Annotated in this window: 37 protein-coding genes and 1 rRNA gene; 6 read left to right on the top strand and 32 right to left on the bottom strand. The window is 47.1% G+C overall.

Annotated elements, in window-relative coordinates:
- The 20 genes from HGH92_RS33225 to HGH92_RS33135 all read right to left on the bottom strand — a co-directional run.
- Positions 1-5674: SDR family NAD(P)-dependent oxidoreductase (locus HGH92_RS33225; RefSeq protein WP_168875173.1), on the bottom strand; the 5674-nt coding region annotated here is incomplete at its 3' end.
- 28 nt (positions 5675-5702) lie between these two features.
- Positions 5703-6455: a 4'-phosphopantetheinyl transferase family protein gene (locus HGH92_RS33220; protein ID WP_168875172.1), complete on the bottom strand. Its 753-nt coding sequence runs from the start codon at positions 6453-6455 to the stop codon at positions 5703-5705.
- Complete coding sequence (locus HGH92_RS33215) at positions 6452-7636, bottom strand: MFS transporter (RefSeq protein ID WP_247655124.1); 1185 nt, start codon at positions 7634-7636, stop codon at positions 6452-6454. The genes HGH92_RS33220 and HGH92_RS33215 overlap by 4 nt, the downstream gene beginning before the upstream one ends.
- Positions 7545-7787 carry a hypothetical protein gene (locus HGH92_RS33980; RefSeq protein WP_247655125.1) on the bottom strand — a complete coding sequence of 81 codons (243 nt, stop codon included), beginning with the start codon at positions 7785-7787 and terminating at the stop codon, positions 7545-7547. Before HGH92_RS33980 ends, HGH92_RS33215 begins: the two co-directional genes overlap by 92 nt.
- 38 nt (positions 7788-7825) lie before the next feature.
- Entirely contained in the window at positions 7826-9112 is a 1287-nt protein-coding gene (locus tag HGH92_RS33210; RefSeq protein WP_168875170.1) for a cation:proton antiporter, read from the bottom strand.
- Between the two features lie 41 nt (positions 9113-9153).
- Positions 9154-11175, bottom strand: a complete 2022-nt coding sequence (locus tag HGH92_RS33205; protein WP_168875169.1) for a thioredoxin reductase — start codon at positions 11173-11175, stop codon at positions 9154-9156.
- 37 nt (positions 11176-11212) lie between these two features.
- Positions 11213-12172, bottom strand: a complete 960-nt coding sequence (locus HGH92_RS33200; protein WP_168875168.1) for an acyltransferase domain-containing protein — start codon at positions 12170-12172, stop codon at positions 11213-11215.
- 10 nt (positions 12173-12182) lie between these two features.
- Positions 12183-12929, bottom strand: coding sequence for a polyketide synthase (locus HGH92_RS33195; protein WP_168875167.1), 747 nt, complete (start codon positions 12927-12929; stop codon positions 12183-12185).
- Entirely contained in the window at positions 12926-13693 is a 768-nt protein-coding gene (locus tag HGH92_RS33190) for an enoyl-CoA hydratase-related protein (RefSeq protein WP_168875166.1), read from the bottom strand. The genes HGH92_RS33195 and HGH92_RS33190 overlap by 4 nt, the downstream gene beginning before the upstream one ends.
- The gene (locus HGH92_RS33185) at positions 13684-14928 is read right to left on the bottom strand and encodes a hydroxymethylglutaryl-CoA synthase family protein (RefSeq protein ID WP_168875165.1); all 1245 of its coding nucleotides are present in this window, start codon (positions 14926-14928) and stop codon (positions 13684-13686) included. The genes HGH92_RS33190 and HGH92_RS33185 overlap by 10 nt, the downstream gene beginning before the upstream one ends.
- An 18-nt stretch (positions 14929-14946) precedes the next feature.
- Entirely contained in the window at positions 14947-16197 is a 1251-nt protein-coding gene (locus HGH92_RS33180; protein WP_168875164.1) for a beta-ketoacyl synthase N-terminal-like domain-containing protein, read from the bottom strand.
- Positions 16194-16436, bottom strand: a complete 243-nt coding sequence (locus HGH92_RS33175; protein WP_168875163.1) for a phosphopantetheine-binding protein — start codon at positions 16434-16436, stop codon at positions 16194-16196. The genes HGH92_RS33180 and HGH92_RS33175 overlap by 4 nt, the downstream gene beginning before the upstream one ends.
- A gap of 2 nt (positions 16437-16438) precedes the next feature.
- Positions 16439-18694 carry an ACP S-malonyltransferase gene (gene fabD, locus HGH92_RS33170; RefSeq protein ID WP_168875162.1) on the bottom strand — a complete coding sequence of 752 codons (2256 nt, stop codon included), beginning with the start codon at positions 18692-18694 and terminating at the stop codon, positions 16439-16441.
- A gap of 12 nt (positions 18695-18706) precedes the next feature.
- Positions 18707-20275, bottom strand: a complete 1569-nt coding sequence (locus HGH92_RS33165) for a condensation domain-containing protein (protein ID WP_168875161.1) — start codon at positions 20273-20275, stop codon at positions 18707-18709.
- 42 nt (positions 20276-20317) lie between these two features.
- Positions 20318-22072 (bottom strand): non-ribosomal peptide synthetase, encoded by a 1755-nt coding sequence (locus HGH92_RS33160; protein ID WP_168875160.1) that lies wholly within the window; start codon positions 22070-22072, stop codon positions 20318-20320.
- A gap of 29 nt (positions 22073-22101) precedes the next feature.
- Entirely contained in the window at positions 22102-23250 is a 1149-nt protein-coding gene (locus HGH92_RS33155; protein WP_168875159.1) for an adenylyltransferase/cytidyltransferase family protein, read from the bottom strand.
- 34 nt (positions 23251-23284) lie between these two features.
- Entirely contained in the window at positions 23285-24421 is a 1137-nt protein-coding gene (aepY, locus tag HGH92_RS33150) for a phosphonopyruvate decarboxylase (RefSeq protein ID WP_168875158.1), read from the bottom strand.
- Positions 24415-25287, bottom strand: coding sequence for a phosphoenolpyruvate mutase (aepX, locus tag HGH92_RS33145; RefSeq protein WP_168875157.1), 873 nt, complete (start codon positions 25285-25287; stop codon positions 24415-24417). The genes aepY and aepX overlap by 7 nt, the downstream gene beginning before the upstream one ends.
- A 50-nt stretch (positions 25288-25337) precedes the next feature.
- Positions 25338-26483: an iron-containing alcohol dehydrogenase gene (locus HGH92_RS33140; protein WP_168875156.1), complete on the bottom strand. Its 1146-nt coding sequence runs from the start codon at positions 26481-26483 to the stop codon at positions 25338-25340.
- A 36-nt stretch (positions 26484-26519) separates the two neighbouring features.
- Positions 26520-27062 carry a transcription termination/antitermination protein NusG gene (locus HGH92_RS33135; RefSeq protein WP_168875155.1) on the bottom strand — a complete coding sequence of 181 codons (543 nt, stop codon included), beginning with the start codon at positions 27060-27062 and terminating at the stop codon, positions 26520-26522.
- Between the two features lie 916 nt (positions 27063-27978).
- On the opposite strand from HGH92_RS33135, the gene HGH92_RS33130 reads away from it, so the two are divergent.
- The gene (locus tag HGH92_RS33130; RefSeq protein ID WP_168875154.1) at positions 27979-29295 is read left to right on the top strand and encodes a hypothetical protein; all 1317 of its coding nucleotides are present in this window, start codon (positions 27979-27981) and stop codon (positions 29293-29295) included.
- A gap of 44 nt (positions 29296-29339) precedes the next feature.
- Here HGH92_RS33130 and HGH92_RS33125 read toward each other — a convergent pair whose 3' ends face one another.
- The 6 genes from HGH92_RS33125 to HGH92_RS33100 form a co-directional block, all read right to left on the bottom strand.
- Positions 29340-31154 (bottom strand): glycoside hydrolase family 105 protein, encoded by a 1815-nt coding sequence (locus HGH92_RS33125; protein ID WP_168875153.1) that lies wholly within the window; start codon positions 31152-31154, stop codon positions 29340-29342.
- Positions 31154-33049: a RagB/SusD family nutrient uptake outer membrane protein gene (locus tag HGH92_RS33120; RefSeq protein WP_168875152.1), complete on the bottom strand. Its 1896-nt coding sequence runs from the start codon at positions 33047-33049 to the stop codon at positions 31154-31156. The genes HGH92_RS33125 and HGH92_RS33120 overlap by 1 nt, the downstream gene beginning before the upstream one ends.
- A 30-nt stretch (positions 33050-33079) precedes the next feature.
- Positions 33080-36247, bottom strand: coding sequence for a SusC/RagA family TonB-linked outer membrane protein (locus HGH92_RS33115; RefSeq protein WP_168875151.1), 3168 nt, complete (start codon positions 36245-36247; stop codon positions 33080-33082).
- Positions 36248-36513: 266 nt separating this feature from the next.
- Entirely contained in the window at positions 36514-36927 is a 414-nt protein-coding gene (locus HGH92_RS33110) for an LIC_13387 family protein (protein ID WP_168875150.1), read from the bottom strand.
- 264 nt (positions 36928-37191) lie between these two features.
- Positions 37192-39177 (bottom strand): SusD/RagB family nutrient-binding outer membrane lipoprotein, encoded by a 1986-nt coding sequence (locus HGH92_RS33105; protein WP_168875149.1) that lies wholly within the window; start codon positions 39175-39177, stop codon positions 37192-37194.
- Between the two features lie 11 nt (positions 39178-39188).
- Complete coding sequence (locus tag HGH92_RS33100) at positions 39189-42446, bottom strand: SusC/RagA family TonB-linked outer membrane protein (RefSeq protein ID WP_168875148.1); 3258 nt, start codon at positions 42444-42446, stop codon at positions 39189-39191.
- A gap of 1261 nt (positions 42447-43707) precedes the next feature.
- On the opposite strand from HGH92_RS33100, the gene HGH92_RS33095 reads away from it, so the two are divergent.
- Positions 43708-44640, top strand: coding sequence for a GlxA family transcriptional regulator (locus HGH92_RS33095; RefSeq protein WP_168875147.1), 933 nt, complete (start codon positions 43708-43710; stop codon positions 44638-44640).
- A complete protein-coding gene (locus HGH92_RS33090) occupies positions 44630-45811 on the top strand; it encodes a DJ-1/PfpI family protein (protein ID WP_168875146.1) in 1182 nt (393 codons plus the stop codon). Before HGH92_RS33095 ends, HGH92_RS33090 begins: the two co-directional genes overlap by 11 nt.
- 77 nt (positions 45812-45888) lie before the next feature.
- Here the strand turns inward: HGH92_RS33090 and mnmE are convergent, their stop codons facing one another.
- The 5 genes from mnmE to HGH92_RS33065 all read right to left on the bottom strand — a co-directional run bounded on the left by mnmE (position 45889) and on the right by HGH92_RS33065 (position 50487).
- On the bottom strand, positions 45889-47268 hold the full coding sequence (gene mnmE, locus HGH92_RS33085) for a tRNA uridine-5-carboxymethylaminomethyl(34) synthesis GTPase MnmE (protein ID WP_168875145.1): 1380 nt from the start codon (positions 47266-47268) through the stop codon (positions 45889-45891).
- Between the two features lie 101 nt (positions 47269-47369).
- Positions 47370-48206 (bottom strand): energy transducer TonB, encoded by an 837-nt coding sequence (locus HGH92_RS33080; protein ID WP_168875144.1) that lies wholly within the window; start codon positions 48204-48206, stop codon positions 47370-47372.
- A 52-nt stretch (positions 48207-48258) separates the two neighbouring features.
- A complete protein-coding gene (locus tag HGH92_RS33075; protein WP_168875143.1) occupies positions 48259-48846 on the bottom strand; it encodes an ExbD/TolR family protein in 588 nt (195 codons plus the stop codon).
- A 65-nt stretch (positions 48847-48911) separates the two neighbouring features.
- On the bottom strand, positions 48912-49574 hold the full coding sequence (locus HGH92_RS33070) for an ExbD/TolR family protein (RefSeq protein ID WP_168875142.1): 663 nt from the start codon (positions 49572-49574) through the stop codon (positions 48912-48914).
- Positions 49575-49632: 58 nt separating this feature from the next.
- Positions 49633-50487 (bottom strand): MotA/TolQ/ExbB proton channel family protein, encoded by an 855-nt coding sequence (locus HGH92_RS33065; RefSeq protein ID WP_168875141.1) that lies wholly within the window; start codon positions 50485-50487, stop codon positions 49633-49635.
- A 755-nt stretch (positions 50488-51242) separates the two neighbouring features.
- Here HGH92_RS33065 and HGH92_RS33060 point away from each other — a divergent pair.
- From HGH92_RS33060 to HGH92_RS33050, 3 genes are all read left to right on the top strand, one after another.
- Positions 51243-53795 carry a zinc-dependent metalloprotease gene (locus HGH92_RS33060; RefSeq protein ID WP_168875140.1) on the top strand — a complete coding sequence of 851 codons (2553 nt, stop codon included), beginning with the start codon at positions 51243-51245 and terminating at the stop codon, positions 53793-53795.
- A 146-nt stretch (positions 53796-53941) separates the two neighbouring features.
- Complete coding sequence (locus tag HGH92_RS33055; RefSeq protein ID WP_168875139.1) at positions 53942-54976, top strand: LacI family DNA-binding transcriptional regulator; 1035 nt, start codon at positions 53942-53944, stop codon at positions 54974-54976.
- 37 nt (positions 54977-55013) lie between these two features.
- A complete protein-coding gene (locus HGH92_RS33050) occupies positions 55014-55832 on the top strand; it encodes a hypothetical protein (protein ID WP_168875138.1) in 819 nt (272 codons plus the stop codon).
- 149 nt (positions 55833-55981) lie between these two features.
- Here the strand turns inward: HGH92_RS33050 and rrf are convergent.
- Positions 55982-56093 (bottom strand): 5S ribosomal RNA (gene rrf / locus HGH92_RS33045).
- Between the last annotated feature and the right edge of the window lie 4 nt (positions 56094-56097).

Here is a 56097-nt window from a genome sequence, read left to right as displayed (position 1 = left end):
GCCAGTCCCAACGGTCTGCAGGCACTTCTGTCACAAGATCATGATTGGACTTCAGATGCTCCCAGAACTGCTGCAGGTCTGCCGAACCGGGAAAACGGCCGTTCATTCCCACTATCGCAACAGGTTCTGATGACGAAGAGATTACAGGTGATTCATGCATAAAACGCCTGTTTTTTCCTGTGGCAGGCAGTATGCCAACAGGGGGCGTCATCCCCTCATGCGATGAGCTATGAGGAGTATGAGGAGCTTCGTGATGTTTGATAATATTAGCGGCATATTCCTCCAACAAATGGTTTACCAGCTTCTCTACAGTGGAGTGGCTATAAAAAACAGTGGGCGTTAATGATAAATCGTAATAGTCGTTTATCTGGTTGGCCAGCTTCGTCAGTGAGATGGAATCGAAACCATAGTCACCCAGCTCTTCATCCAGCGATATGGCAGTTAACTCCAGCTTGAGGTTTACTGATATGAACTCAAACACCTTCTTCGTTACCTGATCTCTCAATGTTAAATTATTTGTAACAACCGGTGGCGGGGCCGGGCTGTCTTCCTGTTGCAGAAATTTGTTCTTCTTACCATGAAATACGACCACCTGTTCGTGGCCCTGTTGTAACAACCGGTCAAACAATGCAAGGCCGGAGGATGCCGGCAACGGCTGCATTCCCCATTCCCGCTCCAGGTAACGCGCGCTTTCCTCATCCACCTGCATCCCCTCACTGGCCCATAACGGCCATGCGATGCTCTGCGTGCGGCCACTGCGCGCTCCTGCCTTTACCAGCTCATTGCGGTACAGTGCATAGTCGTCCAGATAAGCATTTGCTGCAGCGTAATCGCCCTGCCCGATATTGCCCCTCACTCCTGACAGGGACGAGAACAAAATCATAAAATCCAGTCGGCAGGAAGCGCTGGCCTCATCCAGATGCCGTACGCCGCCGATCTTGGCACTCAATACCGCCGAGGCGGATGCCGCTGTCTTGTTGATGATAAAACTGTCCCGCACCACGCCTGCCGCGTGGATAATACCGTGAAGCTCCCCGTAGTTGTCCTGCACCCAGCTGATCAGCGATGCCACTGAGGCAGCATCCCCCACGTCGCAGCGGCGATAGCTCACTGCCGGCAATGCGGCAACCCACGACGGCGCCTCGCTACGGCCGCAAAGCACCACGCGGGCGCCAGGCGTATTCGTGATATGTGACGCCAGCAACCGGCCAAGACCGCCACCGCCTCCGGTAATCAGGTACACACCGTCTGCACGGATACTTATCCCTGGTGAAGGAGAAGACGATGAAGATCGCAGTTCCTGTAACTGCTTCACTTCTCTCACACCGCCACGGTAGCGCACTTCAGCATCTGACGTATCCAGCTCGCAAGACACCAGCTGCGCCAGCTCTTCAATATCATGAAGGGACAAACGCTCCACGCCTATCGTTTTACTCTTTAACTGTGGATATTCACGGCTGGCCGTTTTCAACAATCCTCCAATGAATCTGTAGCGCAAAGACTCCTCTTCAGGAAAAAGCACCAGCACATTTGCTGCTGCTTTCGCTTCCATCTTTTTCCTGATCTCCAGGAACACCTGCACAAAATATTTTTCTGCTTCCACAGCAGTCGTAACGATCACTTCTGCCTCCGGTATTATCTGCCGCAGCTTCTCATCTAAGCCAACCGGCCCCCCTGCAAGCAGTAAAAGACGAGTGCCAGCCGATTGCCGCTTTTTACTTTCAGCAAGACTGCTTATTTGCCAAATCGCGTCAAACAGGTGAACATTTTTATCAAAGCCTGACAGTACCGGCTGTTTAGCGGCAACAGTGCCTTTTGCCGGCAGCATACTCACTCCCCTGAAAAATAGCCGGACCTCTCCATCCATGGTCAACAGCACTGCATCATATACCGCTTCACCACCTCTTTTCGTTGCGTAGCAATACATCTGTGATGCTATATCTCCATAAATCAATACTTCTCCTATGCTGAACGGCAGTAACAAATCTGCTTTTTGCAGGGGAAGATTAAGGCACAGACATGTTTGCAGAACACCATCCATCAGTCCGGGGGGCAACCCGTAACCTGCTTCAATTGGAAGGCCGATGATTGCCAACGCCTCGGTCCCGTTATAGTTCAATTGTTCTATTCCCTGGAAACCTTGTTTATAATCCAGTCCCTGCTGACGCAGAAAACGATAACATGCATCTTTGTCTGCTGAATATTCCAGTCGCTGCCGGATGGCAATGAGGTCAGGAGAAGGGCAGGCAGCCGGTTCCCGGTAATCCAGCAGACCTCTTGCATGTATAATGCTGTCTGTCCCATTATTCGTATATACCTCATATCCGATATTTTCTCTGTCCGGATAAACACGGACATGTACCGCCTGAGGCGCATCATTTACGCGTATGGGGCTTAACCAATAGACTTCGCTGATCCGGGACGCATTTTTTCCCGTGGCCAACAAACCCGCTGTTCTGGCCATTTCCAGATAAGCAACTCCCGGCAGCATTTTTTTCCCGTCTACAATGTGGTCAGACAGGAACTGTTCGTTCCCGGTATATATGCTGGTATATCTTTGTTCGTTTAAGTCAGAGGTATTGTTATGTACCAGGGGATGCAGTTGTTGGGCACCTGCACTTTCAACCTTCGCGGACGTGGACACCCAGTAGGAGTCGCGGGCAAAAGGATAACCCGGCAGGACGGTCCTGTCAAGCTTTTTAGCCCCATATAACAGGTTCCAGTCAATCGCCGTTCCATAACACCAGTATTTTGCAAGCTGTTCAGGATTACGGTCAGTAATCCATTGTTGTACAACGGAAGATGTTTTATTAAAAGCACCAGCCAGCTGGCCGTCTGTTTTCACATTTCCGGTAAAACAGCCGTTCAGCACCGTGCCTCCGATATAACAGCGCAGTTTTTCCGCTAACTCGTTCACAGCGCTATACACAATAGCCAGTCGTTCATCCATTTCCTCACGGGCAGTCTGCATCGTATAAGCAATACTTGCAGGGTCAGCTTCAGGCATATCCTGCAGATAAGCCAGCATATCAATAGCATACGCCAGTAGCCTGTTTTTGTTTTTGGCTGATAAAACGAAAATAAATGGAGTAAACAGCTTTGCGGAAGGCGTTTCAGCCTGTGTAAAAGATTCCAACACAACATGGCAGTTGACACCGCCAATACCGAAACTGCTGACGCCCGCCCGGAGCGGCAAGCTGCCATTTGCAGGTTTCCAGGGCTGAGCGATATGCTGAATATAAAAAGGGCTTCCTTCCAGCTCTATCTTTTTATTCAGCGTATCGAAATTTATCGTTGCCGGCAGATATTGCTTCTTCATTGACAGCAGCACCTTCAGCATACCGGCAACACCGGCTGCGGCCTCCAGGTGACCAATATTTGTTTTTATCGATCCTATTCCACACCAGGCCACGGCAGGTAATGCAGTTTCATGGGGTTTCTGCAGATGGTTAAATGCTGTCGTTAATCCCGTCACCTCTATCGGGTCACCCAGACTGGTACCCGTCCCATGCGCCTCTATGTAGCCTACCGTCGACACATCTATTCCCGCCTGCTGGTAGGCCGCTTTCAACAGTTCCTGCTGTCTATGGGGATTAGGAACAGTCAAACCACCGGATTGTCCGCCATGATTGACTGCAGTAGCCTTAATAACACCCAGTATCTGATCATTATCTGCCAAGGCTACAGTCAATGGTTTCAACAGGAAAAGCACTGCACCCTCGCCTCTTACATATCCGTTGGCCTTTTCATCGAAGGTCTGGCACTTACCATCAGGACTTAACATCCCAGCCTCATAGTAAGAAAGGCTTTTGGCATAGTGACACATCAGATGCACTCCTCCTGCAATTGCCTGCATACACTCACCAGACCTTATTGCATTCACCGCTTCATGTATAGCCACCAATGAGGAAGAACAGGCTGTATCTATTTGAAGGCTGGGACCTTCCAGGTCATAAAAATACGATATCCTGTTTGCCAGAATGGACAACGCAGTACCCGTTCCGATCGCTGACTCAAATGCTTTCTCCTTTTGCAGCACCAGCTCATAATCACTCCCACTGGCACCGATATACACCCCTGTCCTGCTACCTTTCAGGTTACCAGCCTTATATCCGGCCTTTTCCAGCAGCTCCCATGTCAACTCCAGTAACAATCTCTGCTGAGGGTCCATCAATTCGGCTTCTCTCGGTGAGATCCTGAAAAATGTCGCATCAAACTTTTCAATGTCCGGCAGATATCCTCCACGGCCAAGCCCCCTGTGCGTGTTCTCCGGATCTGTTCCTGAGGGCCAGCGCCACCTTTCGGATGGCGTATTGGTTATAACAGACCGCCCATTTGCAAGAATATCCCATAGCGCTTTCCAGTCAGCAGCACCTGGCAAACGAAAAGCTGTTCCTACAATTGCAATATCTTCTGTCCGGCTTTCCGGCCGGTCATCTGTTTTAATACCCGTTACCTGTTCTTCGTTTAAAAGATAGGAAACGATTTCATCTATCGTTGAATGTCCGTAAAACCGGCTTGGATTACTCTTCAGCCCAAACTTATCCTGTAAGAAGGCGGAAAGCTCCAGGAATACTACGGACTCTATTCCATACAACCTGAGGTTAGTAGACCCGGTCAGGGTTGCCTCTCCCAACATGGACGACAGGAATACAGCAATGGCCTCAGACAAGGATTTCCGGTTATACGCCACATCAACTGCAGACTGTTTATCAACAGTTGCCGTCACCTCGGCTTCATCTTCATTGTCCCCGGCAGACACCACCTTAACAGAAAATATCTTCGCTATTAACTGCTTGTCTTCCTTTCTAAAAAGGGATGCACTCAGCCGCACCAATTGCGTTGTGATGAACTCACAGCTGTCAAGCTGATATTCCAGTTGCTCACCGGGATTAGCATTTCCGAAATAATAGATATCACGTGCCAGGCAGGAGCTCCGGTACGCCCAGTCTTTGGCACCCGCTGATTGTTGATTAAAATAAAGCCGTTCGCACTTGTCACTGATTTTCGGAAATGCAGCAAAATAAATCAGGCCTACACCGTTAATATCATCGAAAGGATCAATAGTATAGTCTATATTAAATAAAGGCGTGGTATCCAGCCCGAATGGATGGCCTGCCAGGCTGAACTCCACATCCTTTAGTTGTCCCTCCTGCGGGAATAACCTCGTTTTAACGTCAAAGTACTGCCGCGCAAACGAGGGTAGTTTATCGTGGGTTGCAATTCTGTCGTCTCCCTGCACCAACGGAACTGCATTTTTCAACGCCCGGTTGTCGCCTGTATTCCGCGCAGAAAAAACGGACATCAGCGAAGCTGTAATAGTACACTCCGACGAAGTCAATACAGCATCACTAAAGAACATCTTCTTTCCAAAGCGGGATAGTTCACTGTTGACAGACAAATGCTGGTTCTCCCGAAAAGCACCAAGGCTTTGGCTGCTTTCCCAACAAAGACGTACAAAACTGGCATAGAGCCGTTCTCCATTACTGTCCGTTAACCGGTCTGATGTCACGCCCAGTCCGTCCCCGATCATAGACCAATGGATGTCACCCAATTCTTTCAGCAGCCAGTTTTCAGACATCCCTCCCCAGACCATACCTGGCATGCTCAACGTGTAATCCCTGCTACAGAGGACCTTACCCGAAGAACTTTCCTTATCCTTCAGCCAACTCATATATGCTCAAAAATTTTTTGTTTGTATATTAAATTTTCTGCGTCACAGCACTAAAAGCGTTAAAGAAATTCAGCAGGGGGAACTGTGTTTTTTTAGGTAACGCAACGGCGCAGGCATGTTCGTTAACATAGATTACGACAGCCTTATATTGTTTTAAATATTTGAACGTTCCTTCATAAAACATGCCGTTGCGCTGCAGGCTGTCTATTTCCAGTACAATAAAGTCGGCCGTCATACCTGTCCGCAATACTTTCGATACCGCCTCCTTCATGCTCCATACGATTGTACAGCCGATTGACAAAGCAATACCACAGGCCGATATAAGCGCTCTTTCCTGTTCCGAGATATGGTCTCTGATAGCGTCAATATGATCGTCATCCACCTTTTCCATATCAATGCCCATGGGATGCTCCTCTTCAAATGCCAATGCCACACCAATGTTGCCGGTATGACTGATGCTCACTTGCAGGTTAGGAGTCTTCAGTCCCTTAACTACAGGGAAATGGAAAACACCAAAGCCGATAAAAACCGAGTCGGGCTTGTTTTCCGGGGCGATGGCAGCGAGCGCATTTTTTGCTGCTACCCTGCCCAATAGATAACTCTGTTTTCGCCTCTCTGACTTTAAGCCATCGTAGTATTCACGTTCCACAATATGCAACTGAGGAAGATATGCGGTCAGCGCATTCATGTTAGCTGTGATCATCGAGCAAGCAGCCGGCAGTATCCGGTTCTCCCGGGTAAGTGCAATCCTGTCGGTAAAACAGCAGGTGTTTATATTCATTCCTGCGCCTCCTTTATTTTTACGCTTTTGTTGAAATAGTTTTCCGTCACCGTTACCCTGGCGCGGAGGTAAAGGACAACCCAATACATCAGACCAACAGAAAGGATCATCGTCGCTATCACGATATTACCCAAGTCGGAATAATGTTCCAGTCGACCATTGCCGGATTGTGTCACCACGAGCCCGGCAACATAAGAAGCGATACCGCCGGAGATCTGCTGAAAAGCAGAATTTAGGCTCATAAAGGCACCCCGGTCTTCGGTTTCAGGCACCATGCTCATCAGCACGCCGGCTGAAACCTGGCGGAAGATAACGCCGGTAAAAAGCGCAATCACCACTGCTATACAGCTCCATAAAGGCGTGATGCCCAGTGTGGTATAGATCCGGACAAGTATGACGCACAGCACAGACCCGGTCACAAACAGCCTGAAAGGGCCCACGGAGTCACATAACTTTCCGCTCAACGGAGCTGCAATGATCATAAACACCCCCAATGCACCATATAACACCGGCAGTTCGTCCATTTTAAGCCCCAGGTTATGCACACCATACGCGCTGCCCAACGGTATTAACATAAACCCACCGGTTGTCAGTAATGTAATAGAAAGAAAGGCCCTTAAATAACCGGGATTGGAAATTGCGTCTTTCAAATGTTGTATCGCCCGGCGCTGCCGCTTTTCATTCAGATGTCCCGCTACAGAGGGAATAAATTTTACAAGGGCAACTGCAATCATCATCCCGCACAAAGTGATAAGCCAGAAAGGAGAATGCCAACCAAACCGGTTGGCCAAAAACAAGCCAACAGGAATACCCAGTACCTGACTGGCCCCGAAAGCCATCTGGAAAAAGCCCATCGCGCGTCCGCGCTGTCTTGCCTCGAACAGGTCCGTAATGATGGCATAGCTTACAGAACTGACAATTCCACCCAAACCTCCGGCGAAAATCCTTGCCACCACCAATACCTCATAGTTGGGCGCCATGGCACATAACAATGTCCCCAGTATAAATCCGCCGGTAAAAAGAACAAGTAACTTCTTCCTGTCAAACATATCTGCAAAACCCGCAGCGACCAATCCTCCGGCACACGCGCTAAAAGCATAAACTGAAACCGCCATCGAGAACCGGGCAGTAGTTATCTGCAGCTCCTTCATCATAATAGCACCCAATGGCGATAAAACCATAAAATCCAATATGATGAGAAACTGGAGAAGGGCCAGTATGACGATCGTTAATTTTTGTTGGCGGGTAAATTTCTTTTTTTCCTCTTTTTGCATAAAAACCAAACCGGCTTATCCCTACAGTTTTATCAACAAAATCTTTTAAAATATCCATAACGGCCTATTACATGCCATTGGTGAACCAGGCGTCGCTCAGGAGCTGAGCGTCAAGTCACCGACCTCTCCGGCAACTCTTTCACGCTTTTTGTTCTTTTTCCCTACGGATAGATTATATAAGGGCAACGCAGCAAAAGTGGTAGTGACCGCGACCAATACGATGATAGAAAAAAGATCAGGCGTAATAATATTATAAGACAGTCCGATATTAGCCACCAGCAAGTCCATCAGTCCCCTCGCATTTAACAGACTTCCGATAGAAGAAGCGTCCCGCCAGGAAGCACCTTTCAGCTTCATGGTGAGCGTACAGGAAACATACTTGCCGATAAAAGCAAAACCAATGATAGCGAGGCAAGGTAACAGGATGCTTGCATTCTTAAGCACCAGCAGATTGGTCTTAAGCCCGGAGAATGCAAAGAAAATCGGCAATAACAACACCACAGCCATATCCTTGAGTTTATTACGAAGTTCTTTTTCCATCGTCGGGCAGGAACGGGGAATAGCCAGGCCCAGGATAAAGCCGCCAAATACAGAATACACGCCGAGGTAATCTGTAATCAATGCCGCTGCCAATAACAGCAACAGTATAATACCAAATTCAAACTGCTCCATAAATCCCCTCTTTTCAACCTTCATCCCAAGCGACTTCAGCAGCGGCTTCACGACCAGGAAGACCACTGCCACAAAAACACCCGTGCCTGCCAGCGTTTTCAGACCTTCGCCATATCCTTTATTCATAGAAATTGCAGTCACGAAAGCGAGTAACAGCCATGATACGACATCCTGGATACAGGCAGACAACAAAGACAGTACGCCAATCCGCGAATTGATCATCTTTTTTTCCTGCAGAAGCCGGGCCAGCATCGGGAAAGCCGTGATGGCCAGCGTCGTCCCCATAAACAAGATGTAGGATGCCATCGGTACCGCCGGCTGTTTTAATCCGTCTGAAAACCAAAAAGCCGTGAGCACTCCCAGCACAAACGGCATCATCAGTGACGAGAACGAAAGCCAGCCGGCGTCAAGAAAAGTTTTCCTGTTAAATAGCTTAAAATCTATCTCGGCACCCACCAGAAACATATAAACCGACAGCCCCAGATTACTTAAAATAAAAAGGGAAGGCATCACTTCCACACGAAAAATCCTGTCTGAAATCTCAGGAGCAAAATATCCGAAAAAAGTGGGGCCTAATAAAACACCTGCCACCATTTCGCCCACCACTCTGGGCTGCCCAATGTAGGTAATCAGTTTCCCACATACCTGGGAGACAATCATAATAACAATGATGGCCGTAAGAACGGCTAAAAACAAGTCCAGATTATTCATAGGACATTTTAAATCAAGGGTTAAATAATGAGATGTGTAAACTACTCTTCTGTCAAAACAGCATTGGCCACCGCTGTACTTTTCTTCCTTTCAGCCACCCTGTTGAAAGCTTCACTGTAACGTTTGAAAAAATCGTGGTACTTTGATTTGTTTTTCAGATCATTAAACGGAATACGGGTAATTCCGGCTTTCCTGCCAATAAAGATGGTAACAAACACCGCCAGCAGGCTAAGTCCGGGAATCAGCGGACCAGGATAAAAACAGGTGGCTACCATGGCACAAACAATAAACAGGTTCAGATACCGGTGCAGGTTGGTAGCCAGCGCCACTACAAGTACAATAAACGGATTATACAAAAAAAGAAGTGACAGGGGCACCTTAATAAAGACAGACATGGGCAGCAGACAGATAAAAGCCAAAATATTAACCTGCATCAGCAAGTAGTTCAGGATGTAATGTTTCATCAAACTGAACCCGCTGTGCTCCTGCCATATTTTTTCCACCATTTCCTTTACACCGTCTACTTTATACTTACCCTCCTGACGATATTTAAAAGCATTATTAGGGAAAAGGTAGTACTTAAATATATCTTTGAGGCTTTTGCCGGTAAACGCGGACCCCGCAATACCGATTAATTTCGCAAGATCGTGCGTATAAAACCCATAAAACACCAAATGGTCTGTCAGTCTTTTCTCTGCCGTTCCATAGTATTCAATATCATACTGCTTTATCCTCTCCTCTATATTCTGATAGATGCTGTCATTAAAGCTTTTATCGGTAATCATGCGGTGAACAAATAAACATTGCATTTCAATGATGTTGTTCAGTCCTCCCGAAGTGGGCCTTGTGTAACCTACGAGGTAAATATTCTTTAACTCCCTGGGAGCAATACCCATAAAATTATCGCGATAAACATATTCATACGGTTTATCCATGCTTCCGCTGCGTTTGGATATAATCAGCGGCAGGTTAGGCATTTCGCGGTCGCCTTCTATGAGAGCATCATATTGTACGATTTTATCTCCCCATTTAATCGTCCTGGTGTCAGTATCTATAGTGGTTTGACTCTTGGACCAAAGGTCAACTTTTCCCTGCTCCACAAAATAGCCGATATCATTCATCAGATACCCGTCCTCAATATGTTGCTCCAATTGACCATCATCATATAATCGCTGATAGGCATCGATAGGCCAATATTTGATAACGATATATCCGTTAGGCACCGGGCTTGTAGCGTCCCATCCCAATTCCTTTGCCAGCTTCCAGTTCCTGTTTGCCATAGGATATTTAACATGCAGTGTTTCGCCGAAAAACCATTTTCCAACGGTTTTAGGCAGCATCACACTGAAGTTGAACCCTCCGCCGATCAGCCGCTTATAGATAAACTTAGACACATACCGGAAGTTGTGCATTTCCAGCTGGTCCAGCGTATAGGAGTCTTTTTCAAAAAAAGCAAGCTTATCCAGACATACAAACCCATTGGTCAACAGCACAACACGATTATTTCCCGGCATCAGTTTGGACACGATCAGATTGGCGGAATCGCCATAGGCGGTAAACGCAATGGTTTTATTGGTAGCTGCCCCAAAGTCAAAATTGGTAATGGAATCATGAATCTTCCGCCGGAAGGCGGTAGCTATCATCACATGCGTTGCACGGTATATTTTTCCGCTTCTTGTATAGACAAGAGAAAAATCGTCATAGTTATGCACTTCCGTTACCCAGTCTTTTACAAAATATCGCTGATAGGTTGCAAAGTACTTTCTGTGGAAACTCAGAAACTCTTTAGACGTCGGATAAACATCTTTTGTATCATGATTCACCAGCTCAAAGGAATACATACTGGACTGTTTGCTGCTTACCAGATCAAAATCCAGGCGACCGCTCTTCTCCAACCTTTCCCAGATCGAATAACCGTCGGCAATAATAATAAACGCTTTACCCTCCTTTTCAAGCTCCCTCACTAGTGGAATGGCAGAGAAGTTTCCGCCAACAATCAGTGTCTCAATGGTGACAACATCCTCACCGGACACGGCATTTCCGGAAATGCTTTTAATTTCCATAATATTAAGTTAAAGGTAAGTGGTATAAATCTGCATGCTATCGCACCAGCAGCTCGTGTAACATATTTAACTGCTGCTTTTCCTTTTGAAAAGGGGTCATTATTGGCAGGCTCCGGGACAGGCTTCCGGAACCTAAATTATGCTTGAAAAAAGTGGCAGCCGTGCCGGAAGGGCCAAGGTCGATATATACGCACGGTCCTTGTTGTTCCATATAATGGCAAAGCGCGGGAAAACTTGTATGATTGCTTATAGCCTGCCAGAAATAATCTCCCGGCAGCTGCTCTGGTGATGCGCAGGTCATCGCAGAAATAAATCCGCGACGGGCAGGCCGTAATGGTTGCGCACAGGCCATATAATAGGCAAATCCTCCCGCCGCCTCCGCAATACGGGGTGAATGAAATGCATACCTGACAGGCAGTTTTATATATGGTATCCCTGCGCTTTTCAAGACCTCTTCCAGCTTCGCCAGACATGTCGCATCTCCAGATACAGTGAAATGGCCGCTTGTATTGTCTGAAGCGAGAGATAAGCCGTATTCTGAACACAGCTGCTCTAAATATGGCCTGCTGCAATTGATGACGGCTGTCATACCACCGTCTGCACAGTGCCTGATAATTGCTTTGGCCTGCTCAATAGCCGCTTCCAATGCATCCTCATCGCTCCATACACCAGCCACTACTGCAGCTGCAAACTCGCCCAGGCTGTTCCCTGCTACCAGGTCCGGAACAATGTGCTTTGAACACAACAACCGGTACATAGCTATTTCAACAGCAACAATAGCAGGATGGGTGATTAACAGGTCATCAAAAACGGGTCCTTTCACAGTATATAGTTCCGCAATAAGATCGGTCCCCAGTTGTTTCCGGACAATAGCGCTGCTTTTTTCCAGGCTGTCGCTGAAGACTTTTTCAGACCGGAACAACTGCTCCCCCATGCCCCTGTACTGGCTTCCCTGGCCGGTGAACAGAAATACTGTCTTCAATTGACTTTTCCCCATCTGAAAAGCTTTATCGTCCGAATAATGTGTTTATCCTTTCTCCAACTTCAGGCAGATGGAAACTGATCTCATGCATCTTTAATTCCCGTTCAATCACTTCAGGCAGACCGGCCTTAATCTGACGGGTTAAATGTTCTTTTAAAATAATCAACGACTGACGGGGCTTCTCTGCCAGCTCTCTGGCCATCGACAACGCTTCTTTCAATACGTCCGCCCTGGGAAAAACTTTCAGCTGAACACCACGCTCTTTCAACTGACCACCCCTGTAATTCCCGGCAGTGTATAACATTTCACTGCCCAGTACTTCACCTAACTTTAAGGGCAGCATCATTGTGCCACCCACGCCCGGGGTAAACCCATATCTCATGAAGTTTGCACTGTAAATACTTTCTTTGGCCATTACGGGGAAATCCGCATACAATCCAAATACAAGCCCGGCGCCAATGCCATGCCCCTGCATCGCAGCGATCACCGGTAACCGGCATTCCAGTGGAAGCGTAAAAAAATCAATGTCATTGAATTTTATCTCTCCCTTAAAAATACTTATAAGCTCCTCTTTAGTACCTCCACAGCAGAAGTAATTATCATAACCGGTAAGGACCACCACTTTGTAATTTGGATTACCCGCGATATGCTGAAAGGCCTCTAATAATCCCGCTACCAGTTCCTTCGAGAACGTATTACGGGACACCCTGTCTTCCATGGCGATTAGCACAATACCGTCTTCCAGCTCATGTAATGCTACTACCTTACTCATATCAGTTTACCATTTGATATAAAACCGCCTATTGTTTGTCGCACTTTTTCTGAAAGTGCCAGCGACGAAATTTTACTGACCGCCAGCTGCCGGGTTTCTTCATTGATCAGCCACAATTTGGATGTATAGTTTTTCAACTCCTTTATTGTCCCTGTCTCCAGTCTGCCTAACCTAAGCAGGCAACGGCGTACCGAGTCCGCAGGCGTTTTACTGACTTCGTCTACTAATCCTATCTGCAAAGCCCTTTCGACATCAACAGCCTGGGTCATCAATGACATCCACTGAGCTTTTTGCACACCCGTACGTCTGATCAGAAAAGGCATTACGCAGGCAGGCAGCAGGCCGAACAACGCTTCCGGCAGCGCGAATACCGCCTCCTCCCCGGCAATAACAATATCACTTGCCGCCACTAATCCAATACCTCCAGCAAGCACCTTTCCCGTTACTTTTGCAATCACAGCCTTGGAGCATAATGACAGGAAAGCAAGAATGTCATAATATTTATTTGCATAATCTTCGAAAGATGCCGTCGCGTTTTCATCCTGTACATTCCCAAAGTCCATTCCTGTACAAAATACGTCCGACAGACCTTCCAGAATAATGCACTTAATGTCCGGCTCTTTTTCTACCTCCAGCAGTACCGACATCATCTCGTCCATCAGTTCTACACTGATGGCGTTCGCCGTCTCTGGCAGATTCAGTTGTATCGTAAGCGCAGCCCTGTCTCTGGACACCTTTATGGTCGAGTAGTTGTTTACACCCATTCGTATAGTCTGTGATAGTCGTTTATCCCGGAGAAAACCAACCGGTTATTTCCCTTCAGTCGGTTGAAAATCCCGCTGAATGCAGTTGTGTCCACCTTATAATTTCTCGTTCCAAATTTAAGGCCTGCATTTGCCCGGATCGTTTCTTCATATTCTGTCATAGATAGGGCCATCCGTTCATCAAGATGCCTGGAAAGCTCAAACTGGCGTAGTTTCTCCCTTGACTGCCCCGTTACTGTGCCGCTGAAAAATTCAGCGCAACAGCCGGAACCATAGGAAAAAACACCCAGCCTTTTCGGCTGTGGGAAACTGCCGTTATCAACGGCACTGGCCAGCGCAAGGAACGTTGTAGCACCCATGATATTGCCTACGCGTTGACAATACATCAATGAAGGCAATACACGATTGGCGAAATCCGCTTCTATCTCCTCAGGTTTTGCCCGTCTGAATTTTCTCATATTGGTTCGGTGAGCACCTTTCACCATGCCGCCAAACGGCGTATGAAAAACGAGATAATCGAAAGAAGACTGATAATCGGCACCTTCCACCCTTTTCTGATATTCCCTGAAAGTGTTCTCACAACAATCCAGATAAGAAAGCAGGGAAAGATCAGCATTCCCGGCCTCCGCGTCGGGGACCGGGCGGCACGTATCCATAATTTCATAACCATAATACCCGCTGGCCCCCCTGTCTACTTTAAATAGAACCGGATAATCACTGACCAGCATAGCCACCGCCCCTGAGCCGGAACTGGGTTCAGCAAATGCCATCTCCAGCGACTCTTCTACCACCCCCATTCTCAACATGTCCGTGCAAACCACCAGCGCCTTACGGCCCGGTGAAGACTGGCTGAGTATATAGTTGACCGCCATCTGAAGCCCCGCTGCACCTGAATAACAGGCATTCTTCAGTTCAAACAACCTGCAGTTCCTGTTTAATCCCAAATAATGATGCAGATAGGTACTGATCGACTTGCCAAAGTCAACCCCCGATTCGGTACAGGTAATGACCATATCTATCTGGTCCCTTTCCTCCTTCGAAAGGCGGCTGATAATAGGCCATGCTGCGTTTACACCGTTGGAAACGGGGTCTTCAAAGGGCATAGGCACCGATTTTTCTCTCATCAACAGATTTTCAAAACGCTGATTGTCCAGACCTCTTGCCTTTGCCAATAAGCCCACATCCAGCGAGGCTATACCGCAATAGATGTTCATTGCTTCAATTCCGGCATTCATTTTTCAATTTCATTTATATTAGTCCTTACTTAAAACAATAGCGGTATTTATTCCACCAAAGCCAAAACCGTTGCTGACAGCATATTCAATCCCGGCTTCGATCATTGTGCCCCTTACCCAGTCTATTTCATTACTGACCGGAGTGTCCAGGTTAGACGTTGGATGGAGAAAGCCTCCATTCATTTGTAACAGGGTGGTAATAGCTTCCACCACTCCGGCTGCGGACAATCCATGCCCAATGAGCGACTTCGTACTGTTAGCCCTGACACCTGCCAGGCCTGCACCAAGTATGGCCTCCACTTCAGCCAGATCACCGGCCTTGGAGCCCGTGCCATGTGTATTAACATAGCTGATCTGCGCAGGCGTTAGGTTGGCCGCGGCAATCGCCTTTATAATCGCCGTTTTTTCACCTGCTGCAGACGGGTTCGGATTCCTATTCGCATCCATACACACCCCGTACCCCCTGATCGTTCCATAAGCGCCCCTGTTCCTGGCAGCTGCATGCGTCTCCGATTCCAATATCATGCAGCCCGCAGATTGTCCGTACACGAACCCGTTATGCATTCTATCAAAGGGCCGGCAGATAGCCGACGGAACATCTGCTGCAGGAGCCATCGCACCAAGGGCGGCAATCGCCTGGTATTCAAACACGGAAAGGTCCATAAGAGGCGCCACCACCAACACGACGTCATATTCACCTCCCAACAGCAACCGGCAGCCGTTTATGATCCCCATATTGCCACTGGCGGAAGCCGCGCCTATACAATACCCTTCACCGCGTATCTTCAGTAATTCAGACAGTACCCCCACGATATCCGTATCAAAAAAACCAAATCCGTAAGCCGGGTTGATAAACCGCAGCTTGTCATGGTAATTGTCCATGATATCCTTATACATCGCATGTTGCGTATTACTGCCGCAAGAGATGACAGCCACCCTTGACAGATCTGTGTTATCCCCGTTAAGACCAGCGTCTGACCAGGCTTCCAGCGCGCAATACAAGCCAGTCCGGGTGCTATGGGAAATATGCCTGAACTGTTTGGCCTTCCGGATAATATCTCCATCCAGCTGCAGCGTCTCCGTCAACGGCTGAAAAGAGTTTGTCTCCAGCCCGCTGAAAGGAAATCTGAATATTTCCCCTCCTGATTCCATTGATAATATCGAGAACCGGGTCTCTCCCTTACTGATGGCGGCTGTATATGACCGGCAACCCGTGGCGACCGGTGTTGCGATGCCCATTCCGGTTACACGTACAGACATTCCGCTCATGCCGGCAGCTTCTTTTCGATCAACGTTGCTATGTCCTCGATGCTGTTTGCAGTAGCAAATTCAACACGTGAAATGTCCAGTTGCAATCGTTCCAGCGTAACGGTAATAAGTTCCGCCCTGTCAATCGAATTCGCGCCAAGATCTACCAGACTTACATCACTCATCACTGTGGTACCTTCCAGCTCCGGAATGATTTCTATGAGATTCTCCTTTATCAGGTTAATGATCTTATCTTTCATTTTCAGTTATTTTTAATATGATGCCTGCTTTCCGCAAACAGGGCTAATTTATCCTGCAGCAGCTGTGCAGCAGCTTCCATCAGTTTGATACCGATTTCATCGACATGCCTGTTTCTCCAGTTTTCCAGCGCTGTTCCCTTCACCCATTGATTGAAAGCTCCCATAGCTGGTCCTGTATGCACCTGATAATTGACCAGATCATCTCTGTTGCCCTCAAAAGACAACCTGGCACAATAGCCGAAATACCAGCGAAATACCAATGCCATTTTGCTTTTGGGGTTCTGTAAAGCTTTGGTGACTATGGCTTCATTCCCTTGTCTGCGGAAATATGCCACTGTTTCATCCCAAACACCGGCAACTGGCTTTTTAAAGTAATTTTTCTCCAGCTGTTGCAGCGTTTTTTCGGGTATCTCCTCCAATGCGGCGAATTGATTGTAGAGTGCGTATAATTTATTGGCCCTTGCAGGAAACAGGACGCCCTTTCTCAATACCTGCACCTGCGCGCCAATTTCAAACATATCTCCGGCGGGAGCATATGCTGTATCCTGCACATTCATGTCCATCAACAGGTCCTTTACCGTATCGCTTGTACCGGCTTCAACGGTGCATTGATTAATAGATCCGGTAAGCACAAAATCGGCGCCCATCATAAAAGCACATACAATGGCCTGGGGTGCGCCGATACCGCCCGCCAAACCAATGTGTATCGGACAGTCATAGTGGTACCTTTTTTCCATCACAGCCCTGAGCTCCTGAACAGCCGGCAGTAATACCAGCGCAATGCCTCCATCTGTATGACCTCCTGAATCGGCCTCCACGCAGATGTCGGCACTCATAGGCACCCTGCGGGCCAGTGCGGCCTGCTCTGCATTGATCAGTCCTTCATCGAGCAATTCATTCACTATTTTTTCAGGAGCCGGGCTCATAAATGCTTCTGCTACTTCCGGCCGGGACAACTTCGCCAGGATTTTGTTATCACAAATGATATCTTCTCCCTCCTTCCTTATTCCTTTTAATTTATAATAGACAAGCGCCCGGGTTATCTGCATAAAGGCCGCCGCCTCTATTTTGCGGACTCCGTATTTTATATAAAGCTGTACAGTCTCCATCTCCAGCCCGGGATCGGTCAAATTATGTATGAGGTTCATCCCGTAAACTTCGCCGTTGTTCAGTGCGCTTTGAATATGTTTTATATTTTCTTCGATGTCATGCAATCCCATGCCCGCAGTGCCCAGAAACCCCAACATACCTGCCTTTGCCATACGCACCACCAGCTCCCGGGAAGCAATTCCCCTGTACATGCCACCGGCCAGATAGGCGTATTTCAGACCATATTCCTTTCTGAACCGCGCGTTGCCCAGCCTGGTAGCCAGTCCTCCCTGCTGTTCAGGAGCTGTTGCCGATAAGGGCTCCTCCATTACCGGCGTGGTTTTCTCCCGGATCTCATTTACCATTTTAGTTAAAATTCCTCCTCCTATTTCATCATACGTCGTTACCCGCCGCCCCATTAAAAAGCGGATTGAATCCATCCAGCGGACAGGACTCGCTATCTGTACGGTCAACAGCGATTTTATATCGTCATCAGTATATGGTTTTGCTGAAACATTCGATATTACAGGCACCTGTAACGGGGAAAAACGGAAACCTTCCAGAAAGACGCCAAACTCATCAGCTGCAGGTTTCATGTAACGGGAATGAAACGGAGCGCTCACATAGAGTGGGATAATCCGGATACCTTCCTGCTCAAATTGTTTAATGACATTTTTTATCTGCTCCTGCCTACCAGCGATAACTGTTTGACTGGGTGTATTATAGTTAGCAATATCTATATCTGTATAACCGGCTTCCTCCAGCTTCCGCTTAAGGGTGACAACATCAGGGCCCAATACTGCCGCCATTCCTCCATTGGAGGCTGCAGCCATCAATTCGCCCCGTTTTTTCACCAGTCTTAGTCCCGTCTCAAAGTCAAAAGCTCCCGCAGCAAGCAGCGCATTATACTCCCCCAGGCTGTGCCCTGCGAAATAGGCGATTTCCCGTTTCTCATATTCATAATAATGCAACGCATTCACCACATACAACGCCGGCTGTGTAAACGCCGTACTTCCAAGTTGCCTGCGAGGGTCATGCAGACAAAGCTCTTCCAGGTTATAACCCAGTATTTCAGAAGCTTTGTCCGTTTCAGTTCTGTATACCCGGAACAGGTCCTTTCCCATTCCTTTATATTGGGCTCCCTGACCGGGAAATATAACTGCTTTCATGTTTTCATTTTTTTAATAACAAACAGCCAGCTTCGTGGACAACACGTCTTTATCGGACAATAATTCAATCAGCGACAGATACGCTTCCATCACCTGTTCAATATCTTCCTTTGAATGTGTGTTGCGATTATAATCCGTCTTCATTAACACACAATTGCCAAACTCTATAAGGTTGCATTTGAAATCATAATGATTATAAGTGGCTTCCATATGCACAGGGGTAAGATCATTATACTCCATATCCGTTTTATGGATCAGATTTAACTGGAGTGGAATTAACACATCCAGCGGAACATCCAGCTCGTGAATGATTTGCTCATAGGGATAGAAGCGAAACCTGGAGACATCCAGCATCAACATAGTGCTGCTTCTGATAAACTGGTAAATACTGAGATCTTCATCAGCTTCCAGACAAGCAATGGCGTCTCCCGTAAACCAGCCGGTTACTTTAGTAAGATCCTCAAATACCCTGGTGTTAAAGGTGATGCCCATTCGTAGCATTTTACGCCGGTGTTGTCTGATAAAAAGCAGCCCGAAAACAGCCATCAATGTCATAAACAAGGAAGAGTCACATGAAACGGCCAGCTTTCTGGCTTTTTCCAACAACGCTTTCTGCATAAAGGATATATAGGAAGATCCCGGCTTAGGGTTAATATTGGCCATCGTTCCCAATGCCTCTTCATAATACAGTGCCGCAGCATTCCCCGGAATGCTTTCCATTTCCGTTTTTAATTCCTTCCGGTACGACCGTTGCACTACGGCATTTTCCATTGACAGGCTGGCCTTGATTTTATCCAGGTACAAACGTTTTGCCGACTTGAATTTTTCTGTTGCAGCAAACGTTGTTACCCAGGAAGCATATTCTTTGTATTGTAGTTTTAAAGCCGGCAGCGTTTCCCTGCACTTTGAGTGATAGAGCCGGGTGAAGTCGCTCTCAAAGATCCTGGAAGAAATATCGTCTGAAATAGCGTGATGGGCCGTAAAGAACAACACATTTGACCCATCCGGATACACAACGGCCATCACATCCAGCAACGGCCCTTTTTCCAGATTGAACCGGATAGCCATACACTCCAGATAGATTTTCCGGAGATCGCCACCACCCGCCGTATCAGCAGCATGTACATACCTGATCTGCGGAATGGCCGGCGCACTGCGGTGAACCCGCTGTTGTAGTTTACCCCCCAGGGTAATAAAAGTTGTCCTCAGGCTCTCATGCCGGTCAATCAGTGCGTTGAGCGATTCCTCTAAAAGTTCTCTGTCCGGATTTTCAATTTTTATATTGAAGGAGACATTGAAACTGGAATCTCCCAGCAGAAGAAACTTCAGGTAAGCCTTCCGCTGTTGTATGGTAACATCAAAAGTGTCCTGGTCGTCGGGGAAACTGGTCCCGCGGAACGTAGCTTCCTCAAACCACACTGCATCCCCCGCCAGAATTGCCCTGATCTCGTCTCTGTATGCACGGATCTCTTCCAGTAATGCTTTGTTGACAGCAACGTCTTTGGGTACCCCAAACTTTACTTTGTCATCTTCGAGGAAAAAACGTATTCCAGCCCGTGTCGCCTTTGCTATTACCCCCATTGCCGGATTTAAATCAATACTATTATTCATCATTCAAAGATCTTACAAGTCATAAATGTCATAAGCTGCTTCCTCGACCGGCACGTTGGCTGCTGTTGCCGAAATCTCCATATACGCTGCAATAGCTGCGATGTTTTTCAGTTGGAAGATCATCGGGAGTGATATCTCCACGGAAAACGCCTTTTTGATACGGGCAATCAGGTCAACCACCAGCAGGGAATGACCCCCAATCTCGAAAAAGTTATCTGCTGTTCCTATCTGCTCTATCCCCAACAGATCCTTCCATATTGCCACCAATCGCTCTTCCAGCTCATTTTCAGGCGCGACGTACCTCCGCTCGCTATTATGATGGTCCTTGAGGTCAGGAAGCGCCTTCCTGTCTATTTTCCCGTTATTGTTAAGTGGTATGGCAGACAATTTCGTTAATACGGACGGAACCATATAAGAGGGCAGCACGTCCTTCAGTTGAGCAATAATATCCTGATTGCTCAATTCCTGCTGTGACACATAATACCCAACGAGCAGGTTATTCCCACCTTTGTCTGTCACACATTTTACAGCCGCATGTTCAATACCTGTTACCCGCAACAGTGCATTTTCCACCTCTCCTATTTCAATTCTGTATCCCCGGATCTTTACCTGGTCATCTTTCCTTCCAAGGAATACGAAAGTGCCGTCGGCCATTTGTTTGCCTATATCGCCGGTGCGGTACAATCTGGCTCCTGGTTTTCTGCCAAACCTGTCAGGCACGAATTTTTCCGCCGTGAGCTCCGCTTTATTCAGATATCCTCTGGCAACACCGCTGCCACCGATACAGATTTCGCCCGTTAAACCTACAGGAAGCAAATTCCCCTGATCGTCTGTTATATATAGTCGCTCATACAACAGGGGCGTACCGATCCCCAGTATCTCGCTTTCATGAATAGCAAGAGAGCTACTCCAGACTGTCGCCTCAGTCGGTCCGTACACGTTATAGATGCGTACTTCCTTTAATTCTTCTTTCAGCCGTCGGAAAGTTCGTTCCTGCAGATGCTCTCCGCCAACCATGAGTATTTCCAGACGGCGTAAGGGCGACAGGTCTGTTTCTGCATAGGTCAGGAGATTTAGTCTTGATGGTGTAAGCTGCACTACATTTACCTGATGCTCCTCCAGCTGCCTCCATATAACAGCGGGGTCAGTCTCATCTATCAACACAATTGTAATCCCTATCGCTAACACACACACCAGTTCCAATACGGACAGATCAAATGTATATGGTCCCATTGCGCCAATCCGCATACCTTTCCTCATACCCCACCGCTGCGTAAGATTGTGGGTAAGGCTGGCCAGGTTACGGTGCTCTACCATTACGCCTTTGGGAGTTCCTGTGGAACCGGACGTATAAATTACATATGCAAGGTCAGACGGACTTATATCTACCGGAAGTCTTTCCACGTTCTCCTGCGCTATCTTATCTGCGTCAGCATCCATATTAACAGTAACGGACACACGATTATTTCCACGGAACAGATCTGCCACGGTATCATCCAGAATGATCATACCGGCATTAATATCTTTCAATATAAAATCCACCCGTTCTGCCGGGAAACTGCCGTCAATCGGAACATAGGCGCAACCGGCCTTCATAATGCCCAGTAACCCCACGATCATGTTAATTCCCCGGCTGACCATGATCGGCACCATTGTCCGGGGCTTTATACCAAGTCTGCTGAGATGATGTGCCAGCTGATTGGAGCGGCTTTCCAGCTCACGAAAACTCAGCTGTTGACTTCTAAATATAACTGCAGGTGTATCCATGCTTATTTAAATTAATCGTTCCCTTACCATTATCCCGCGTAATCATGTTCTGCAGAAAAGGCATACAACATACTGCGATCATATTTCTCCATAAAAAAAGCATCGTATCCCGTACCGGACGTTCTGGTGAGGGTATCAGGATGCTGAATGCCCCGCATTATCAGTATTTCGGGGAAGTGGTCCTTTATGCGCGTCAACAAATCGGCCTGGTCAGTGCCCGCTGGCATGCAGGAAATAACTATTCCGCTGACACCGTTCGCGGCCAGCACTGCAATTGCCGCCAGCACTTCCTTTTCCGGAACAGTAGCCGGGATTTCGGCGAAGAGTAAAAAATCGCTTGCTGTTGATATTTTCCTGAAACCGGCCACCACTCCGGCAATGAGTTTCAAACAGTCATCCCGCTGGTCATCTCTGTCATCCAATTCAAACGTCACTCCCGACACGCCGAGTGCCTGTAGATGTATCAGATAGTCTCTGGTGGCATTTATGTCAGTCACCAGTCCGATACTGTGCAACAGCGGATAACTCGTATTTCTTAATATCTCCTGGATAGACAAAATCGAAAAATTCACAAAATCCGTGTCTGTGTAGGGATATTGCTTATAATGATAGTAGCGTAAAGCATGAACAGATACATGGGGCATCTTATTCCTGATGACATCCACAAAAAGAGGACTGCTGATATCTATAATAGTCAACGGATTTTCCTGAAGATTGCCTTCCAGCAAGACAAGCAGGCTTTTCAGCCTGCCGGACCGTGACGGGCCCGGAAGAGCCTCCTGGATAATGGTAGAAGAAATTCCTTTAGTGTATGGGACTTCTATCAACTTCCCATTCCACTTTTCCAGCTGCCGGATAATGTTCATGCGGGTAGTTGCCTGTATCCCATCTTTCCAGTCATCCCCATGCATGACAAATTCAGGCCTGATCAATTCCAGATTGTCGGAATAATCCAGCGTATACTGGGGCAGTACTTTGTGTACATACTTTATACTTTCCACGATTTCCTTTCTACTTTCGTAGGGAAGATGGGGAAATCTCTTATAGGAGGCCATGGCGGCGTCTGTCAGCAGCCCAACAATCACATTTCCGTATTTCGCTGCCTCCCTTAGAATATTGATATGGCCGTGATGGATCAGATCGGCACACATACCAAGGTATACATTCGGTCTTGTCATATTGAAAAATTTCCTGCCACCGGGAAGAACGCTTCTACAATGCAGCGCGGTCTCTATTCCGGAGATGCTTCATCAATTGGTCTTTTAACAGATGCGGAGCTTCATCCGGCCGTACCGGTTCTTTTCTGACGCCGTTTGCTATTTTAACTTCAATCAGCCCCAATGCTCCCAGTGCCTTTAATTCACGTACAGCCTGCGTAAGGTCAGCTGCCCCTGAAACGGTGTACACATATTTATACCCATTGCCGCGCGCTATTGCGGGGATATCAATATCCATAGCAAGCGTCCGCTGTCCTCCTACCGAATCATGCGCGCCGTTATTCAGTATCACATGAATAAAATCAGCCGGTTGCAGGCTGCCAATATTGGCCAACGCCCCAAGATGCATCAGTAAGGCTCCATCGCCGTCGAGGCAACAAACATGCTGCTTCGGACTGCCCATGGCAATTCCTAATGCGATCATGGAAGCATGGCCCATAGCGCCAACATTGTAAAAATCCCGCTCATGAGGTTGCCCGGACAATTGACGCAATTCATATACTTCCCGTGCACATTTTCCGGTGGTGGAAACGAACACCGACTCTCTCAGTTCCTCCAGCAATACGCAAATGGCATCTTCACGATATAGGTCGTATGCCTGCTGTATCTCTCTGCGGAATGGCTCAAATGTGTGCTTCTTCACCAACAGGGCCACAGGCGTGGAAGATAAGGCCGCGGTTGCCGACAGGCGGCCAACCTGTTCAGTCGCCTCCTGAAAGTCTGCCGACAGGATTTCATAAGGTATGTTCATCAGTGCCAACAACTGTTCCATCATACTTCCCATTAACCTGTGCTGAGGCTCGTCTTTTTCTCCCGGGAAACCCCTCCAGCCGATCATCAGAAGCATAGGAATTCTGCTGGCATCTGTATTGGTCAGGGAAGTAAGCGGATTTACCGCGTTGCCAAGACCCGCATTCTGCAGATATACAACCGGCAACTTGCCGGTACTGAGATAATGCCCGGCTGCCAGCGCTACGGCACTTCCTTCATTAGGCGTAATGACATGGCTTTGCGCATCCAGGGTATCATCCAGGTAACTGCAAAAGGGCTCCAGCACGGAGTCTGGTACGCCTGCAAAAAAATTAATCCCATGCTTGTTCAGCATGCCTGCAAATAACGCTGTGTTTAACATTGAGAACCGGGGATTAACGTAAGTATTTTGTCGATTGACATAATTTTGTCGCTGGCCTCATAAGACCTGTCATGGGTCAGGATATCAACCGCCACATTAAACATAGCCGGATAAGCTGCCCGCAAAAGATGGTTAGCATGGATTACAATATGAAAGCCTGAAGCAAACAATTGCTCGTCACAAATGCTGTTGAATTTGGATGGCACGCAGACAAGCGGAACGCCGGGGTGGGCCGTCACAAATTGCTCCGCAAAGCTGATCACGCTTTCAGGGGACTTATCCTTACTGTGGATCAGGACGCCGTCGGCACCCGCGCTAATATAGGCAGCCGCACGTTCAAGAGCATCGTCCATGCCTTTTCCCAACACCAGGCTCTCAATCCGCGCAATAATGCCTATAGGATGAGGCGTAGGCGTACTTTTACCAATACGGATTTTATCGCAGAAATTTTCTATTGTGTCCTGTACCTGCGAGTGATGATCATCAAAAAGTGAGTTTTGTTTAAACCCTACCTTATCTTCTATCACAATAGCCGTTGCACCCGCACCAGCCAAAGCACTCACCGTAAAAGAAAATTGCTGGTTCAGCCCACCGGTGTCGCAATCCACTACGATCGGCTTGGAAGACACCCGCTTGATCTCCTGTATAAGATTCACTTTAGTAGTAATATCCACCAGCTCTATATCCGGAAGCCCTTTGATGGTTGAAACGGTCAAACTGCTAAGCCATATGCCGTCAAATGCTTTTTTTGAGCCATTATTGCCTACGACTGCCGTATTTTCAATAATCATGGCGGATAACGCGGAATGGGCCTCCAGTAAGCGGATATGCTGCCCTTGTTTGATTCTGTTTAAAAAGACATCCATGTAATAAAGTATACTATAGGTTAATAATCATCACTTGCGTAGTGATTCATTCAGGCAATTGCTGATAATCTGTCAAATGAAGAGGTGAATATTTGCTGAATATCAGATCTGTTAATGGTTACGGGGTGGTTGCGCAGCCTGTCTTCGTTGAAGTTGCACTGCTGCAGGACTGCCAGATCACCGGCACTGATGTATGCTGACAATGAAATATCAACATTTATGCGCGCAGCCAGACCACATAAAACCTCGAAGGCATGACGGCCTGACTTCACATTAAGCAGGCCCAGGATATATTCCAGATGCTGTCTGAGCACTGGATAACTTTCATCCTCTAAATTTAAAATCTTGTCATGGAAAAGGAAAAAATAAGGAAGCGTAATCATGACAGCCAGTCCGTGAGGAATACTGAACTTCCTTGTTAACGGGTAGGAAAGTGCGTGGGGTCCTGTTGTCTTCGTAATAGCAATCGCCCGGCCGGACAAGAACGACGCCTTCATCAGACAAGTCATCGCTTTCGGCGAACGCGTCCGGACAGCTTCATCTACATTGTCCATGACCAGCCGTACCGCTTCTCCTGCATATTCCCTGGATGCTGTCACAGAGCCTTTGGACCAGATGCTTTCAATGGCCTGGCTCAGGGTGTCAAAGGCACCTACAGCTATTTGTTCGTTACTAAGGGAAACAGCAAGGGGTGGACAGTGAATAAATTGCTGGGGGATAAGGCTATTGCCATAAAAAGAATGTTTGGCCGCTCCATCATAGATAACGGCAAAAGGCGTCACCTCTGCACCGGTGCCACATGTGGTGGGTATTGTCAGGAGCTTTAACCTTTGGGGTTCCAAAAAATCAATATCAGTATCCAGTAATGAAAGCATCGTAGCTGCTTCCTGCTGCCAGAGTACCGACACAGATTTGGCAATGTCTATAATAGTACCACCGCCTATAGCGATGACTGTATCTATACCTTCTAAACGGGCCGTATTGGCGACATTCAGAATGTCTTCCAGTTCCGGGTACAGAGAAAAACCTGATGCCCGGAATAACAGGATGTCCGGAGCTATCGCATCAGTCACAACAGATTCATAGTCTTTAAATGATTGATATCCGTGTATGAGCAGAACTTTCTTTGTGTTAAATGTATGCAGTATGCGCTTAATGCTTGCGCCAAGAGAACTTAGTGAACAGGGATCGTACATGCAGATTAATTTTCAACAGCCGCCTCATGACAATATTTATTCGGCTTCCATATTGGATAACATCAACGGATCGTTAACAACGTCCAGGTATTCGGGCAATACTTCCATCATTATATTTCTTTGCAACAGGCCAACTCTTACCACCAGTTTCCTCGTGCCTTTATATTTTACGACCTCACAAAAAAGACCAGACAAGGGTCCATATGTTATCAGCAACTTCTGCCCCGGCAAAAACTGCTCCGCAGACGCATTCACATTATGACCATAACAAACCGCGATGTCAATCTGGTCTATCAGACATTGGTCCACTCTCGCCAACTGTTTACCGAATCTTACATAACAACAAAATCCGTCAACAGCCTGTGTGGTAAAAAAATCTTCCTGATTCTCAAGATTAACAAAGACATAAGAAGGGAAAAGCGGTGTGTCTATCACCTTTTTTCTGTCACATCGTAGCCGTATCTCTTTAATTGTTGGCAAAAAGTATTTGATTTTGCGCTCAGCTAGTAGTTGTGCAACCTTTTTTTCACGCTGCGACATAGTGTAAATCAAATACCAGCCAGAAGCAAACTTACTCATGGGCAAACCTTTTAAATATATACAAGGGTTATTAAGAACGAGGGCGTTATTCGAGGTAGAATAGCGGGAGTATAACAATCATGTAAAAGTTGTCGTTATCGCGACCACTTTTAATTAGTAGATAAAGCTATCGCTACAGCCAGCAACAGTTACTTTCTGCAATTAAAAAATCAAATTAAAATTAACTTCACAGACTACACTGGTGGGTAATAATCAGATTACCCATCGCATTCCCCACAGATTAGAACAACAGTATGCTTTTTCTACGAACAAAATATCAGGTCACAAATCTAAATACCAGACAGGTTTATGAATAATCCATACAGGTCACTCAGCCTGTATATTTATCTTGTTACTCGATAAAAAAAGAATATAACAGAATATGCTCTTCGGGTTAAAAATCAAGCGCTTACTTAAATTGCTAAGGTTCAGGGTTGTGGTAACAAATTTTATGCGGTCGCAGGATGACTTCTCCGTCAGAGAAAAAATCAACAGCCACCCAATGAAACAGGCAAGGAAAAGTAAGATTAACATTATGGCACAGTAGAACCAATTTTGAATAAACAAATGTTCTGGCATAAGGCTTTCTGAATATTACTTGATTTCACTAATCTAATAACTGAAAATCAATTTACACAATTTTTTTTCGAGCGCCTAACTGTTTTTGTAAAAAGATAAAAATTTGATTCATATTCATATGTAATAGAAAAACAAATGTATTATCTGTTAATACTGTCAAATTTGATACGTCGGCTCAGGAAAAACATGAATATTTGCACACCCGGTTCAATTTTAAGAAAAATCAACGCTCCTGGATAAGCAACAGATAAATGTGCTAAAGTCTGCAGGAAATTACCATAATATTCCCCAATTTTACCAGCATAACTTATCAACCAAAACTATCTTGTAGCTACTTATGGACGAAATAAGAGATAGACGGTACATCAAAGAAATCATCAGTGAATATGCCGCCCGTTTTGACGCCTGGGGCCCACCGGAGTCCTGGGACCTGGACCAGTTCAAGACCCTGGAAAATATGATCCTGGAAGCAACAGATATTACTGTTAATGCTAATACATTAAAAAGATTCTTTCAGCAGCGTACCGGCAATCCACAGCTGGCCACACGAGATGCGCTGTGCCGTTTTCTGGGATACACCGGCTATACAGATTTTGTCACCAAAAGGATACGCGTGGAAGAGACGGCCCACATACCGGCAGAGACCAGCGAGGAGCAACCGCCTGCTACCGTGACCAGCGCGGCAAAATCAAACCGCATCTATCGCTATCTGTTGGGCGCGCTGTTATTAATCGTCGCCGGGTACCTTTTGTATATCCTGAAGCTCAAAGACATTTATACCAACTACCTGTTGTCGGCAATAGAGTTTTCCGTTTCAGACCCAAAAGGCGCTAACCCTGTAACGATAACGGTGTCTTATAATATCCCGTCTCCCCTGCTAAAAGACATCAAACTGGTATACGAAGAGGCCAATGGCGATACTTCTGAAAAACGGCTGACAAGAGAAACAGGCAACGTAAATGCTACATATATCTATGAGGGCGACGGCTACTGCCACCTGCAATATAACGGGCATACCATTAAAACCATCACGATAGAAAACCGTAAACCCGGCTGGTCTGTTTACACCCGCAACGAACGAAAGGGCATTTTCAGGACCCTTCCCATTAGCCAGGCTTATCACAAAGAAGGATATGTGAGCCTTCCCCTGGACAGTGTAGTGGCGGAAGCTCGCCCCGGACACCTGTTTGTAAGTTATGTGTACTATAAGGAAGGACTGGTGGATGGCGATAATTTCATGCTGGAAGCCAGGGTCCGTAACTCAGCGAAAGACTTTGCCATTCCACGTTCCGACGTTATGATGTATATTTTGTCTGATACCGGAAGACATGGATTTGCCTTAAACGAAGCAGGTTATGCCTATATAAAATTCATCAGTGGCGAAAAGAGCATCAAAGGCGATGACTACAACCTGAGCAAATTTAATTTTGATGCTTCAACATGGCACATTATGGGCGTCAAAGTAGAAAAGGGGACGTCTACATTTTTCCTCGATGGACAAAAAATCTATCAGATAGCCTATACCAAACCGATAGGAACAGCCAATGAGTTGATTTTACGGTTCAAGGGATGTGGCGCGGTAGACTACATAAAGCTGCATAAGCTGGATGGACAGCTGGTCTACGAACAAAATTTTGATGAAATAATCCAATAATCAACGGGCGGCCCTGTAACAACAAGGCCGCCCGTCAAGCTGCACTACCGCTGCTTCTGCTGGTCCAGCATCTTCTGTACTTCCATACCGGCAAATATCACGGCAAACGAGCCATGTGTATCATTGTCATAAAAAGGCCTGGTCATATAGTAATTCACATCTTCGGAACACATCGTGCCAACACAAATCTTATGCACGGTGCCATCCTCTTCGATTTCACCGGCAACTGCCTTCCATCCTCTTTCTACAACAGGGGTAAATTTCTTCCGGTCCAGCCATCCCAGCCGGACGCCCCTGGCCATCGCCATCGTAAATATGGCTGTACCCGAAACTTCCTCCGGAGAATCTGCCCGGTTGATAACATTATGCCAGAAACCATCACGGTTTTGATAACGGGCCAGTGAACCCGCGAAATCCCGGTACAGGTCCAGGACCGCTTTGTATTTGGTATGTTCCCTGGGCAAAGCCATCAACACTTCTGTCATTGCCCAGATAGCCCAGCCATTGGCGCGGGACCAGTAAGGCAATTTCACCTGCGGCCGGCGGGAGTAATTGGCATGCATAAAAAGTCGCGCGTCTTTATCCCATACATGTTTGGCGAAATCCAGCACCTGACTGGCGGCATCGTCAAAAAACAATTGCCTTTGTTCAGGGCTGCCGGCATAAAGTCCAGCCTGCATCAAAAAAGGAATGCCCATAAACATATCGTCCACCCATACCGTATATGCTTCCGGGGTAGTGCGGGTGTAGTTGGAATACCCCTCGCTTCTGATCTGCCCTTCCTGCGCATAGTGTATCATTTTATCGATATACGCTTTATAGATGGATTCATTTGCAAAACCTTTCTCTTTACGCAAACGGTAAATAAGCGGTAAAGAGGGGGCCAGTGTAAAGTCCAGCAGCCTGGAACCGATAACCATCGCATTGGCTGAGTTATACGCCCGCAGGCCGTTTACCTGGTAATCCACAAAAGGCGTCCCATTCATCTGGAAATCGCAGAAGTTCACCGCCCATTGACGATACTGCCTTTCGCCGGTCAGCTCGCTCAATTGCTGCATCGCCCACGCTACGCCGCCATTATGGTAATTCCATTGGTAAGTGGTCCCCCAGGCTTTGGCGCCGATCACGTCCCCCAGCACTTCCTTTTTAGGAATAGTCCATGTTACTGGCCCCTCAAGTCCCGGATACATAGTGCCAAAAATAAATTCCTTTTCCGGCGTATGGCCCGCGGTGGCAGTAGTGGCAAAAGGGCCGCAGACGAGCCAGCTGCTCAGCGCGGCCACACTGGTATCAACATGCTTTACATACTTTAATCCAATTTCAGGATACGGCTGCCGCACATTCAATACAGCGTCATGCTCACTGGGAGGCTGTAAAAACACGCACCACTCTTTTCCACTGGTGGCCGACTTTATCAGCAGATCGTTGCTTCCCTTTTTTAATAACACCCGGAAGGAGTCCGACATCGCCATACTCCTCTCATCTCTTACTATAGCAATGTTGCTGTCGCCTTTCTTATCATAAACAAGTGCGCCATTACACCAGATGGTACAGGCGTCATTATGCGCTGTCTGTACGGTAAAGAGGGTATCATGCAATACTGTCAATTGCGTATAGGCGTATGCGACAGCTGCCTTCCCCTTCCCAAACGCCGCCCCGAAATCAACAAAACTTAAACCATTAAAACGTTCATTACGCGCAGGTGATATCAACCGGTAGGCAAACGGTGTTTCACGTATCAGCTTATCACCTATCTTTTTTACCTTATCTACCGGACGCGGGCTTTCTTTTCCCTGCTGTGCCTTGCCATTGGCCAGCACTAAAAGAACAAACAATAAGGTGCTTATATATTTCTTCATCAATAGCCTTTATTCTGTACACAATTGCTGTTTCTGTCTAACTCTGTCTGGAAAACCGGAAGCGCATACTGATTATCTGAGTTCCAGCCAATCGTTCCGGCCCTGCTTTTCTCGTACACTTTTGCTTCGTTAGGGCCAAGTCCCCATCTCCGTACATTGAACCACCACTTTGATTCACCAAAGGTTTCCGCCCACGTTTCATAATACAACGCGTTCAGGGCCAGCTGATCTCTGAAGGCGGGATCTGTAGTATTAGGGTTCAGCTGCGCTTTGGTGATCTTTACACCGGATGCAATGGTGGTATAGTCTACACCAGGCTGACCGGTACCATCGGAAAGCTCCCATGCACGACGGTGTACCCGGTTGATATAGTCCAGCGCCTGTGCATCGTTGTCATTCCCGCTCAGCCTCCAATAACATTCAGCCAGGTTCAGGTACACTTCGGGCAACCGGGTAAAATAAAAATCTGCGCCATGCATGCGCGGGTCCTGGCTTGCCTGCACATCATACAAATTGAATTTGCGAAGGCTCCATCCATGTTTGATAACATCGCTGTTTAACTTCCTGTTCTCCTGGTATTCTGTCTCCACGCTTTGACCATAAGGCAATATGGCCACCCTGCTGGTATTGTTCATAACAGAGTCGACCCATGGCTGATAAGCACATACCCATAAACGAGGGTCCGGGTCAATAGCATACCGCTTCATCGTTTTCATATGCAAACAGGAATCGATATACGAAGATTCAACAGTGCGGCCAGGGGTGCCCAGGTTTTTCATCACCGGATAATATTGCTGGGGGAACCCGAAACGGCCAAGGTTCCGGTCATGCATAAACATATTGCCATAACCGGGCGTCACGCCGCCGGGGGCGCCATTGTCATAGAAGGGCGTAAAAATCAGGCTCACGGCGGATGCGGTGGAAGGACCAGCCATCGCGTTATCACCAGACCTTACGATTGTGATCTGGTGCAGCGCTTCCGTATTATTTATCTCTGTATTGGCATATTGCGGATTACCATTCCACATATTGTAGTAATTCGGAAAACTCATCAGCGACTTGCCGGCATGCTGAACAATATCCAGAAATGCATCGCGGGCCTCGCTCCAGCGTTCTTCATACATTAAAGAACGGCCTAACAGGGCTTCTGCAGCGTAATAGTCAATGCGGCCTTTATCTGCGCCGGTCCAGGTTTTCTTAGCACCGCCGGACGGATCGGTTAAAAGCGCCATTGAACTTTTCAGATCTGATATAATGTAGTCCCAGCATTGTTTGACAGTGCTGCGGGGACGCATTTCATCTTCGCGGGTGCCAATCTTAACGTCTGATGTAAAAAGAATAACACCGGGATTGGCATTATCTCCATTTCCTTTTACTACCACTTCCTGCGCATATAAATTCATCAGGAAGAAATAATGCCACGCACGGAGGTAATAAGCTTCTCCCAGTTTATACCGCAATGCCAGCGTGTCAGCGGCAGACAAACTATTCCCTTTCTTTTGTTTGAAATTGGGAACGATCTGATCTATAAATGTCCTGGACTGTTGTACTCCTCTGTACAAGCCCCGCCACTGTGCGCCGGAGTAGGTATTGGACGAATTCATCCTGAACAGCTGTATGTCATTCCACTCGTTGGTGCCCAGCCACGCCAGATCTCCGGTGTGATCTATATTATACATAAATCTGCCTAATCCGGTAAATCCAAACAGCTCCACGCTGTGGATATTGGCATAGGGGGAGTTCAGGAAATAATCCACCTGGGCCATGCTTTCAGGAAAAATATCCGGGTTTAATACATTGTAGGGCTTGGAGTCGTCGACGAAGTCCTTGTTGCATCCCCATAGCAATGCACTTAAGCCAAGGAACAGGGTGAGTTTTATCATGGAGCGTTTCATGAATCGTATTTTTTTGCTTGATAGAATGGATTAAAACCCGATTTCAATTCCGAAGGAATGAATTCTTGTTCTCGGATATACTTCGGGTGATATAATTCCCTGTGCGAGGGCGCTGGAATTAGGACCGGCAAAACCCGCTTCCGGATCGGCGTTTTTCACTTTTGATATCACAAATAAGTTTTGCCCGCTGTAATAAACCCTGAGCTGCCTTACTTTCAGGCGGCTCAACAGATTTTCCGGAAGATTATAGCCTATCTGCAGATTCTGCAGCCGCAGGAAAGATCCTTTCTGTACATGGTAGTCTGAGATCTTCATATAGTTGCCGTTGGGATCATAGAGGAAGCTGCCTCCGTTCATATAGCCAAACCTTGGTTGGCTTGTCAGGCCGTTGCCATACATAAACGAGCTGTTGAATACATTCGCGGTAGTGTTAAAATCGCTGTAGATGCTATTAAAGTATCCATCCATCCCGTTATAGACATCGTTACCATATACACCATTAAAGAAACAGGCCAGGTCAAAATTCCGGTAGGACAGGCCAATATTAAACCCATAGGTCATTTTAGGCAGCGGACTGCCGATCACTGTCCTGTCCTGCTCATTGATGGTATTGTCGCCATTCAGATCTTCATACCACAGGTCTCCCGGGCCTGAACCGCTGGAATACCACCATGCGGCGCCTGAATTTTTTGCTTTCGCATTCAACTCGTCAATGGTCTTCTGGTCCGGTATGATCCCTTTTGTCTTAAACCCGTAGAATTGTGAAACAGGTGAGTTCAGTTGCGTACGGGTAACGGTCCCTGACCTGTATTCCCCTGCATAGCCGGCATCAATGGGCAGGCTTTCCCCTCCGAAAGACAATATTTTATTGCGGTTGATGGCAGCGTTAAAGCCAAGCTCCACGCCAAACTGACCGAACCGCTCTTTATAGTTGACAGTCACTTCAAACCCTTTGTTCCTCATTTTACCCAGGTTCATATCCAGCACATAGGTGTCCGGAGAGGAGTGGCCGTTGGCCATACCGGAGCTGGGAGGCAGATTGCGCTGGTACAGCATGTCTTTCGTGTCCCGGATGTAATAGTCCAGTGTCAGATTTAGTTTGTTATTAAACAGTCCTACGTCTACCCCGATATTAGAGGTGGTAACTGTTTCCCAGCGAATGTTTTCATTCGCCACACGTCCGATTCCCCATCCGTTCACAGCGCTGGTCCCAGGCAATTCATTGAATTGTGTTTTATCATAGTTGGCCAGCGAGGGGATATATACGTAGCTACCCACGCCATCATTGCCCAGGCTGCCGTAGGACACTCTCAGTTTGAGGTCAGACAACTGCCTGAACCTGTCTTTCATAAAACCTTCTTCTGATATCCTCCAGCCGGCGGCGGCAGACGGAAAATTACCTGTCCTGTATTTCGGGGCAAACCGGTCACTTCTGTCCTGGCGCAGGTTGGCTTCAAAAAGATATTTATCCTGATAGGTATAACTCACCCTTCCGAAATAACTAAGCATACGGGAGATACCATAATCCATCTCTGAGGAACGTCCGCTCGTATTAGGCGGCACATTACTCAACAAAGACGATTCTGAAAATCCGACAGGAAAAGCATCGGGTATTAACGGCATCGTATAGGCTGAGTTGACAGCATAGATGGAGCCGGAGAGGTTATCGACAGAAGACCGCCGTCCTTCCATGCCTGCCAGTAGCTTAAACTCATGGGCGCCGATCTTTTTGTCATAGGACGTCACAATGTTCCCCACATAGGCCATTGACAGGCTGCTTTGTTTTCTGAGATTGTCTTTCTGCTGATTGGACTGACCGGAAACATACCACTTAGCTTCAAATTGACGGGCCATCGTAGTGGTGAAATTTCCGCCACCGGTGGCACGTACATGGAGGCCGTCTACCGGTTCAACATCGATATACAGATTACCTTCGATTTCCGGCGCTGTATATCTTCGGTCGATCGTGTTGACATAGGTGGCCCAGTTACCGCCGTTATAGTTATTGGAGGCAGGCAGACCGCCCCAGGAACCGTCGTCATTTTTCATCCGCATCAGTGGGGTCGATCTGAAAGGCAGTGCATACGCGCCCACCTGGTTACCGGATATCACCGGCGGATTTTCCGAATAGGAATACAGGTTCAGTCGTTCTCCTGCTTTTACCCTTTTTCCGAGATCATAGTCGCTGTTAACCCGCAGGCTGTATCGTTCAGACCAGGAATTGATGACAATTCCGTCCGCTCTTCTGTAGCCCGCAGAGACATAATAGTTTTGTTTGGCACTGCCGCCGCTGATGGACACATTGTAGTTCTGCTCCCTTCCAGTGCGGTACAGATAATCCACCCAGTCTGTATTGACCGATTCATCCCAGTCGGGCGCCGCTGGCTTGATAGCGGCCCAGGCCCGCTTATAATCCGGTGTACCCAGCAGTTTAGGCAGGAAAGTGCCCTGACTGAAACCCTGGTTCATCGACACGTCCACATTCATCCTTTCCTTGCGGGAACCTTTTTTAGTGGTCACCAGGATCACGCCGCCTGCCGCCCTGGCACCGTAAATGGCTGCTGAAGAGGCATCTCTGAGCACCTGTATGCTTTCAATGTCCCTGGGGTTCAGGTTAAAGCCGGTATTACCGATGGCCGGCACCCCGTCAACCACATATAATGGCGACATGCCCCGGATATTTCCCACGCCCCTGATCACAATTGTTCCGGTAGATCTCGGGTCGCCGCTTCCGTTGGTCACCTGCACCCCGGCAGCGCGCCCCTGCAGCAGGCTGGCCACGCCGGTGACGGCTGTTTTGGAGATATCCTTTGTGTTGACGGACGAAACAGCGCCTATCAGGTTAGCTTTTTTCTGTGCGCTGTAACCGATCACTACGATGTCCTGCAGCTGTTTGGATGTGGCGGTCAATGTTACAGTCACCGTGGTATGCTGCCGCCCTACTGCTACTTTATAATCTGCAAATCCGGTACTGCGGATGACCAGGCCCGATGGATCTTTGGTTACCCTGATGGTAAACTGCCCATTGGCATCTGTGGTCGTTCCGTTGGAAGTTCCGTCCTCCATGACGGTAGCACCGGGAACCGGCTCATTTTGTTCCGAAACAACAACTCCCTTCACCACAACAGGAAGCTCCTGTGCGCTCGCGGACAATGTTAGCAGGAGCAATACAAGGCTAAAGAGCTTGCACATTTTCATTCGTGGAAAAATAATTCCATAGGGATTTGATCGCTGTTCACCACAGCAGGCATTTTGTTTTTTCATATACGTAGAAATTGCGGCTGATTTTAACTCAATCGTTTCCACGCAAAATAGAATGGCAGGCAGGCGGGGTCAAATTAAACAGGCTCAAAAGGCGGGACAAAGTACGGACAAAGTCGGAACAAAATTATATCTACCTCAAAATCAATTAATTAAGAACAAACAGTAGAGAGCCGGGAAAGGGGTATTTACTACCCCTTGTCTCACATCATCAGCAGTATATAAGAAGCCATAAAACAGGTCCATGCTGCTGTAATGAGCAAGAACACCGGTTTAAACCAATACTTTCGGGCTATCCAAACATAAAACGCCATGGTGAGCAACGTCAATAACAATAAAAACTGGCTGGACTTGAGGAAGGTGAAATTGTACAACGCCAGGTAAAAATTGATGATCCCGACAAAGGCGGCGCCGCTACCATGTGTGGCATTAAATCCCATCCATGATTTCCACATTGTCAATTTTTCTGTCATTTGCAACGGCGAAATTTTCATGTCTGCTATCAGTTTTTCATTGCGGGGGTATAGCATGTTTGTCCACAATGTAGCGCGGACATGAGAAAGTCCTGCCAGGCCGATAATGGCCGAACCTGTCACCCAGAGATATTGAGCTACCATATATTATTATTTTTTCTATCGCAAAAGTAACGGGCAAACAGCTCCGGGTGAATGAACCTGGGTTAAGAAATAGGATTGAAATGAGCACTACTTCCAAACATCACTATACTTCAAATAAGCAGGGCCGCAGGAATACGGCCCTATCTTTTGTCATCATCTATTATTTAAAACTCATGACAGGATTTTACCGACCTGCCAGAAGATCTTGTTTTTATGTACATTTTGTTTTTGAGAAGTCTTCCTTTCCCTATGTTTTAAAGGCTACTATTCCAATGCATTCTTCCATTTGGTAGTCCGGCCGGTAAACCATACAGGGAGGTCCGGATTGTTGGAAGCGCTGATAATTGACCAACCGTCCGGATCAGAAGCCTGAATACTGCTTGGATAGGTCATTCTTTCTTTCCATTTGAATCTTTCATACATGGAAGCAGGATTGGTACCCAGGTATTTAATTAATCGGCGCGCAGCGGTATATGGCACTTCGAAGTTCAACATATTATAATGCAACTGGAGCTGATTAAAAATTGCCTGCACTTGTTGCGCACTTGACATGGCATCAAATTTCTGCGCTGCATTTTCCGCATATACATTGGCGTTGTATTCCATGGCAGGTCTGGCATTGATCCTCGAATCATCCATCGTTGTTGGCATGGCCGGCAGCGTGGTCTTGGAATATTGATTAGAATTGTTCAGTTCGTACCAATATTTGCAGGATAAGATAATCGCATTCTTATAGTGATCGCGGGCAGCGCCATTCAACTGCCCCAGGCCTCTTACCGCAGCTTCAGCCAGGGAAAGCTCTGTTTCAACCGCATGAATGGTCGGATACTTCAGTGCAAAGTTAAATTGGGAGCGTACGTTGTACTCAGCAACGAGGTTGTTTTCAGTACCCACGTTCCATCCATTGTCATCATAATTGGCAACTCTGCTGCGGAGTGTATTTAACAGAAATGCTTCCCGTTTACTCAGGTCCGCTTTGGAGGCAGCATCCAACACGATTGACTGGCTGTTATTTACACCATAATAAAATGTTGTCTTTGAAATATCAGTCAGGATAGGATCATTGATATACAAGCCACGCAGCACTTTATTTAAATAGCTGTTAGGATCAGTATTGCCATCCCATTTTGTATCAACTCCCAGGTATCTGCCTTTCCAGTCTGGAGCGAAAATGTAGGCAACACGCGGGTCAACGGTACCATCCAATAAACCGGTCGTAGAGTTATCACCGCTAAAATAGTATAGGGTTTGTCCGTTTACCACCTTGCTGCCCATGGTCGGTTGGCAATACATCACGTCCTGCAGGAATTTTTTCCCGGCACGGCAGTCGTCCGCCCTTTCCCTGTACGCGCGGGTAATACCTAATTCATTACAAATCCGGTTAAGCGCAATAACGGCTACGTCGGCCACACCAGCTACATCGTTATAGTCAGTCAGCAGCGGCTTGCCTTGCAGCTCGGTAAGCACCTGCCTTGTAAGTGCAGGCAAAACTTCGCTTACATTCATCGCACAACGCAGTCTTAATGAATTAATATACTTGCGCCATTTTAAAATATTTCCGCCGAAAAGGACATCCTGCTGGTTAAATGATGCCTGCTCGGTAGTGGTAAGCGTCAGCTTCGTCAACACGTCTTCGGCAGCTTTAAAATCACTGATTATTTTCGGATAGATGTCCGATTGGCCGAGGTATTTTGCTTTAACGCCATCAAGTCCACCTGCAGAACCTGTTTCTATGTAGGGGATCTTGTCGTACATGTCGGTTGCCCTTTGATAGGCATAACCTTTTAACACATGCATTAACGTGATATACAGACTATCCAGATTGGTCCGCTTAGCTTGCGGCGTCAGGTTGTATTCACGTTGTGCCCAAAGTATCGGCGTGATCCACTGTGTATTAACAAAATTAAAAACAGATTCGTTAAATCCGCCCGTGCCCCAGTCATGCTCAACATCTGCAAGCGTGTAGGTGCTTCCTTCCGTGGTAACGTTATAAATCTGAACGGCATTCGCCATAATCCTGTCCCCGCTTCTTACCTGGTGATAAACAGAACCATAATCACCACTAAGAAAGAAGCCCTGGGTCAGCTGAGAAGTGAAGAACCCGGCGATAACGCTTACTCCGGACTTATCAGCCATGTCTTTCGAATAGCCATCAGGATTCTGGTACAGATCGTCCAGTTTCTTCTTACATGCCACAGAAGATAGTAACAACGTAAGCAAGAAAAATGATTTTAAGTGTATATATTTCATCTTAGTTGTTTTTAGAATTTAGTTTTGATAGAAATACCTATTGAACGCTGTGAGGGTAATGCAGTTGTTCCATAGGAACCTACGCCCCATCCGGTACCGTTGGTTGATTCAGGTACTGAATTGGGTGCGGCTTTATAGAGGTAACCCACATTGTTGGCAAAAACTGATATGATCAGGCTGCTCATGCGGATCTTCTGAGAGAGCTTTGAGCTCACGGTGTAATCGATAGCTATATTGCGCAGTGCTACATAATCGCTTTTAAAGATCCTGTCTTCAGGGAAGAAGCCATTTGAAAAATAAGAGTCATAGTAATAGTTGTCAGCGGAAACCACTTTGGTGTTCGTTTTACCGTCAGTGCTAACACCGTCCAATATCACACCATCGTGAAAGGTGGGGCCGCCATTGGGATTTGTGCCCGCCACTTTTTTGGAATTCGCATCTAAATAATAAGCAGCGCCGCCATGTGCCTCGTCTCTGTATTTCAATGTTTCGTTTAACGCGCCGGCAGCCATCATATAGGTTTCTGAACCGGACAGGAAAGTAGCGCCAAACTGGTAATCAATGTTTGCGATAAGACGTATTTTTTTGTAGGAAAAAGACGTAAAAAATCCGCCTGTCACATCAGGGATCGTTTTACCGATCAACTTCGCCGTGCTCTTATAATCATAGGCCGATCCGGCAGCATTGACAACTCTTTTTCCATTGTTCGGGTCATTCGCATCATTTGGATTGTTATAGGTGTAGGTAGATTTGGTCAGGTAAAGCTGGCCATATTCCTCACCCACATTCGCCACTGCATTCACTGCGCCGAAAGCATTCCATAAGGTGAGCGATTGCAGTTTTCCATCCAGTTTTTCCACATATGTTTTACCGTGTGCAAACATCAGGTTCACGTCCCATTCAAAGTCTTTCGTTAAAATGGGTTTTGTTTTAATCGCCAGCTCCCATCCTTTGTTCATCACATTACCAGCGTTCATCCTCACATTTTTAACACCCATTCCCGGAGGAGCTGCTACTGCCATGATCTGGTCGTAGATATTTGATTTGTAATAAGAGAAATCCACACCAATCCTTCTGTTCTGGAGCAGGTATGTTTCAAAACCTACTTCGAATTCGCGTTTACGCTCAGGTTTCAAATTGGGCTGACCATCGGTACCCATAGGAGGAAGATCGGCCGGAGGGGTAAGCACATAACCACCACCAGTTTGAGAAGTAGAATAGTTCACGTTGCTGAAATAGCGTGGTCCGGGACGTCCCACATCGGCCCATGAAGCCCTTACTTTAGCATAATCAAATACTGCCGGCAATTTCAGGCTTTCGCTCAGTATCCACGCTGCGCTTATACCAGGGTAGAAATAACTGTTCTGGTTTGGAGGTAAAATAGACGACCAGTCTTGTCTGGCCTGTGCCTCTATATACACCTGGTTTCTCCATGCCAGTTGCGCCGATCCCAGCAAGCTGTATAGGATATCCTGCCCGTTTGTAAACTGGTACTGGGGCTGCACGCCCAATGGCAAGTTATTAAATGAGAAATAGTTTGGAATAACCAGCTGTCCATAACCATTCACAGATGCGCCTTTCCCTTCCGTGTAATTTTTCCTGATCACGCCACCCACAAAACCAGACAAATCAAAATCGCTGTTTATTTTGGTATTGAAGTTAAGCATACCCTGGCCATAGGTGTTCTTATAGACATTTGTTACATCGCTGTACATGAAGCCACTATTAGGGCCAATTAACTGCGGGTCCAGCAATTTGCCTTTATACTCGTTCCTCTCGGTACTATAATCTATGCCACCCATCAACGTAGCACTGAATATATTGGTGAGTTTTATATCGGCAGACAAAGACTGGATATTGTGTAGTCTTGTAAAGGTAGATTTATTCTGGAGCTGGTCCCATAGATAACCAACCACTCCTTTCCTGCCATTGGAAATCAAATTTCTCAGGCTTGGGTTGGCGAAGTAATTATATCCGTCAGGTGTTAGCAAATGCGATTTTAATAAGCCTACATTGATATCAGCGCTAAATGCCCCGATCTCCGCCTGCTGGCCTTCCCCGTTCATGGTGCTCAGGTTGGCGGCATTCACGTTTTTGGAGATATAAAAGTTGCCGGTATATTTAAGAGTGACGTTATTGTTTAACTTGTAGGACGCATTCAGGCTGAAAGTATTTTTGTTATAATCTGAACCTGGCCTGATAGGGGTCATACTTAAATTAGTGTATGAAAAACGGATCTGTCCCTGGTCGTTTCCTCCGCTTAAAGCCACATTGGTTGTGTTCTGATGCCCGGTTTGGTAAAGATCATTATAAATATTTTTGGTTTGTGCCTGCCATGGTCTTTCCACGCCATCCCACCACAACAGCTTCACGCTCGGGTCAAATTTTGGTCCAAAGGCAGCTGCACCAAAACCATCTCCTAATGTAGTTGCCAGCGCTCTCTTTCCATTTGCATCAATATAATATCCCTGGGCGTCATTCCTTGAGTTGCTGGGACTGGAGCCTGTTCCATATTCATTTTGTAATTTAGGAAGGAATGCTGCACGGTCCCATGAAGTTGTAAAAGAAGCAGCCACGCCCAGTCCTTTGCCTTTGGCGCCGCTTTTAGTGGTAATCAACAGTACGCCGTTGGCCCCTTCACTACCATACAGTACTGATGCTTTCGCTCCTTTCAAAATTTCCATGGAAGCGATGTCATCGGGGTTGATATCGTTAATACCAGTTCCATTGTCACGGTCGGTAGCCCCGAAACCCATTTGCGTATTCTGGTCATGAATAGGAACACCATCTACAACGATAAGCGGACGCGTTGATGAATTCTGATCAAAAGATACCGCATTACGGATGTTGATTTTCATCCCGGCAGAAGGACCGGCTGCCGTAGCTGCCACCTGTACGCCGGGAGCGGCCCCGTAGAGCGCCTGTAAGGCATTGGTAGGTGTGCCGCTGGCCAGGATCCTGTCATTATCGATTTTGGATACCGCATATCCCAGGGCTTTAGATTGTTTTTTGATACCCAGGGCGGTAACCACCACTTCATCAGCGGTCCGGACATTGGCGACCAGTGTTATCTGCATCGAAGATGTGGCCGGCAGTTCCTGGGTTACAAACCCAACATAAGAAATGACCAGCTTTGCATTTGGTTGTACATTGATGGTAAAATGACCACCCTTACCGGTAGGCACCCAGTTAGAGGTACCCTTTTCACTCACGGTGGCTCCCTCAAGAACGTTGCCGGTGGCGTCCTTGATCGTACCTGAAACCGCCATTTTTCCTTGCCCATAGGCAAACATGCTCCCTATGCAAAAAAGCATAAAAAGCAAAAGACATCTTTTGGTTGACTGCATCATCTTATTTTTTAGAATTGAATAGAAATGGTTTTAGTATAATATCAAGCATAGAGATCTGCCGGTTGCGGGCGCAGGCATCCGTTACATCAATCAGCGATCGATGTGGTCAAAACCTATCATATCAAACATACAGTGCTGATGATACTGACGGTAGGCAGAGAAATAGAGATAGTGCATTAAGGCATTCAGGCGAAACTGGCTTCCCCGCCGGATAAAGGGTATTACCCGTTCTCCCGGGCAATTTTAATCCCGTTGATATGACTGGATCTATTGGAGTGCTCTTTTGTGAAACCGGTGCTCTTTTTTTGGTCCATACTTTCTTGCAAAAGCGGTAGCTATGCGCTATTTCAACCTCCGTAGCCCATGTCCGGCTGTTTTGATATACGGGATAAAGGTGCCGTGCCTGAAAGACATTACTTACTGCTCACCAACGCTACCTGACGATAAAAACATTTTAACGTGCATATACCTGGAATAACAAGTGATTGATAAAAAACTGATTTAGTGATAACTCTGGTTGATTACTTAAAGGCAGTCCGATCTTTCAAATTTCTGCTGATCTTAGTTGAGTTTATTGTTTAGGAAGTAAATGTTGTAGGTTCCTTCGCGCTGGACGAAATATGCTAAACGTTTTTTCGCTCTTTAGTTAAACGTTTTAGCTAAAAAATTAAAAAAAAAGTGAGTCACTTTTTTACTTTGCTCCGAATGCTCTTTCACTTCTTTCTCAAACCTATATAAAGTTTTTTACGTGACGTAATTTTCAACCAATTTTTTTGGAAAGAGGTCAATATAGAATTGATTTTTATCAAAATAAAATCATTAATATGGTCTATACACCTGGTATGGTGGGAAGCATTCAAAAAAATGGGCCACGCCTGTAGAAACCAGGCATGGTCCTCTATTAGTTTTTTCAGGGATTTACATCAGCTTTCAGGTGTGCAAAAGTCACCGAAAGCAGCCTATGATGGACGCATTCCTATCAACGTTTCGCACTTGGGAATGGAGGTTTCAGGCCGACACATTTTTACTGCCTGTTTTTTGCGGAAATGTTATCGCCTTTTTGCAGATAAGCATTCCCCCCGGACAGAACCCGGTCGCGGTTTGCTTCGCCATTCAGGCATGGCTCAATATGACGCATCATTGTCCTTTACGGAAAGTGTAACAAGACTACTTTTGTGAGATGACTAAAAAAATTGCTTTTATCCTGCCTCCGCTTGTGGAGCTCTTAGATCTGGCGGGGCCCGCCCAGGTATTCAGGGAAGCTAGTCTGATGGGCGTTGAAATTGACATAGCATTTTATGCTATAGACCAGCAACACGATACCGCCGTGGGGTTGCCTTTGGGAAAAATCAGGAATTACCGGAAAGCGATACTGGGGAAAGGTGATTTTCTTTTCATTCCCGGGTTCTATTTTGAAGGCCTGAAAAGACGCCCTGACATTGAAGCTTCCTTCTTTCGCTGGCTAAGCGATTGTGCCGCCCGGGAGGTTAATATCTGCTCGGTATGCAATGCGGCCTTCATCCTGGGCAGCGCCGGATTACTGGACGGCCGTGACTGTACCACTCACTGGAGGAGCACGGACCTCCTGCAAAACATGTTCCCTAAAGCCCGTGTACTGACCAATGTGTTGTTCGTCAAAAGCGGAAATATCTATACCAGTGCGGGCATCAGCTCCGGAATTGATATGGCCTTGTCCATCCTGGAAGAATGGCAGGGGCCATTACTGGCTAATCAGGTCTCCAGGGGATTAGTGATATATCACCGTAGAGGCGCTAAACATAGCCAACAGCACGTCTACCTGGATTACAGGAATCACATCAACCCAAAGATTCACCAGCTGCAGGATTATATGATCAGCCATCTGGACCAGTCCCTGACAGTAGAGCGGTTGTCAGACCTTTTTAACAGCAGCCCCAGAAACCTCACCAGGATTTTTAAAGAAGCCACAGGCATAACAATCAACGAATATCTTACCCGTCTTCGGCTCGAAAAAGCGCTCACCCTTCGTAATAATCCTGAATACACCATGACTAAAATAGCCTCGGAATGCGGATTCAAATCTGCCCGGCAATTACAAAGAATACAAAAAAAACATCGCAAAAGTGAAAAATAATAAAGTGACTTACTGCATCCTCCTGATTACTGCTATGACCACGATCTGGCTTTTTCACGCCTGTGCCCCTGTCCGGGAGTTTACGAGATGGAAAACATTTAATGGTCCTTCCACTTTCAGCGACCAACGTCCGGGCTTTGACTCCACCAAAAAGACTGTATTACTTATCGCAGATAATGAGGGAACTGAGATCTTCGACCTGATGGCACCATATTACCTGTTCAGCGCCACCGGGATGTTAAATGTGTATGTTGTCGCCCCCAAAAAAGAGCCGATTATCATGCGAAAGGGGCTTTTTCTCCTGCCTCATTTTTCCTTCGATGAATTCGATTCCACCGGCATCAATGCCCGGGTGATCGTTATTCCTAATTTGTCTGCGATGGATGCCCGCCATCAAAATCCAGCGATTATTAATTGGATCAAAAAACATTATCATGATACCACGATCATGCTTTCTGTTTGCGATGGCGCGTTGACAGCGGCGGCCACCGGTATTTATGATGGTAAGCCGCTTACTGCCCATGCATCTGATTTCAATGCTATCCGAAAGCAATATGATAAGCCGTTATGGGTTAACAATATTCGGGTAACTCATAGCGGAAACTTATACAGCACTGCGGGGGTCTCTAACGCTACTGACGGCGCGTTGTCCATCATTGACACCCTTTTCGGTCGTCAAACGATGTTACGGGTAAGCCAGTTAATCCACCACGCCCCGCCTGCTGAACAAATGGCACATAAGAGTATTCCCATTAGTTTCAGTAATAAAATAACCATCGGCAGAAAAGTTCTGTTTGGAAAGAACAGACAGGTCGGAGTATTATTACAGGATGGTGCAAATGAGCTGGAGCTGGCTGCAATATTAGATACGTATAACCGGACCTTTCCTAAATCGCTGGAAAGTGTAGCGTTGAAAAGTAGTATTACCACAGCCTATGGGCTCACGTTATTACCCACTACCAGTCTGGATAAATTTCATCCGGATGAACTCCATGTTTTAAACCCGGATAAACTTCCAGCGAAAATCACGTCTTTAGTTGATCGTTCGGTAGTGGTCAGTTATGACCGGCAGCAGCCTTTGTATATTATTGACGCTTGTCTGGACCGGATTAACCGGCAATATGGGTACAGTTACACCGACGTGGTGAAACGTTTGCTCGATTATAATTGAGTTCTTAACGTATGGGACAAGTAACACCCGCCGTCATAGCACATTATAAAGAAAGAAAAACAAATGAAGGAAGGTAGTTACTTTCCGATACAAAACTTACTGAAAATATAATCCAGCCTGTCTTCATTCGTCACTTCCCCGGTGATTTCACCAAGATAATGAAGTGCGCGTCGTATGTCCAGTGCCAGCAGGTCTCCTGGCAGCCCGTTGTCCATCCCGTTTTTCACATCCAGCAGTGACTGTTGCACTTCCTGCAAGGCGGCATGGTGCCGGGCATTGGTGATGATGGTATCTTCTGTATTGATATCGCCTGCCATCACTTTCTGCACCAGTTTATCTTTCAGGTCCTGGATATGTTCATGGTTTTTGGCGGAGATAAAAAGGATGGGAAGGCCGTCGAATTTGGCGCGGGTAGCGGCTTCTCCGGTGACATCAGTTTTATTGCCGACGAGGAGGAAGTTGATATTGTCTGCTTCGAAAGACTGCACCTGTTGCCGGATATCTTCGGCGGAGAGTTCGTTGACGTCGAAGAGGTAGACTACCACACCGGCTTCACGGATTTTCTCCATGGTTTTTTGTACGCCGATGGTTTCGATGGTATCGGCGCTGTCGCGGATACCGGCGGTATCGATAAGGCGGAAGAGGATGCCGTCGATATTGAGGACTTCCTCGATGGTGTCGCGGGTGGTACCGGCGATATCGCTGACGATGGCCCTGTTCTCATTAAGAAGTGTATTGAGCAAGGTCGATTTGCCGGCGTTAGGTTTCCCAACGATAGCGGTGTTGACGCCATTTTTGATGACGTTGCCCATACGGAAGGAGTCGATGAGATGGCGGATAGTGGTGGCGGCGTTGGTCACCAGTTCATACAGGCGGGTCCTGTCGGCAAATTCCACATCTTCCTGGCTGAAGTCCAGCTCCAGTTCAATAAGCGCAGAGAAGGTGATGAGTTGTTCGCGAAGGGTGTGCAATTCTTTGGAGAAGCCGCCGCGCATCTGCTGCATCGCTGTCTGATGGGAGGCAGCGGAATTGCTGGCGATCAGGTCGGCTACGGACTCGGCCTGTGTGAGGTCCAGTTTCCCGTTGAGGAAGGCGCGCTGGGTAAACTCGCCGGGTTTGGCGAGACGGGCGCCTGCTGCGATGGTGGCTTCGATGATTTGTTGTTGTATATAGGGCGAACCGTGGCAGGAGATCTCTATAACATCTTCTCCGGTATAGGAACGGGGCCCTTTATAGAGGCTGACCACTACTTCATCGATCACGTGACCGTTATGTACGAGGCTGCCGAAATGGAGGGTATGGCTGGCCTGCAGCAGCAGGTCTTTACCAGGGAAGAGGGTGTTGCAGATAGGAAATGCCTGACTGCCGCTAAGCCTGATAACGGCGATAGCGCCAAGTCCCGGCGCGGTGGCGACTGCCACAATGGTGTCATCAAATCCTGTTAATTTTCCCAGCATACCGGTACGAGTTTTTTTACGAAAGGCAAAGGTACTAAAAATCAAAAGCCCCGTTTCAAGTAGCTTGAAACGGGGCTTTTGTGTAATATCTCGAAGCAGTACTACTCTTGCAGTGTAAAGCGGATCGGGAGGTTGAACTGTACAGAAACCTGGCGGCCGTTTTGCTTACCAGCTTTCCATTTAGGCATGGTTCTTACCACGCGGACAGCTTCTTCTTCCAGACCGCCACCTTTTGCAGCGCCTACTGTTTTCACATCTTTGATGTTACCTTCTGAGTCAACTACGAACTGTACGAATACAGTACCGGAGATGCCGTTTTCCTGCGCAACGCGTGGGTAACGGATGTTTTTGCTCAGGTATTTGGCCAGTGCGTCCTCACCACCCGGGAAGGTAGGAGGCTGCTCTACGAAAGTGAAGATCTCTTCTTTTGCAGGAGCAGGTGGCGCTTCTACCACACCAGTACCTTTACTGTCTTCCAGCAGGCCCGCATCGATACCGTTCGGGTCACCTTCCACAGTTTTAGTGCTGATGGATTTTTCTTTAATATCTGCCTGTTTTGGCGGTTCTTCGTCCGGTGGTACTTCGTTATCTTTCTTGATCACCGGAGGAGTGAACTGCACTGAAGGTTTAACCGGCGGCGGTGGTGCCGGCGGCGGAGGAGGCGGTGGCGGCGTTTTCGGATCATCCGGAAGTTTCACGTCTTCCATCTTGATCTCCTGGATCACCGGCTTCTTGTTGTTGTCACCTTCAGAAGCTTTTACGTAGTTGGTGATGATATAAGCCAGGAAGAACACGACGAACAAAGACACGGTACCCAGAATGGCATTCCGCACCCGCGCGTTATACTTTCTCCTCAGATCATAAGCCCCATAATCCTTGTTCCTGCCTTCAAACAGGATATCAAGAAAATCGGACTTTAAGACTTTAGCTGAATCCATTGTTAATTGTAATTTTTATATGGATGCAAAAATTTGATTAATTCCACAAAAGCTATTTAACACCGTTAGCAGCTTCTGTCTGCTTGATCCATGTTTTGTCCTGGTCGCTGATGTCAACAGTCGCATAACGCTGTATGCGGTTGATGGCCATCTCGTCCAGAATGTCCACGAAGTTGGCGTAAGTTGCGTCGTCGTCAGCTTTGATGATGACAACCACATCTTCTGGTTCTCCTTTTGCATTCCTCATTTTGGACACTTCATCCCTTTTCTTGATGATCTCATCGCGGATACCTCCTTTGTTGGCAAAGGAACTTGCTTTGAAGAATTCCGGATTTGCTGATGCATTCGGGTCTTGTGCCAAACCTTCGTAATAGTATACTCTGTTATCTTTTCCCAACAGGATGGTCAGCGCAGTACTTTCTTTTACTTTGTTCTGCTCTTTCTCATCCTTGGTATCTTTTGGCATGATCAAGTCCATGGTTTTGGGCTTGCTCATTGTAGTGGTAAGCATGAAGAAGGTAATCAGAAGAAAACCCAGGTCCACCATCGGAGTCATGTCTACGCGTGTAGATTGTTTCTTCGATTTCGTTCCACCGTGTTTCTTCCCACCACCACTACTGCTGGTATCCATTTCTGCCATAGTAGCTCTTTTTTTCGTTTTTAAATCAGTAGCCTTCCAGGCCAGGAAGTTATTGCTACCGTTTACTACTCTTTCTTCTTACCGCCAGCCTGCTCTTCCTGCCATGCGGCAGTACCTTGAGGGGCTGCTTTCAGATTTGTTACCAGGTTGAGCTTCTGGATATGTTTCTGTTTGAACGTTTCCAGAATTTCCTTGATCTTGGGATAAGGAGTGGCGTTGTCTGCTTTGATACAGTATTTCACCTTGTTGATGCTACCTTCCTGCGCAGCCATGCCGTACTCAATCCAGGTCTTTAATTCATTGTTAGCGGAATCAGTAGGGATTCCCTTATCCAGACCTTGTTTCTTACGCTCGTCTTCAGAAAGAGACAGGTAATTTTTCAGGTCTTTGAGCGGAGTACCAACGCTGGCGCCGGTGACAAAGCTTTTCATTTCTTTGTCAGACAGACCAAGCTTGAACTGTGAGTTCAGGTCCTCGATCATTTTTTTTCTTTTGGGCTGGCCGTCCATGCTGAAAAACACCCTGCCGTCCTTATCTACTGTGAATAATAACACATCAGAATCAGGTAAAAGAGTAGTGTTGATAGAAGACGGGGTAACTACCGTTACCGGTTCGTCCGGTTTGAACTTCGTTGCCAGCATAAAGAAAGTTAAGAGCAGAAAAGCCACATCACACATTGCTGTCATGTCAATAGCCGTGCTTTTCCTGGGCATTTTAACTTTAGGCATCTTTACTTTTTTTATGGTTTACTTTAATTAGATTCAAAACCGCTTAAATTCCACAAAATTATTTGTGGTTGGCAGCAAAGCTCTGTGTTAAAGTAAAGCCGGACTCGTCAATAGCATAAGTGATGCCATCGATGTTGGTAGTAAAGTAGTTATACATGATGATCGCGATAGCGGAAGTACCGATACCCAGAGCGGTGTTGATCAACGCCTCGGAGATACCTAACGCCAGCTGTGCAGAGTCTGGTGCACCACCGGAAGACATCGCAGAGAACGCTTTGATCATACCCAATACTGTACCGAACAGACCCAGCAGGGTTGCTACGGAAGCAATGGTAGACAGGAACACCAGGTTCTTTTCCATCATTGGCAGTTCCAGAGCGGTAGTTTCTTCAACTTCGTTTTTAATGGTCAGGATTTTCTGATCTGTGTCCAACTCAGAGTTGGTCATCATTTCTTTGTACTTTTTCAGACCAGCTTTCAGTACGTTACCAACGGAACCTTTTTGTTTGTCACACTCAGCTAAAGCTGCGTCAACATTTTTGTTAGCCAGGTGATATTGTACTTTACGTACCAGCTCAGAACCGCTGAATTTACCTTTAGCTTTAGACAGGTACAGGAAACGCTCAATTACGAAAGTCAGACAAACGAGCAATACAGAGATCAGGATAGGTACCACATATCCACCTTTGTAAACGGTGCCAAACCACTTGCCAATACCAGAATCAATTGGGTGACCATCTGGGTTATTACCTTGGAAGTTGGCTGGATTACCTAATACAAAAAAGAAAAACAGAAATCCTATCACTAAACAGATAGGCACAGCCAACGCCGCGAACAGGTTGGACGACTTTTTAGGTTGATGAGAAGAAGCCTTAGCTGTAGCTGCAGTCACAGTTGTTTTAGTCTCAGCCATGTTGATTGAAATTTTAGTGTTAAAAATTAAACTATTGTTTGTTAGAAGTTACGATTTACAATTTCTCATTGTGGAATGCTTCCCAGCACTCAATTTACTCTTTAATTTACTCTTTAATGAGCGATTCGCAAAGTTATAAGGTTGGCCCAAAAAAACAAGTGCAGCCCAAAAAAACCCACAAAAATTAACCTTACACCACAAAAGCCCTACCACAGGGCTTTTCAACCACTTGTTTTTTGTTTTGAGCAAACACTTACATCAGCAAATAACCAATAATATGCAGTCCTCTAATTTGTTACTGTCCCAAAAATTTGAAAGCGTTTAATTTTTTTCAAAGTTGGACGCACAATTTAAGAAAAAATTCAAATGTTCCAACAGAAATCTTACAAATCTGAGAACATATTTATTCCCGCGCCAGTCAACACTTTGAGACACCGCTAATTGGTTTTAGCTTACCCGCCTGCACACTTTTTCCCCTATCCCCTCTTCAAATTCAACACTGTAGCGACATCGCTTCTATCCTCCCCTTTTATTGCTATATAAAAATATTATATGCTATAACAATAAATGATTACATAAAAAAGTTGGTATGGCAACTACTGTGCTAACTTCCATCACCGCCTTTAACCCGCCTTTTTTCCATTCCTACGCCCTTTCACACGCTTATGGATTTTCCTCATAAGTTAATACTTTATGTACGTAATTGCAATCCCATTTAAAAAAAAACGAACGTTACACAAAAACCAATCAATCAAATGTACAAACCACGCCACCTGAAACTGATGCTCGCAGCGGCCGGTATCGCCTGCCTCAGCACATCCGTTTCTACCCCCGCTGCGGCCCAGCGGAAAAAGAAAAACGCCACACCGCCAACTACTACCGCCCCGGCTAAAGACACTACCGCCAAACCTCCCATGATCAAACCGGGCCCCAAACCCGCTGTCAAACCCTTCGCGGAAGTTATCAACGATAAAGCCACTGCAGATTCCGGACTGTTCAATGTGTACAAACAGGATGACCGCTACTTCTTCGAAATAGCCGACTCCCTCCTCGGCAGAGACGTACTCGTAGTCAACAGGATCTCCAAATCCGCCGCAGGCCTGCGCGCGCAAATGATGGGCTTCTCCGGAGACATCATCGGCGAAAACGTGATCCGCTTCGAAAAAGGACCTAACAACCGCATCTTCCTTAAAAATATCTCCTACTCGGAAGTATCAAAAGACTCTACACAGCCCATGTTCACCGCTGTGATGAACTCCAACCTCCAGCCTATCGTAGCAGCTTTTGATATCAAAGCATTCTCTAAATCAGGCCACGGCAGCGTAATCGATCTCACGGAATATATCGCCGGCGATAACGATATCCTCTTCTTCGACGGCATGATAAAAAGCATGCTGAAGCTCGGTGGCGCTCAACCGGATAAATCCTACATCTCCGATGTAAGGTCCTATCCCATGAACACTGAAATCAAAACCGTTAAAACATATTCCCGCATGGGAGGCCCGGCTGCCCCTGGTATGCCGCCCGCTCCGGGAGGCTTCGCTACTGTTGAGCTCAACAGCTCCATGGTCCTGCTCCCCGCCGTTCCCATGAAACCACGCTACTTCGATCCCCGTGTAGGCTTCTTCACCACCGGTGTGACAGACTTCGACGCCGATCCGCAAGGCGTGAAAAGACTCCAGATGATCACCCGCTGGCGCCTCGAACCCAAACCGGAAGACATGGAAAAATATAAACGCGGTGAACTCGTGGAACCACAGAAACCTATCGTGTTCTATATTGATCCGGCTACTCCGGCCAAATGGCGTAAATATCTTATCATGGGTGTCAATGACTGGCAGTCCGCCTTCGAGGAAGCTGGCTTCAAAAATGCCATCATCGCTAAAATGGCCCCCACCAAAGCGGAAGACTCCACCTGGTCCATCGAGGATGCCCGCTTCTCCGCCATCGTATACAAACCGTCTGAAGTGCCCAACGCCAGCGGCCCCCATATTCACGATCCCCGCTCCGGCGAAATCCTGGAAAGCCATATCAACTGGTACCACAACGTGATGCGCCTGCTGCGTAACTGGTACTTTGTACAGGCTTCCCCTAACGACCCTCGTGCCCGCAACATGCAGTTCAGCGATGAACTGATGGGCGATCTCATCCGCTTCGTTTCTTCACATGAAGTAGGCCACACTCTCGGCCTCCGTCATAACTTCGGCTCCAGCTCTACTTATCCAGTGGAAAAACTACGCGATAAAGAATGGGTGAAAAAGAACGGCCATGCTGCTTCTATCATGGACTACGCCCGCTTCAACTACGTGGCGCAACCAGGTGACGGCATCTCCGGGGCCGATCTTTACCCACGTATCAACTATTACGATAAATGGGCTATCCAATGGGGATATCAGTTGCTGCCCGATGCTAAAACACCGGAAGCAGAAACACCGGTCCTCAATAAAATGACAGTGGAAAAACTGAAGGATAAAAAATACTGGTTCGGTACCGAATCCAATCCTAACGATCCGCGCTCACAAAATGAAGACCTCGGCGACAATGCCATGAAAGCCAGCACCTATGGTATCAAAAACCTGCAGCGCATCATGCCTAACCTCCTCGCCTGGACACGCGTCAATAACGAAGGATACACCAACCTCTCTGAACTGTATAAAGAAGTGGTTTCCCAGTTCGGCCGCTACATGGGCCATGTTACCAAAAATGTGGGCGGTATCTACGAAACACCTAAAACAGTAGAACAGGAAGGCGCTGTATACGAATACGTTCCAAAAGCCACGCAGAAAGAAGCGGTCCAGTTCCTCTCCCAGCAACTGTTTACCACGCCTAAATGGCTGGTCAACCAGGACCTCCTCAGCCGCATCGGCGGCGACGGTACAGCACTGGTCATGTCCACACAGGCGCCGGTTCTCGGCAGACTGCTCTCTGTTAATACACTCAATAAACTGAGCGCAGGCGAAGCCGCCCTGGGCGCTGCTGCCTACCAGCCACTGGAAATGCTCAACGACCTGAAGAAAGCCATCTTCACGGAAGTATATGCGCACCAGGCGGTAGACAACTATCGCCGCAACCTGCAACGTACTTATGTTGACAACCTGACGGGTATGCTGGCCCCTGCTGCACCAAGCCCGATCCCTGGTTTTGGCGCTCCTGACGCGTCCCGCTCAGATGCTGCCGGTATCGCCCGCGCACAACTTTCCTCGCTCAGAACTGACCTCCGTGCGGCTGCCGCCTCCGGTGATGCGATGACCCGCAATCACTATCAGGACCTCATCGCACGTATTTCCAAAGCGCTGGACCCTAAATAACGGATAAGTATATACGAAAAATACAGAATCCCCTTCCGTCTTCCGGAAGGGGATTTTTCATTTTGCATCTCCCCCGGGCAGCTGTACATATTATTGCGGAAATTGCTTAATATAGCTTTACCTTTAATACAAATACAGCCTCAAAAGTGAAAGAGCGTACCAATAAAATAACGATATACGACATTGCTCAGAAACTGAATTTGTCCGCGTCCACGGTGTCACGCGCTTTGCAGAACAATCCGCTGATCAACGAGGAAACCCGGGAAAAAATTCAGGCGACAGCCATGGATATGGGCTATGTGCCCAACTGGATAGCATCCAGCCTGCGTAAAAAACGCTCCAACATCATCGGGCTGATCGTACCACGTACCTCCATGTACTTCCAAAGTACCGCCATCAGCGGTATCCAGCATGAAGCACACAAGTACGGCTTTAGTATCGTAATCGGTCAATCCGATGAAACAGTGGCCATGGAAAAGGAACTGGCGCACACCTTCTACTCTCTCAGGGTAGACGGCTTGCTGGCGGTAGCTTCCATGTTCACCACCAACTTCGACCACTTCAGCCCTTTTATAAAAAACAATATTCCCCTTGTATTCTACGATCGCGTACCGGTAGACTTTCCAGGCTACAGCATCACCGGCGATGACTTTAAAGGCGGCTTCCTGGCCACGGAACACCTGATCAAACAGGGCTGTAAAAGGATTGCGCACTTCTCCGGCCAGCTTACCTGTAACCTTTACCAGCAAAGACTTTCAGGATACAAAGAAGCGCTTGCCAAATACAACATCCCCTATGATGAACAACTGGTATACATCCATAACCTTACCATGGATGCCGCTGGTCAGGCCGCAAGGGAGTTATTTGATAAAGGAAACCTGCCCGACGGGTTGTTTGCTGCCAACGACAGCTCTGCTGTAGCTTTTATCCAGGAAGCCAACAAACGGAACATTGCCGTTCCCGGGCAAATAAAGGTGGTAGGATACTCGAATGACCTCTCCTCCCGTATTATCTCCCCTTCGCTCACAACAATCGAACAATCGGGCTATAACATGGGTCAAAAGGCAGTGGAGACCATCGTGAAACTAATCAACCATGAAGAGAACAGTAAGGTCACCAAAAACTTTGTTTTTCCGGTAGAACTTATCCAGCGGGAATCAACCATGGTCCAAAAGAACTGATACGCAACCATCATTAGCAAACAATACCTGCAACTTTATGAAACCTAGTTATCTCGCGGGCCTGTGCCTGTACGCGGCCATAGGGCTTACTTCGTGCAGCAAACACATTTATGCCCCTAATGCTGCCAACGTGCCGCTCCTGAAGGAGAAAAACGAATTCAAGGCCAGTATTACGCCTTATAACCTGCAAACAGCTTTCGCCCTGACCAACAACATCGCGATCATGGCCAACGGCCACTATGTGTACCAGGTTAATCCCGGAGTGGAAAATTATCCTTCTGACGACCTGTTCATCAACGGCGATCTCCGTGGTGGCATGGGAGAAGGCGCTATCGGCTTTTTCAAGCCGCTGGACCCGAAGAAAAGAATGGTCTTTGACGTGTTTGCAGGCGGTGGGGCCGGAAGCTTCAGAACGTTAGCTTCCGGTGCCGATGCGGAAGGCGTTAACCGCGAAGATTACCGTTTACGCAACAGGTTCTCCAAAATATTCATCCAGCCGAGTATCGGTTTCGTACATCCCGTTGTGGAAGCGGCTTTCAGCAGCCGTTTTTCCTGTGTGAATTTTTATGATACCTATATGGGCCCCCGGGCATTTGAGAACGATGCCACTGCTAAAAGCGATTTTGTACGTATTGCGGATAAACCCACGGTATTCTACGAACCTACTTTTACAGTAAGAGCAGGCTACAAGTACGTCAAATTCCAGTCGCAGTTATTGATTGCCGTTCCGCTGACGGAAGACAATACGCAGTATAACCGGATGAACAACTATTTCCAACCAGTAGTTTTTTCCATGGGCGTATCAGTAAATATTGCGCACTGGTATGATGATTTCAGAAAAGACAGGAGAAGATAACCTTTTGATTTTTACTTTAGGTAGATAGATTGCCCACCGGAACAGCTGTTTTCGGTGGGTTTATTTTTTGGGGGTGTGGCAGTCAGGCTATAGGAAGATATAAAAACAAAAAAGCCCTGATGTATGAACACCAGGGCTTTTCTTAATAAATATGGCAGCTACCTACTCTCCCGCATGATAGTGCAGTACCATCGGCCATAAGGGGCTTAACTTCTCTGTTCGGAATGGGAAGAGGTGAACACCCTTGGCAAAACCACCATAAGAT

Origin of the sequence: Chitinophaga varians (assembly GCF_012641275.1) — a bacterium.
Classification (GTDB): domain Bacteria; phylum Bacteroidota; class Bacteroidia; order Chitinophagales; family Chitinophagaceae; genus Chitinophaga; species Chitinophaga varians_A.
The sequence above is the reverse complement of the archived record's forward strand: the minus strand, read 5'-3'. Positions and strand labels throughout refer to the sequence as shown.

What these genes read in the sequence shown, in the direction of transcription:
- HGH92_RS33220 (WP_168875172.1), bottom strand. Translation starts at nt 6,455, where the DNA reads ATGAATATAAACACCTGCTGTTTTACCGACAGGATTGCACTTACCCGG.
- HGH92_RS33140 (WP_168875156.1), bottom strand. Translation starts at nt 26,483, where the DNA reads ATGTACGATCCCTGTTCACTAAGTTCTCTTGGCGCAAGCATTAAGCGC.
- HGH92_RS33050 (WP_168875138.1), top strand. Translation starts at nt 55,014, where the DNA reads ATGAAACCTAGTTATCTCGCGGGCCTGTGCCTGTACGCGGCCATAGGG.
- HGH92_RS33060 (WP_168875140.1), top strand. Translation starts at nt 51,243, where the DNA reads ATGTACAAACCACGCCACCTGAAACTGATGCTCGCAGCGGCCGGTATC.
- HGH92_RS33160 (WP_168875160.1), bottom strand. Translation starts at nt 22,072, where the DNA reads ATGGATACACCTGCAGTTATATTTAGAAGTCAACAGCTGAGTTTTCGT.
- HGH92_RS33095 (WP_168875147.1), top strand. Translation starts at nt 43,708, where the DNA reads ATGACTAAAAAAATTGCTTTTATCCTGCCTCCGCTTGTGGAGCTCTTA.
- HGH92_RS33105 (WP_168875149.1), bottom strand. Translation starts at nt 39,177, where the DNA reads ATGAAATATATACACTTAAAATCATTTTTCTTGCTTACGTTGTTACTA.
- mnmE (WP_168875145.1), bottom strand. Translation starts at nt 47,268, where the DNA reads ATGCTGGGAAAATTAACAGGATTTGATGACACCATTGTGGCAGTCGCC.
- HGH92_RS33080 (WP_168875144.1), bottom strand. Translation starts at nt 48,206, where the DNA reads ATGGATTCAGCTAAAGTCTTAAAGTCCGATTTTCTTGATATCCTGTTT.
- HGH92_RS33120 (WP_168875152.1), bottom strand. Translation starts at nt 33,049, where the DNA reads ATGAAACGCTCCATGATAAAACTCACCCTGTTCCTTGGCTTAAGTGCA.
- HGH92_RS33175 (WP_168875163.1), bottom strand. Translation starts at nt 16,436, where the DNA reads ATGAAAGATAAGATCATTAACCTGATAAAGGAGAATCTCATAGAAATC.
- HGH92_RS33075 (WP_168875143.1), bottom strand. Translation starts at nt 48,846, where the DNA reads ATGGCAGAAATGGATACCAGCAGTAGTGGTGGTGGGAAGAAACACGGT.
- HGH92_RS33200 (WP_168875168.1), bottom strand. Translation starts at nt 12,172, where the DNA reads ATGGGGAAAAGTCAATTGAAGACAGTATTTCTGTTCACCGGCCAGGGA.
- aepX (WP_168875157.1), bottom strand. Translation starts at nt 25,287, where the DNA reads ATGGATGTCTTTTTAAACAGAATCAAACAAGGGCAGCATATCCGCTTA.
- HGH92_RS33185 (WP_168875165.1), bottom strand. Translation starts at nt 14,928, where the DNA reads ATGAATGCCGGAATTGAAGCAATGAACATCTATTGCGGTATAGCCTCG.
- HGH92_RS33190 (WP_168875166.1), bottom strand. Translation starts at nt 13,693, where the DNA reads ATGGGTGTAAACAACTACTCGACCATAAAGGTGTCCAGAGACAGGGCT.
- HGH92_RS33125 (WP_168875153.1), bottom strand. Translation starts at nt 31,154, where the DNA reads ATGAAGAAATATATAAGCACCTTATTGTTTGTTCTTTTAGTGCTGGCC.
- HGH92_RS33980 (WP_247655125.1), bottom strand. Translation starts at nt 7,787, where the DNA reads ATGGATATTTTAAAAGATTTTGTTGATAAAACTGTAGGGATAAGCCGG.
- HGH92_RS33065 (WP_168875141.1), bottom strand. Translation starts at nt 50,487, where the DNA reads ATGGCTGAGACTAAAACAACTGTGACTGCAGCTACAGCTAAGGCTTCT.
- HGH92_RS33135 (WP_168875155.1), bottom strand. Translation starts at nt 27,062, where the DNA reads ATGAGTAAGTTTGCTTCTGGCTGGTATTTGATTTACACTATGTCGCAG.
- HGH92_RS33100 (WP_168875148.1), bottom strand. Translation starts at nt 42,446, where the DNA reads ATGGCGGTTTCAGGTACGATCAAGGACGCCACCGGCAACGTTCTTGAG.
- HGH92_RS33115 (WP_168875151.1), bottom strand. Translation starts at nt 36,247, where the DNA reads ATGAAAATGTGCAAGCTCTTTAGCCTTGTATTGCTCCTGCTAACATTG.
- HGH92_RS33205 (WP_168875169.1), bottom strand. Translation starts at nt 11,175, where the DNA reads ATGGAAATTAAAAGCATTTCCGGAAATGCCGTGTCCGGTGAGGATGTT.
- fabD (WP_168875162.1), bottom strand. Translation starts at nt 18,694, where the DNA reads ATGAAAGCAGTTATATTTCCCGGTCAGGGAGCCCAATATAAAGGAATG.
- HGH92_RS33165 (WP_168875161.1), bottom strand. Translation starts at nt 20,275, where the DNA reads ATGGGGGTAATAGCAAAGGCGACACGGGCTGGAATACGTTTTTTCCTC.
- HGH92_RS33070 (WP_168875142.1), bottom strand. Translation starts at nt 49,574, where the DNA reads ATGCCTAAAGTTAAAATGCCCAGGAAAAGCACGGCTATTGACATGACA.
- HGH92_RS33180 (WP_168875164.1), bottom strand. Translation starts at nt 16,197, where the DNA reads ATGAGCGGAATGTCTGTACGTGTAACCGGAATGGGCATCGCAACACCG.
- HGH92_RS33195 (WP_168875167.1), bottom strand. Translation starts at nt 12,929, where the DNA reads ATGAGTAAGGTAGTAGCATTACATGAGCTGGAAGACGGTATTGTGCTA.
- aepY (WP_168875158.1), bottom strand. Translation starts at nt 24,421, where the DNA reads ATGTTAAACACAGCGTTATTTGCAGGCATGCTGAACAAGCATGGGATT.
- HGH92_RS33210 (WP_168875170.1), bottom strand. Translation starts at nt 9,112, where the DNA reads ATGAATAATCTGGACTTGTTTTTAGCCGTTCTTACGGCCATCATTGTT.
- HGH92_RS33155 (WP_168875159.1), bottom strand. Translation starts at nt 23,250, where the DNA reads ATGACAAGACCGAATGTATACCTTGGTATGTGTGCCGATCTGATCCAT.
- HGH92_RS33130 (WP_168875154.1), top strand. Translation starts at nt 27,979, where the DNA reads ATGGACGAAATAAGAGATAGACGGTACATCAAAGAAATCATCAGTGAA.
- HGH92_RS33215 (WP_247655124.1), bottom strand. Translation starts at nt 7,636, where the DNA reads ATGGTTTTATCGCCATTGGGTGCTATTATGATGAAGGAGCTGCAGATA.
- HGH92_RS33110 (WP_168875150.1), bottom strand. Translation starts at nt 36,927, where the DNA reads ATGGTAGCTCAATATCTCTGGGTGACAGGTTCGGCCATTATCGGCCTG.